Origin of the sequence: Niastella sp. OAS944 (assembly GCA_024809215.1) — a bacterium.
Taxonomy (GTDB): Bacteria; Bacteroidota; Bacteroidia; order Chitinophagales; family Chitinophagaceae; genus Niastella.
This window is the reverse complement of record JANUBW010000001.1, coordinates 288,357-346,027: the sequence shown is the minus strand read 5'-3', so window position 1 is coordinate 346,027 and position 57,671 is coordinate 288,357. Positions and strand designations below refer to the sequence as shown.

The following is a 57,671-nucleotide window of genomic DNA, read 5'->3' as shown; positions in this document are numbered from 1 at the left end:
GTGGTGCTGGAAAAAGGCAACGACCGTATTGCCCTATTGGGTATTGAGAACTGGAGCGCCAAAGGCAATTTTGGCAAATATGGTAAAATGGAAGAGGCCTATCCCGGTTCTGAACAATATCCTTTTAAAATATTGATGAGCCACGACCCCAGCCATTGGGATGCCGAAGTAACTCAAAAATATGGCGACATCGATCTAACGTTGGCCGGTCATACGCACGGTATGCAATTTGGGGTTGAACTGCCCGGTTTTCGCTGGAGCCCCGTTCAATATATGTATAAACGATGGGCCGGTTTGTACGAAGCAGGCGATCAAAAATTGTATGTAAACCGGGGATATGGTTTTATTGGCTATCCGGGACGGGTAGGTATATTACCTGAAATTACTGTGATAGAACTTTCATAAGTTACTTGGTTTATAGTTCACAGTTGGAGGGGGCCTGATTCAACCAATAAAAAAGGACTGCTAACATACATTAACAGTCCTTTTAAGTTAGTTTTCTTAAGGGTGGTTTCAGAAGCAGATAACAGGTTACGGATCTGAAATGTGTTTCCCGATGAAATCGGGGACGACAGGTTCTTAAGGTCTACCGAAACGGTATACACAAGGGTTGTTGCAAAACAAGGGGTCGTTAGAGGTTAGGGGTAAGCGTTCGGCATAAAATTAAGGCGGACCAGCTAAAATGCTATTTGCTACTTACGGTTCGGGTTGTTATAGATGAAAAGTTCGTTTATGCGCTACGGACCTACATAAACCCATCTTAACCAGTCCACCCTTTTTCAAAAACTAAATCAAGCCTTAACCATTAACTCGTTTTGGGTTATTTATGCCGGGGCATTTTCTACGCTAAAGGGACAAGGAATTTCTACGGTGTTAGGGATTAGGGGAAAACTATATAAAATAATTTATTACTAATTTATTTTATGGGTTTTTTCAGCGGGTATTTCCTCGTATTGACCACACAAAAATACGTTAGGAAAACCCCTTGTGTAAATAGTTTCGGCGAACTAGGTAAATGTATAGCCGAATGGCGGAAATTACCCGGTGAGGTCAATCGGCAATCGGCAATCGGCAATCGGCAATCGGCAATCGGCAATCGGCAATCGGCAATCGGCTTGAATTTCGGCGGCGCAAGGTCGTAAAGTTTGCTGAACCATTGCGAGCAAATTTCACGTTTCACGTTTGCCGTTTCACGCTAGAATACTTTAGAAGTTAAAAGCTGGTTCACCTCCAGTAATAACTGGTGTTTGTAATCGTGTAGTTTATCATATTCCTTGGAGAGCACCGGGGCGGCCGTATTTTTCTTGGCCAGCTTCTCCAATTTTTCAAGCTGCTGAAAAAAGGGCGTATTCTTACCCAGTATAGAAACGGTGGATTGTATGTGATGGGAAAGCGTGGCTACCTGGCGGGCGTCTTTTTGATCCACTGCATGTTTAAGGGTTTCCATTTCGCCGGGGAATTGTTTCAGGAATTGTTTTATAATGGTGCGCAAAAATTCACCATTGCTCATCACCATATCTTCTAAAAAGTTAAGATCAATATAGTGCAGGTCGTTCTTCAGCGCTTCTATATTGTTGTTACGGTCGTTCGACAAGTATCTTACCAGCAAACCATACAACTCTTTTTCGTGAATGGGTTTTGAAATATAGTCGTTCATGCCAAAGCTTAAACATTTTTCACGTTCACCTGCCAGCGCATGGGCCGTCATAGCGATAATAGGAATATCGCTTTTAAGATCTTTACGTATAGCCTGCGAAGTGGCATAGCCATCCATCAATGGCATTTGAATATCTAACAGTACTAAATGAAATTTCTCCCTTTGTAACCATTCAATGGCTTTGGCACCATTATCGGCCAATTCATAATTCACCTTCCAGCTTTGGAAAGTAAATTTTATCAGCAACTGGTTCATGGCATTGTCTTCTACAACCAGTATGCGTGCATCGGGAAACGCACCGGCGCTGATCTCTGTTTTATCTGTTACCGGGGCCAGCATAGCTTCGCCCACCGGCATCAGCGAATAGTTTATTTCAAAAATAAATTCAGTGCCTTTGCCGGGGCCGCTTTCAACGGTAATATGGCCACCCTGTAATTGCACCAGGTTCCTTACTATTGAAAGACCCAAACCTGTGCCGCCGTATTTACGGGTAGTATCGGTTTCACCCTGTTCAAAGCGTTCAAAAACAGTATCGAGTTTATCGGCAGGTATACCAATACCACTGTCTTTTACCGAGAACCGTAATCTTACTTCATCGTTGTTTTGCGTAAGGGTGGAGATGTTTATAAATATGCCGCCTTTTTGCGTGAACTTAATGGCATTGCTAATAAGGTTAACCAGTATTTGAGTGAGGCGAACAGCATCGCCTGTTAAGGTGTCGGGTATATTGTCCTGAATGTATAATGAAAAGCTAAGGTTCTTTTCGCGGGCCTTATGATAGAACATGGTTTCTATAGAACTGCAAAGGCCCCGCAGGCTGAACGGATTTTTTTCTATCCGCAGCATACCTGCTTCTATTTTTGAAATATCAAGAATATCATTGATAATGGTAAGCAGGTTTTCACTGGCCGATTGAATAAGGTTTACAAACTGTTTCTGCTCATCGGTCATACCTGTTTTTTGCAACAGGTTGGTAAAACCAATAACAGAGTTGATAGGCGTGCGTATTTCGTGGCTCATATTGGCCAGGAACTGTTCTTTTACGCTGGCCGATTCAATGGCCTGTTGCCTGGCCTCTTTTAAAGCGGTCTCTGTTTTTTGTTGCTCAGTAATATCATAAATGGTTGAACGGCTCGAAACATAGTTGCCATTGTTATCATAAACGGCTACAGAGTTCAGCACAACCGGAAATGTGTTCCCGGTTTTTGTACGCATGGTCAATCGCCGTTCCCTTACAGCGCCCACTTTTTTAAAATTGGCAAAATTATCGCGTACGCTTTTGGCGGTTTCTTCATCAAGTATATCGTATATAAATAACTTGCCGATCACTTCATCGCGGGTATACCCAAGCCATTTCAGCTCGGTATCATTAATGGCTATTATGCGTGCATTTTCATCGATAGAATGATAACCGCAAGGCGCGTTATTATAAAGGTCCTGAATTTCGGCAGAGATCTTTTCTATGTTATGGCGGGCTTCTGTTTCGTTATCATTCGATTGTTTCAGGTCTTTTATTAACTGGTGTTGCCGCAATAAGTGGCGTATTACCAGTATGCTCAAAACAATAATGCCTACCAGGCCAAGAATGGTAAGTACGCGGCTAAGCCACAATACATACAGGGTGCGTCTTCTGTTTTCTTTAATACCTGCCTGCAGTTCATCGTATAATTCTTTTTCAAGCTGCATCGACAGGTCGGTGATGCTGTCGCGCAAAATAATGCCGGCCTTGCTTGAAATGCGTTGTTCAGCATATGTTTTGCCTAAGCGGGTATATACGTCGATGATCTCGTTATTGAGTGATATTCTTTTTTCAATAAGTGAGGCAAGGCGCGAAAACGAGGCCTGGTTGTATTGGTTTTGAGAAGCCTTTTGTAAACCGGCCAGTTCGTATTTTAATAAATTAAGTGTATCCTCAACACCGATAATGAAATTGCTATCACCGGTAATTACAAAACCGCGTACCTGGCTTTCGGTAAGAATAACATTTTTAACAATGTTCTGGAGTTTATTGTGCAGGTGGAATGATTCGATGGCTTCACGGCTGGCTATACGGGATTTATTAATTATTCGCTCGGTATTGAGTTGAAGAACAATACCCGCGACTAAAAAAGCCACCGAGAAGGCAACGCTATAACGAATAACTTTGTTAGGTTTTATTTGTCTCTTCATGGTACAGGTGCTACCTAATTACCTAACCTTAACCGTATGCCAATAGGCAATTGGCATGTGCAATAGACAATTGGCAAGGGTTCACGAATTTCGGAGTACCCGATGACAGGCGACCTGATGCAAATGGGAATGATTTGCCAATTGCAAATTGCCTATTGCCAATTGATTCACCTGCAATTTAAAGTAAAACTTATAATAACTTAATCTTCTGGATTAATTTACTGCGATAACTTTCGGCTACCGGTATGGGGGTATTGGTGATATTTACGGCGCCATCTTCAATGGAGTCAATTTTATCGAGAGAGATGATATAACTACGATGTACACGCATCAATTTTGTTGAGTTTATCTTTTCTTCAACGGCTTTAAGCGTAGAGTGTACAATATGCCATTGCGTTGTGGTACGAATTTTCACATAATCGCCCATGGCCTCTATCCATAATATTTCTTCCAGTCGTAATTTTTTCAATATGTTATTATCCCTTATAAAAAGATAGTCATCGGCGGCGGCGGTAACCTCCGATTCGCTGCGCATCATAATTTCCCGCACTTTATCGAGGGCCTGCATAAGGCGGGGCATGCTTACCGGTTTAACAAGATAATCAACCACATTCAGGTCAAAAGCTTCTACCGCGTATTGCTTTTGGGAGGTGGTAAGAATGGCCAGGGTTTGTTTGGGCAATATTTTCAACAGATCGAGCCCGGTCATTCCGGGCATTTCTACGTCTAAAAGAACCAAATCAGGCGGATTGGCCGTAATATTGCGGTGTGCCTCAATGGCATCTTTACATTCGCCGGTTATCTGAAGCCTTCCGGTTTGCAGCGCCAGTTGATGTAAGGTAAGTCTCGACAAATCGTTATCATCTACTATCAAACAGGTTATCATAGCGTAATGGTCGTGATGGTTAAGGTAATATAAGTTAGCAAAAAATTAGTAATGATTAAACCGGCTACAATTTTTTTTATCTCATCTTCGTTGTTCTGTGCACTATGCACCCGGTGCACCGCTATGCGGATATTTAGCAAACGTATGAAGAAAATACTCGTTCTTCTTGTTTTCACGGTTGCTATGCAACCAGGTTTTTCCCAAAAAGGGGGAAAACTTGATTCGTTATTTATAAAAGGTGATACCACAGCCATACTCGATTCATTACTAAAAGATTTTGACCTGTACCTCGATAGCCTGGTTGGCCGTAAAAGTTTTTTTACCATCAACACTGCTATTGGTACCGGTTTCTTTAGTTTTAACGATAAGAACACGGTTACCGTAAATACCGAAAAAAAGCTCATTTTTTCACCCTCTGTTGGATATTATCATAAATCGGGACTGGGCCTTTCAGCTGCAGGTTATGCACTGTTGAATAACGGCCTGAAGTTTTACCAGGCTTCTATCAGCCCTTCTTTTGATTTGATAAAAAAGAAGTTTTCAACAGGTATCGCATATACCCGGTACATAACCAAAGACTCGCTCGACTTTTATACAACGCCCATACAAAATGAACTGTTTGCCTATTTCTCCTATAAGAAGTGGTGGGTGCGGCCTACGCTTAGTTTAAGTTATGGCTGGGGTAGTAAGGAAGAGTCTGAACTAAGGGAAGCACCGCGGCGGTTACGATTGTTAAGAAACCAATATTATGTAAAGAACGTAACCTCCGTACGCGACTTCTCTGCAACTATATCTGTTCGTAAAGACCTTGACTGGTATAGTGTATTACAAAAGGCCGACAACATAACGTTAACACCTATTGCAATGTTAAACGCCGGTACGCAAACCTTTGGTTTCAATACTTCCTATTCATATAACTTTTCGCCGGTACGCGCCAACTCATTACCCAGTAACAAAGAGATCTCCGATAACACACAATTTGCCTTACAAAGCGCCTGCTTTGCGCTTAGAGGCAGTTATTTAAAAGGCAGATTCCTGCTGCAGTCGCAGGTGTTGTTCGATTACTTTCTACAGGATCTCGATGATGCCTCAAAACTTAGTACCGTTTATTCCATTACCGCAGGAATTAGTTTCTAACAATTGATTTTTAGGCATTTCTTCACGCAGCTGTTAAGGTAAATTAACAGCCATGGTTGAACCTTGGCATATAAGTTGAAATTCTATAGGTGAACCATAAAAAACAGAATATGAAACTTAGATCCCTGGTATTACTAACAATTGCTTCAGCGCTGACAACAACGTCATTTGCACAGAAGGGTGGCGGTTCTTTTCATGTTGGTGTTAAAGCTGGTGCAAATATTTTTAAGATTGATGGTACAGCTCTTAAAGATGAATTTAAATTCGGATATAACCTGGGTGCATTTGCAGAAATAAAGTTCGATGATCAATGGGGGCTTCAACCCGAGGTTATGTGGAACCAGACCAACTATCGTACGGCAAATAACTTCAATGAAATTTATCCAGGTGGTAAAAGTGATTTGGAAGGCAAACTGAATTATTTAAGCATTCCGTTGCTTTTAACATACAGCCCTGCCAAAATAATTTCGTTTCAGGCAGGCCCGCAGTTCGGTGTTTTGTTGAATAAAGATGAAAGCCTTTTTGAAAATGGAAAACAGGCTTTCAAGACCGGCGACTTTGCTATGTTGGGCGGTTTGCAGCTGAACCTCGGCTCGCTTAAGGTTGGTGGCCGTTATGTAATTGGCCTGGCCAATATCAATGATATCGATAATAAAGACAAATGGAAAAACCAGGGATTTCAGGTGTATCTCGGAACGAGAATTCTATAATCCACTATATATACATGAAGAAGCCCTTCTGTTGAACAGGAGGGCTTCTTCATGAAATTAATGGAAGTAGGAGGTAAGAAGTAAGATGTAAGAAGAGATTTAATTTTGGACCTCAATACTTTCCAAAACCTCAAAATCTTCGTACTTCGTACTTCCTACTACGTATTCTTATTGCCTATAAGCTATTTATCTAATTTGAATTTCCTTACAACAAACTAAGCATCTTTCATCTTCTTCCATGCATTGATCAATCCATTGGTCGAAGAGTCGTGTTTAGAAACCGGTTGATCATCCTGCAGTTCGGGCAGAATATTATTGGCCAGTTGTTTACCAAGTTCAACACCCCATTGATCAAAGCTGAAGATATTCCAAATAACACCCTGTACAAAGATCTTATGTTCGTATAAGGCTATGAGCTGACCCAACGTGTAAGGCGTGATCTTCTTAACCAGGAAAGAATTGGTAGGCCGGTTGCCGGTAAATACTTTAAACGGCAGCAGGGCTTTTACTTCATCGGGCGATTTACCTGCCTTTATTAATTCGGCCTCTGCTTCCACTTCTGTTTTACCGTTCATCAATGCTTCGGTTTGCGCAAAGAAATTCGATAACAGTTTGGCATGATGGTCGCCAATTGGGTTATGGCTATTGGCCGGTGCAATAAAATCGCAGGGGATCAGAATGGTTCCCTGGTGTATAAGCTGATAAAACGCGTGTTGGCCATTGGTGCCTGGTTCGCCCCAAATAACCGGACCGGTATTGTACCGAACGGTTTTACCTCTGCGGTCAACACTTTTACCATTGCTTTCCATGTTGCCCTGTTGAAAATAGGCGGCAAAGCGGTGCAGGTATTGATCGTAGGGGAGAATGGCCTCGGTTTGGCTATCGAAGAAGTTGGTATACCAAAGCCCTATAAGCGCCATGATAACCGGAATATTTTCTTCGAAGGGTTTAGTGCGGAAGTGATTATCGGCAGAATTGGCGCCTTTTAACAGCGATTCAAAGTTATCGTACCCGATGGTAAGGGCAATTGATAAACCAATAGCGCTCCACAGTGAATATCGACCGCCAACCCAGTCCCAGAATTCGAACATATTGGCTTTGTCGATCCCAAATTTCACCACTTCTTTTTCGTTGGTGCTAAGCGCCACGAAATGTTTGGCTATATAGTTTTCATCACCGGCTGCCTCCAGAAACCAGTTACGGGCCGTATGGGCATTGGTCATGGTTTCCTGGGTGGTGAATGTTTTGCTCGCAATGAGGAACAGCGTTTCCTGTGGTGTTACTTTTCGTAATGTTTCGGCAATATGCGTGGCGTCTACATTCGAAACATAATATACCTGAATGTCTTTCTTCCAGTATGGCTTCAGGGCTTCGGTAACCATATAGGGGCCCAGGTCGCTGCCGCCGATACCAATGTTAACGATGTACTTTATTTTATTACCGGTATAGCCCGTCCATTCACCACTGTGAATACGGTTACAGAATTGTTTCATTTGTTGTAATACCTGGTGAACCTGGGGCATTACATTCTTTCCATCGGCATAAATGGGGTCATTGCCAAAATTGCGCAAGGCGGTATGCAATACAGCCCGGCCTTCGGTTTCATTGATGGCATCACCGGTGAACATGGCCTCTATTGCTTCGGGCAATTTGCATTCATTGGCCAGGTCTTGCAGTAACGACAATGTTTTGGGAGTGATGCGGTTCTTTGAGTAATCGAACAAAATGTCTTCGTACGAAATAGAAAAGTTCCTGAACCTTTCAGGGTCGTCGGCAAACAATTCGCGCAAATGGGTATCGGCAATTTTTTTATAATGGCGTTCGAGCTTATCCCATGCTTCGGTATGATGAGGTTTGATCTTAGGTAACATACTACAATGAATTAGGGCCCAAAAATAAATGATTCTTGTTACTAAGTTGAAAGTTCCTGCTGCTAAGTTGCAGTTGCCGGTTACCTGTTTCCGGTTACCAGGCAAAACCAGGCATATTGTATTCCTGGCAACTGGCACCCGGTAACTGGTAACGAACGGCCTATTAAAACCGAAGAGACTAATTTTACAGGATTATTTTACTATAACCACATTAGCCACCTTGCGTTCTCCGCCGTGGTCCCATTTCTTATTATCGGTAGGGTAATTAACCACGCCGTTATCGGGTTGGTTATTGATGTACATGGTGGTAGAGCCGCCACCGTCCATATTAACGCCATCGTGGGCTTTTAACCATTTAATAATGCTGGCCAGTTCGTACAACGACATGCCGGCTGCCTGCTCATTACGGCCATCTACGGTAATGAATAAAACCCGTTTTTTACCCAGGCATGCAATGGCCGTACGGGGGTGGCGGGCATGGTTAAATTCACCTGTATCGAGCGGTTGGCGGTTGCCCTGCCAAAGCAATAACGGACCGGTGTTCATTACATTGGCTGCATTCAGTGTTAACTCCCAGTTGGCCGAGCTGTCCCATTTAGCAATACGTAGTTTGCCTTTTTTGATCACCAGGGCTGCCTGCTGATGGCGGGCCCTTATATTGTTTGGCCAAAGACGGTTATTGCTAATCACCGAATCGTTTTGTTTTATATAGTAAACCGAACCGCCGTTCTTTATATCAAAGAAATTACCATTAATGGCAACAATAGCGCCGGTCTGTTTACCAAACTCACTGGTAGGTTTTAGTGTTTTGGCTTCACAGGCCAGGGCAATGGCCCTTTTCTTTTTGAGTTTTATTTCAACAATATTGATGTTTTGATTTGAGTTGAACAGGTCCTTGATAAAGTGATGGTGTTTCCAAACAATACCCGGGGCTATGGTTTGGGTTTGCCATTTTGTATTTGAAAATACAATGGAGTCTTGTTGAGAAAATGATGATAACGCGAATATGAAGAGAATGAACGTTAAAAATAAATATTTCATGGTTGTTTTTAGTTCTGAGTTCTTAGTTCTCAGTTCTCAGTTCGGCAGCTGTATTTTGTATTTGCTTTAGGCTTTTGACTTTCGGCTTTAAGCTGTATTCTGTATTTGCTTACAGCTTATAGCTTAAAGCTTACAGCTGTTTTACACTTGCAGATTAAGTATCGTATCTATCACATAAGCTACCATCTCTGAAGTTATTCCCAAATGAAGCACCATTCTGACATGAGTAGGAGAGATGGGAATGGCCAGAATATTTTTTTCTTTCAATGCTGCTGCTATTTGTGCAGCCTGGTAGGGTTGTGCAATTTCAAAGATGATGATATTGGTTTCTACCGGTAATATACCTTCTGTGAAAGTAGTTTTAATAAGATTGCTGGCTATTTCTTTTGCATTTTCATGGTCTTGCTGCAAACCAATGATATTGTTCTTAAGCGCATACACCCCGCACGCAGCCATATAACCGGCCTGGCGCATACCGCCGCCGAACACTTTACGTATGCGGCGCGCTTTTTTTATGAATGCCTGATTGCCTATAAGAATACTTCCTATTGGGCATCCCAATCCTTTATTTAGGCAAACCGAAATACTATGAAATAAAGCGCCGTATTGTTTGGGGCTTTCGTTGCGGGCAACAATGGCATTGAACAAACGTGCGCCATCGAGGTGCAGCGAAAGGTTGTTGTTATCGCATACCGTTCTTATATGCTGTATGTCCTGAATATCGTAGCAACTGCCACCGCCGCGGTTCGATGTATTTTCAAGACATACCAATGAGGTATGCGCTTTGTGTACATCATCGGGATTAATGGCCAATGCTACCTGTTCGGCAGTAATGCGGCCCCGGTTGCCTGCTAATAATCTTGGTTGAACCCCTGCATTAAATGCCATACCACCGCCTTCGTATTGGTATACGTGGGCTGTTTGATCGCATATTACTTCATCGCCGGGTTGTGTATGTACCTTAATGGCAATCTGGTTGCTCATGGTGCCGGTTGGGCAATATAAGGCGGCTTCCATTCCAAACAGATCGGCCGTCATAGATTCAAGCATGTTAACCGTGGCATCTTCGCCAAACACATCATCACCTACGTGCGCACTTAACATGGCATCGAGCATGCCTGAGGTTGGTTGGGTCACTGTATCTGATCGTAAATCAACTATCATAGTTATGTAGAATAATGAGTTTTAAAATTAAACCTCAATACTGAATTTGCAAAAAATGTGCTGAAGGTCGGCAATCGGCAATCGGCAATCGGCAATCGGCAATCGGCAATCGGCAATCGGCAATCGGCAATCGGCAATCGGCAATCGGCAATCGGCAATCGGCAATAAATTTTTGGCGGCGCAAGATAGTGTATAAGCCCTAACATTCGCGAGCCCACTCACCACTCACCACTCACCATTCACCACTCACCCTCAATATATTTTTTTTAACATGTAATTAAACTTCCATTAAAAGCAACCATCAAAAACCCGCACTTACCAATAACAAAATTTATACACTTTAAAAGAATACACATGAAATGTAGAATTTCAGCAGCTATTGCTATGCTTTTTTTGATCTCTTTATCAGTTGTTTCCTGTAAAAAAGATAACAATTCTTCCCAAGCTCCCGTAAGTGATTCCGAAGCCCAAACTATTAGTCAGGAAGATGCAGCCGCCGAAAGCGATTATGATGATATAACAGAAATGGGGCTTGCTACCGGCGCCGATATGGAAAGTGGCGCAATTGATAATGGCCGTATAGCTACCGATGGCAACACTGCACGTATTCGCCTCGACCTGTTTGTAAATCTTTCCCTGAAATTAGGTACTGGTGTTGTAATTACTGCCGAACCTAACGATGCCACATTCCCGAAAACCGTTACTATCAATTATGGAGACGGCGTACTTTGTAAAGATGGTAAAACAAGAAAAGGTAAAGTTGTATTATACTTCTCTGCCCGCCCTATACAATCAGGCGCTACATTAAAAATAACCTTGCAGGATTATTATGTTAACCGTGTACATGTAGAAGGTGTAAAAACCATTACCAACCTCAGCGCCAATGGCTCGGTTAAGTATTCGGTAAAAATTGAAGGTGGTAAAGTAAGCCGCCCCAATGGCAGAGGATTTACCTATGTAGGTACCAAAACCGTTACCCAAATTGAAGGTGGTTCAACGCTTATTTGTGCCGATGATGTATACTCAATTGATGCAAGCACTACTATCAAATATGCCAATGGCGTTACTGTAACAAAAACAACTGAGTCGCCGCTTATAAAAGCTGTTAGTTGCAATTACATTGTAAAAGGTGTGCTGAAAATAACCATCAACGACCGCGTATTGCACCTTGACTTTGGCACCGGCGGCAGCTGCGATGATAAGGCATTGCTTACCTGGGCAAATGGAAGCGTGGAGATCAGTTTATAAGTTGACGGGTTAACGAGTTCACGAGTTAACAAGTATAGAACCACAAAAACAACGGGCTTCCCGATCTATCGGGAGGCTTTTTTTATTGAAATAGTTACCAAAATCGTTTTGCTAAACGGGGCTGTTTGCAATTTGACCGTTGTTTGTTGCAACGTGACCATTGCTAAATGAAATTTGATCGTTGCTAGACGAAATTTGATCGTTGCAAGTTGTTATTTTGCCAATCGCAGCTTGTTATTTGATAATTGTTGGCTGCTATTTCTCACATCGCAGCTGTATTTGCGTCGCTTTAGGTTGTTTTTATATCATTGCAGCTGGCTCAACGCATAAAAGCAACCTGCAATGACTCGAATTCACGCTACAATGGTCCGTTGCTGGCAGGCAATGACCGTTGCTTGGGATGCAATGACCATTGCAAGGTTGCAATGATGCAAAAGCGGCCTGCAATGACATAAATTCAGTTGTACTGTGGGCTATTACAGGTGCAACATGACTGATGTCAGCTTGCAACCATATAAATTCCACTTGCAATGAACACGATCTCAGCTTGCAACGATCTAATGCCAGCCTGCAATGATCAAATTTCAACAAACAACGGTCATTGCAGGTATACTGAGGTTCATTGCACGCTTAACCTGCTTCGTTTGCTGCTTGAAATGACCAAATTTCAGGTAAATAGGGCTCATTGCAGATCAACAAGCTTTTATTGCAGGTAATAAGTTTTGCATTGCAGGTGAGCAATGACTTGGAGTAAGCTGCATTTGATCAATTGCAGCCAAACAATTACCCTGTTTCAACAAACAATGGTTCATTGCAGCAAATAAACAGTCCATTTGTGACAAGATCTTGTCTTTTGCCCATTGCCCATTGCCAATTGTCTATTGTTTATTGCATCTCCATCCATGTATGATCGGCCAGCAGTTTCACCATTGCCACAAAACGCTTATAGGGGCCCGCGCCGCCGCCCCATTCTTTGGGGCTTACTAAAGATAATAAATGGCTGCCATCGGCCTTTTCATACACATAATAGGTTTGTCCAATTACCGGGGTGAAATTCAGCTTGGCGCCGTATATAAGCAGGGATAATTCTTTTCGTTTTTGTATTTCCTGCGCCTGCAGGGCCAGCAGCTCTATCTGTTTCCTTATTTGTTCAAGCTGCATGTTGGTTTGTTCTTCCATAGCCGTTAGCGCCTTATGTCTTATAACGCCTTCTTCGGTTGGTTTTATAACAGCGCCCGACACCGATGCGGAGTAGGGAAGTACGCTCATTTGTTTATGATAGAACTCAATATTTGTATATGGCTTTAACTGGGGGGTAATACCTTGTTGGGTAACGCGCAAATAACCATTGGGCATTATTTCATGCAGTATATACAATACCTGCTGGTGATCACGATAGAATACCGTTTCAAAAGTAATTCCATCAATAAATGTCGCTTTTATCGTTTCTGCCACTTCGGGGTTATCGAAGTGATGTTCCTGCGCATCGGGCAAAATGGTGTAATGGCTTTCAAAAGCATGGTTTTCGAGGGTTACCCAGTTCATACTTATGGCCAGCAGCCGCTCATTTTCTATGGCTTCTATTTTATAAATGCCGCTTCGGGGACGGTCGCCCAGTTCATAGGTGCCTTTTTCGGGAAACAATTGCCAGCTTGCTAAAAAATTATATGCCTGTACCATTACCTGTATAATTCTATTACTGCAAACATACGATACAATAAAAAAGGGTGGGCCATCTTTTACCGATAGCCCACCCTCGTTATGATAAAAGTGAAAAATTATAGTACGTCGAATACTACTAATAATGCATACAATACTGGAATTAACCACAAAGCAAAAGTGAAAATTGCCAGCAAACACAGTACCAATGCCAATACGGTCTTATAGTTGAACTCTTCTTCTTTCAGGAAAACAGCTAATGGTGGTAACAGAATAGCCAGGATAACCAGCAAAATAAGTTTTGCATCGTCATCGCTCATGCCTTCTTTTTTCGCTTTTTTATACTCTTTCAACGCTTTCTTTACATCTTTCAAACGGCTTTTCTTTTCCTGTTTTGACAGGTTCTTGAATTCCTCAGTAGCCGATTTTATAGTTTCGGGTGATGGTTCGGCTTTGGTAGTAGCAGCAGGTACACTTGCCGGTTCAGTTGCTGCTACAGGTTCAGAAGCAGGAAGAGAAGCGGAAGTTAAAGAAGTAACCGAAATAGTGCCCATTAACAATAAAAGTAGGAATCGGGTAGCGATCTTTTTCATATTAGATATTTTGGTCAACAAAGATAATGCGTAAATATTCAGAATCATAACACTTATGCACGAAAAGGCCACAAAATGTTCACACGACAGTTATACTTTGCGTATGACCGTACGATATAATCGTATATAAACAAAAAAATCCCGACGCCCGCGCGTCGGGATTTTTTAATAACGTATAACGGGGTTTATATTGCATCAAAAACTATCAACAGCGCAAATATTACTCCTGGTATCCAGAAGAGTAAAGTAAGGATCAGGCTTATCCAGAACCTTGAATTAATTTCTTCTTCTTTCAAATAAACAGCCAATGGCGGTAACAAAATAGCCAGAATAACCAATAATACCATACTGGTATCTGTATCACGGCCAGCCCGCTTGTCGGCCCTATACTCTTTCAATACTTTCTTTGCTTCTTTGATACGCGATTTGCGTTCATGTTTTGACAGGCTTTTGAACTCATCAACGGCGGAGGTCACTGCCGCCGGAGCTGGTTCGGTTTTAGCAGTATTGTCGGAAGGTAAAGACGCAGCCAGTACTGGGGATGAACAAACAAAGACCATAACCAGTAAGGCCATAATTGGAGTAGTAATCTTTTTCATATTAACTATTTTGTAAACAAATGAGGAATTTTTTCGGGATCATGCATAACATGCAATTAAGAGACCAGGCAAAATGTTCACATAGTGGCTACCACGTAAATGGCAGTCACCAGGAATAAATGTTTATTATTGCAAATACAATTTGTAGAAAAATATTACCATGGCTGGCATAAGCAAATACTATAGAAAGGAAGGGGAAATGCAACAGGCTGCAACGGCATTTTGGCAATGGTTTGGTGAAAATGAGTATAGGTTTAAGAAGCTTGAAAAGAATGATTCTGATCAGGCTTTGTCGTTTTTGGAAGAACTGATACAGCAAATGCAGCCTTTCAACCCATATTTAAAGGCATTGGCCGGGCCGGATAATAATGGAAATTTCGAACTCATTATAACCTCCGATGGCGATATTGCCCTTTTCAATAAAGTGGAAGAACTGGTAAATGCCGCGCCCCCGGTGCCTAACTGGATCTTCACTGCGCATAAACCCGCATTGGGCTTTGAGGGTATAAGTATTGACCTGTACGGGCTACAATTCAGCACGGAGACCACCAGCTTTTATCCGGTTGCGCTTAACGAGTATCCCGATGAAGTGAACATTGTGATCACCCATAATGGGTATACTAAAGAGATGGACGATCATTTTCAGGCCGGGGGTATGATATACCTTGAGAACGGTTTGGGTGAAGTGAACACAGCCACCAAGATCGACAACTATGAAACCGGTCCGGTACCCGATGCTGGTGCGGGCATCGAGATCATACCAATTTCCAAGCTACACGAATACCTGAACTGGCGCGAAAAGGAGTTTGTTGAGAAATATGAATCGGTTCCCGATGAACGCCCCGATACCTACCACCTGCTGGAAGCCGAAGACCGCGATGGCAGAAAGATGCTGCTAACGGTGAATATGGATTGCAGGTATTGGGACAAAAAGCCCGCCTATTCGTGGTTATTACAGGTTAATATAAATTATACCGGCGATGATACCGGCTTCCCTTCCGAAGAGCAACTGATAGCTTTACAAACCCTGGAAGAGGAAATTTTCTCACTGCTGCCCGAAGACCGCACCATTCTTGCCGGCAACAAAACCTACGACAATTGCCGCAATATTTATTTTTACGTTAGCGACTATAAGACCACGGCCGTTTTATTGAACCAGTATATAGAAAGGAAGGCTACCACTTATGAGATCCTTTTCTTTATACGAAGGGACAAATACTGGCGTGTAATGGAGCAATATTTCAATTTACCCATCGAAGATTGACCGTTATAACATACCACTTAACGAAAAAATAGAATTGGTTGGTGCAAACCGGCTATATTTGAGGCGTAATGCAGTAACCATTTGGGTAATTCCCTAAATGGGAGGCTGTAATAAAAGAGACGTTTTTTGCGTTTTCACTATATTCAATTTCCTTAGAAACAACACGATAGTAGCTGTATGCACGCCTTGCGCCTGGACTTATTGCGATATTGGGTACTCATAAAATCCATTGGGGTAACCCCCGAGATGGAGGAGTATGAAAAAAGGAAAATGAGCATCTTCAATCAGCTTAATTTCCTGGGAATAGTTACCGGGATACTGGTACCCATCATCGGCATCTTTTTTAACGACCACCTACCACCGTTGGCCTGGTTCATAGCCGGCTCTCCTTTAGCCATCAGCGTTATTGTGCTTTGGCTGAATTCGGAAAAATATTACGAACATGCACGCCTGGTATACTTCAGCCTGTATCCCATTGCTACCTGCCTGGTATACCTGGGCAAGGTTGATGTGGGGGTAGAACTGTTCTTTGTGCTGTATGGCGTATTGTCGGTTTTCTTTTTGCAACAGGTGGTGCACATTGTTTTTGCTTTTACATTATCGGTAGCCTGTTACTTCGTTGCCTGCATTGTTCAGCACGATTTTTATTTTAAGCTGGTGACTGCCAATTATTATTTCTATGTTTTTAATCATATAACGGCCATCTCTTTTATTTTTTACGCCATCTATTTTATAAAACAGGAAAATACCGGTTATCATTTCAGCTTATTGAACAAAAGTGATGAGCTGCACCGGCGGAATATTGAAATAGAATTGCAAAGGGAAGAGATCCATCAAAAGGCCATCTTGCTGGAAGAACAGACCGCCAAGCTTACCGAACTGAACCAGTTAAAGAATAAATTATTTTCCATCATTGCGCACGATCTTAAAACGCCCATGTATGCCTTGCGGAACCTGTTCAACAATATGCACCTGAACGAAATTCCGCTTAAGGAAATGAAGGCATTACTGCCCGGTATAGTAAATGAAATGAACTATACCACCAACCTTATGGAGAACCTGTTGCAATGGGCCAAATCGCAAATGGAGAACTCATCGCTGCAGCCCGAGGTGCTCGATATTGAGATCATGATCAGCCGGGTGCTGCAGTTGTTACACTGGCAGGCCAGCAATAAAGGCATTCATCTGGAAGCGCAGATAGAAGAACCGCTGTTCTGTTATGCCGATAAAGAAATGGTGAACCTGGTATTACGCAACTTATTATCGAATGCCATTAAGTTCACACGCCAGGACGGGCATGTAAGGGTAGGGGCTAAAGAATATTCATCGTGTATTGAAATATTTGTACAGGATGACGGTATTGGTATTTCGGCCGAACGCCAGAATCAATTGTTTGGCGATATGTTTTATACCACCAAGGGCACTAATTCAGAGACCGGCACCGGACTGGGACTTAAATTATGTAAAGACTTTCTGGAGAAGAACGGCGGTCGCATAGCTGTACAAAGCCAGCTGGGTAAAGGAAGCACCTTTACCGTTACATTGCCAAGGTTTGGCGGGCAGGAAAGCCCGAAGCGGAATATGCTAATGTGATAATGTGCTAATGTGATAATGAGATAATGTGCTAATAAAAAAGGGTGGGTCGCTCTTCGTGAGCGGCTCACCCTTCTTGCATAATTGCAGTATTGTTTACTTAAATATTCTATCAAAGAAAGCCTGCATGTCTTTCCAGCTTGCGCTATCGGCAGCGGCATTATAAGCAATGGGAATATTCCATTTTTTACCAACTTCTGTTGCTTTAGGATTGGTAAACGCATGTACCGCGCCGGGGTATGCTTTGAAAGTAAGATCGGCTTTAATGGAGTCCATTTGTTTTTGGAATTTCTCTACTTCGGCTTTAGGCACAAAAGGATCATCGGCGCCGTGGCATACCAATATCTTTGCTTTAAGCAGGTCTTTATTGGCAGGGGCGCCAATTAAACTGCCATGAAAGCTAACTACGCCTTTCAGGGGTTCGCCCAGGCGGGCTGCATTCAATACCATACCACCGCCAAAGCAATAACCAATAGCAGCCATTTTACCGGTATCGGTTTCACTGTAATTTTTCAAACTTGCCAATGCAGCCTGAATACGGGCCAGTGCTTTTTGTGGATTGGTATAAAACGGGGTGGCCATTTTACCGGCTACCGAAGGTGAATCGGTTGTTACGCCTTCGCCATACATATCCATGGCCATGGCTATATAACCCAGTTTAGCCAGTTCACGGGCGCGCATTTTGGGATAATCGTTCAAACCCCACCATTCAGGAATGATCAATATGGCCGGGCGTTTAACATCGCTGCTGCTATCGAAGGCAATATACCCTTTCATGGTAGTGCCATCGCCGCTGTAGCTGATGTTCTCTTCTTTAATACCGGGTTGTTTTGTTGCCGTTTCGGTTGGTTGCGTGGTTTGAGCCTGCTGCTGATCGTTACAGGCAAAAATAGCTGCTGTAAGAACGAACAGTAGTGCTAAGCGTGATGTGTATTTCATAATCATTTTAGTTGGATGTTGGCTGCGAAGTTACAAATATTCCACTCTCCAATACGCATGCCCCATCAATAAGGTTGCTATGCAGATTACGCATCTTATCTAAACCAACAAGCATATGCAACCCCAATGGCGGCAACCCTTTTTGTTCAATCCGGTTAAACAAATTATTAAAGAAGGCGATGCCTTTGGCGGTTTCATTTGTTATTTGAATGTTATTAAACCCGGCATCACGTAGTAAGGTATGTAGTTGCTGAGGTGTAATTAAAAAACTGATACTGTCATCGGGCGCCCACGGAACGGGATATTTCACCGGCATTTGCCCGTTGCTTAAAATGTCGTAATAAACAAAACGGCCGCCTGTTTTTAATACCCTTGCTATTTCGGCGTAAAATGTTTTTTTATCGGCAATGTTCATTTGAACATGTTCTGTAAATACTACGTCGAAGCTATTGTTCTCAAAGGGCAGGGAAAGTACGCTGCCATGCACAAACCGGGTTTTATGTTGTAAGCCCGTCAATTCCGAAAGCCTGGCAGCGGTGCGTATATAGTCTTCGGTTATATCAATGCCGGTAACATCACAGTCAAATTCATCGGCCAGTAAACGGCAGGTGCCACCCAGGCCACAACCGGCATCGAGAATATGCATACCGGGTTGCAAACCGGCGGCTGCTGCCAGTTCAAGCGATACCTGCTGTCCGCGTACATGAAACTCATCAATGGCGGTAATATCCTTTCTGGTGACTTTGTTGGCCGGCACCCCTGCATTGCTCAATGCATTCAGTATTGCCTCGTATAAGTTGTTATATGCGTAATGAGAAGGTATGGTCATGGGTTAACAAGTTACTGGTGTTTGCCCGGAATAAAAATTGCATTTTCACCATAAACAATCTTATGGGTGAACAAATTCATCTTCTTGGAATATCAGGCAGTCTTAGAAAAGGATCTTACAATACATACCTGTTACAAACCGCAATACAATTGGTGCCTGAAGGCGTTTCCATGGAAACCTTTAATATTGGTGAATTACCGCTATACAATGCCGACAAAGATATCCCGGCCGCTACAGAGCGCCCCGCCATTGTGCAACAATTCAGGGAGCTGGTGGCCAAAGCTGATGGATTGGTGATCTGTTCGCCCGAATATAATTATGGTATTCCCGGTGGGTTGAAGAACGCCATAGACTGGGCATCGCGGGGAAAGGATGCTCCGCTTATAAAAAAGCCCGTGGCCATTATGGGCGCCACCATTGGGTTATGGGGTACTGTGCGTATGCAGTTAGACTTTCATCATATTTTTCTCTACCTCGATATGCGGCCCGTGTATAAACCGGAAGTATTGATAGCTCAGGCGCAAAATAAGTTCAACGACAAAGGCGAGCTTACCGATGCAACTTCGCGCGACCTGGTAAAACAAAAACTGGAAGCGCTTGTCAGAAGCCTGAAGTCAGAAGCCTGAAGTCAGAAGAGTCTGTATTTTCCGACCTCCGACCTCATCGGCAGCTTTCACAATACAAAGGTCTTAACGCATCATACCTGAGCAATTGAAAACTGGCGCCGCCTTTATCTGTTGCGTTAAAGAAGCGGCAAAACCTAGGGCCATTGATATTTATGGCGTTTAAAGCCGCTTTTCTTACGGGGTCTGTAGCAAAAGATCCGGCATCAAACAATTTCAGGTTCAGGTAATAAAATAACAGGTCTTCATCTACATCGAGCTGATGCACCCTTGTTTCAATTAATTTTTCCGCCGCCAGCGAATGAGAATAATAACACAGGTACTTGGCAAGGGCCAGCATATCGGCATCGGTTAACTGTAATGACACATAGTTGCGATAGATATATTCAATCGTATTGTCTTTTGCCTGGTAATCGAGCTGGTCCATATACATGCCGCACATTACAATGTTGTAATTGATGAGCATGCGCTTTACCAGTGAAGGATCGATGCCGTATTGGGGAAGGTCATTTATGTATTTTAAAAAAACAGGTGCCTGTAGGTGGGTTGAATCGTATTGCCAGAAGCGGAAGTTTAGCACACAAATATTGTATTTTACTTTTCCATTCTCTGGCGCCAGCGCTTCAATTTCTTTCAGATCTTCCAGGGCCTCATATTCATATGTTATATTCAGTGATAGTTTATAAGAGACCTGGTTATTCATAAGATCGCTGAATATTTTTTCATTGGGTATTTCAAGCTGGTTAATGTATTGCTGTGGCAGTTTGCCGTTGGCCACCCGCTCAAAGATGGCATCCCGAATAATGGATGCCTGGGCCGGTTTTTTATTGGCAATGGCCTGTTTAAACCGGGTAAGCAAAGTATCGGCATTTGTTTTTTCGAGCCCTGTTCTTTTATTTAGGTAAATAGTGATAATTGCTTTGCGGTGGTTGCTGAGATAAGTTTCTACCTTCTCAAGTAATACTTTATCAAGTAGCTTTTTTTTGATCTCGATCTTACCTAAAGAGGCCAGTTCTTTAAACGGCGATTTGGCTATGTCATCGTAAAATTCGATCCAGTTCTCACCGGAAGTAATAGTTGTTTTTATTTCGGGCGATTGAAATTGTTGCAGGGCTTTAATAATGGATTGCGACCGTTGTTTTTGCAACTGGTTGTTTAACTGTGTGGCACCTTCCACAGAGGAATATGCCCGAATGGAAATTGATTTAATACTGTAATCTTTTAGTTGCAGCGAATCGTACAGCGGTTGCAGATCGCTGGTATTGTACGTGGTTTTTCCTTTTGAGAAGGGAATATTGAATTGTAGTTTTTTTGTATAGAAGTGTTGTGCTCTTTTCGTGATGTCGTCACTTAAGTCAACATTCAGCAATGTATCGGTATACAAACCCATTGGCAACAGGGCCCATTGAATACGATCAATGTCAACAAAGGAGGTGTAATCACAAACTACCCCGTTTTTGACAATTATGAGGTTACCTTCCAGTTCTTTTTTTGCCAGGCTGGGAGGAATATGGCCGATCTTTACCGTTACATGGCCCGGCGACATTTCCTTCATATTACTCTTAAGGTCGGCTGTATACACCGGGGGCAGCACAAAGCCCTTATTGACCGAATAGTTGTCGGGAAGGGTGGCCTGGCATCCAAACTGGTCTTTTGATACCAGGTCGGCCGTAACGCCGTCGTGGGCGCCTGTAAAGAGCTTGTTGAACCAGGTCTTGTCAGACATTGTAAAATATACATCACCGTTGGGGTACAGGTGAATTCCAAATAATACTTCCTTCGGCATATCATTGAGCATTTGCTCACAGACGGTGCAGGCCGCAGTTTGCCGGCCATCGTGTATGAATACCCTCGACTGGGCCATTGACGTTATAGACAGCGAAGTGCAAAAGAGTAGGGGTAGGAGGCGCATAGGGGCTGTTTGAACACTGTTGGTCGGAATTTGCCGGGAAAAGTTACAGGATGAGTTGATAAGTTGATAGAGGTAATAAAGGAAATGGTTTATCGATTTCCGGGCTGCACTTTTATGAGTCTGGAAATGAAAGGGAAGTCCGAAATACGGATAACCTTTATCAACCCTATCAACTTTTTAACTTTTCAACTTATATTTGCCCCATGACAATCGAAAAAATAAACGATATGAGGTCCCGCCTTGGTGGACTGAGGAGGTTTCTTTGACGTCGATAACCGACACTACAAAGTAAACGAAGAAAAAACACTTTCCTTTTCGCCCGGTTTTTGGGATGATAACAAACGGGCCACTGAAATTCTCAAAAGCATTAAGCTAAACGAATTCTGGATCAAACTATACGACCAGTCAAAGGCGTCGGTAGAGGATTTTGTTGTGCTGTTTGATTTCTGGAAAGCAGGTGAAGCCAGCGAAGAAGAAACCAAGGAGGCCTATGAACGGGCCTTGCAACAGCTCGATGAAGCCGAATTCAAAAGCACCCTTAACCAGCCGGAAGACGAACTGCCGGGCGTACTACAGATCAACAGCGGCGCCGGGGGTACCGAAAGTCAGGACTGGGCCGAAATGCTGGCACGTATGTACCGCATGTATGGTGAAAAACAGGGCTGGCAGGTTACTGAGCTCGACTGGCAGGAAGGCGATGGCGCAGGTATTAAAAGCGCTACGCTGCAGTTTGACGGACCGTTTGCTTATGGCTTTTTAAAGGCCGAGAGCGGCGTACACCGCCTGGTGCGTATTTCACCATTCGATAGCAATGCCCGCCGGCATACGTCGTTTGCCTCCATTTTTGTGTATCCGTTAGTTGATGACAGTATTGCTGTTGAAGTAAACCCCGCCGACCTGGAATGGGAGTTTTACCGAAGCGGTGGTAAAGGCGGACAGAACGTAAACAAGGTGGAAACGGCTGTGCGTTTAAAGCACCATCCAAGTGGTATTGTGGTAGAATGCCAGAAAGCCCGTACACAGGGCGAGAACCGCGAAATGGCGCTGCAAATGCTTAAGAGCCGTTTGTATGAAGAGGAGTTACGCCGTCGCGAGGCTTTAAAGAATGCTACCAATGCATCAAAAAAGAAGATAGAGTGGGGCAGCCAGATCCGCAGTTATGTATTCCATCCGTATAAAATGATCAAGGACCACCGTACCGATTTTGAAGTAGGTAATGTGCAGCCGGTTATGGATGGCGAGTTGGATGGGTTTATAAAGGCATACTTAATGATGGAAAAGGAAGCTGAAGCTGGCGGTTCATAAGTTGTTCAGTTATTCAGTTTGTAAGTTGAAAAGTTGATAAAGTTAATATAGTTGATAATGGTTTAAAACAAACAGGCCTTCCGGCTAACCGGAAGGCCTGTTTGTATAAGGTTGACAAGTTAACATGTTGACAGGTTAACAAGGTAAATACAATACAAAGCCTTCCGATTTATTGGAAGGCTTTGTTTGTAAGTAAGTTATTGTGGTATTTGCATAACGTAAGCGACGCAAAAAAACTGCTGCCTGGTTTATGAGTTACGAAAACAGTTATACCGCTGCACTGTAGGACCTCTATCAACTTCATCACCTCTATCAACTTTTCAACTTCACCCCTATTGAAACACTCCCTTTCCACCCCTTGTCAACTTGTTAACCTGTTAACTCGTCAACTGTATTCCCTCTATCAACTTCATCAACTATATCAACTTTTCAACCTCAACCCTACATACTAATAACACTCCCTATTCAACCTTGTCAACTCGTCAACCCGTCAACTACAAAATAAAACGGCCCGCGATGCATCGCGGGCCGTTTTATTTTGCGTATTCTCAGTACTGAGAACCCAGAAACTCATTACTGAGAACTCAGAAGTAATTTGCCTGCAGTTTCATAGATCAACTATGGTCTGCAGGCAAAATAATGAATACACCAATTAATATTTCCAAGAGTAATTTTTTAAACCAATCCGGCATTACTCATGTATATACTTCATTGATTACCTCATTGCAGTTTCGTTGCTGAGGCCTTGTGCATATAAAGAACCTGGTAATACGTTCCAGATCAAAGACACCATACGACGACGTTTGTCATCAGCTTTGTAATCTTTTACTCTGTCTGGGTAAGGTAACTCTTCACCTTTACCCATCCACTTAATGTCGTAGTTGATGAGTTTGGGGTTAGGAATCAAACCTTCGTTTATTTTGATAAGGTCAACCAGAAGGTTGGCAATAGATTTTGCTCTAAGTTCTGATAATTTTACGTTCAACTCCTGACGGGTTGGGTTGTTTGTTTTCATCTTTGCGAGCAGCGGAGAGTACAAAGGAGATTCCTTTGCGATCGGCGTTTCGTCAGAGAAACCATAACATACAATTACCGCCACGAACCTTTGTCTTGGGTGGTCACCAAAGAACTTGATGATACGTTGTACAATTGGCTCGATTGATTTTTTGGCCTCATCCTGTTTTTCAGGAGGAATACCAAAGCCACCGGCAGGGAAGAAGGTAGCTGTTTCAAATGATGAGAATGTTGAGATGTCATAAAGGTCGTTCAACGACTTCAGGTCAGTCAACGCACTCTGAATGATTACGTTTGTGCGTTCAGCGAACTGAAGGATCTCTTCTTTGGTACCGTTTTTTTCCAGTTGAGCCGCAACAGCAAGTTGAGTGTCGATTTTACGCTCAGACTCTTTCAGGTTGCGGATGATCTCCTTACCAATGTCAGGATCCACTTCATAATTCTTAACTTTTTCAACGGTCAACGCGATGGCGCGCTGAGCTTCTTTCTTGACTAACTCAAGAGTTTCTTGTGTGGTTTTCGTCAGGCTTTGGACTTGTTTGCTTGGGCCGCATGATATAGCCATGCCCAGCGTAAGTCCAGTTACAACCATGATTAATAGGCTACGAAGCATAAGAGTAAAGGTTTTTAATAAGCAGGACCAAACGTGACCTGCTCCTTTGGTTTACTAATTGGCTTTTTCGGATTGGTTCTTAAATGGATACTGGAAGTATCTATCTGACCTTTAACGCCAGACACGCGAATATATTCTCTTTCTTTAACATTTTCTTTCTTTTTTTGAGGCGCTGCCGGCTCAGAATATGCGTAAGAACTGTACGAATTGTAAGAATTACTATTCTCTTTTTTAGGCGTAATTTCTTTAACTGTTTCAATAACTGGTGAAGGATCAGTAGCTTGTGCGGTCACGTTTGTTTTGTTCTTCGCAGCCTTCGTAATTTCCGGATCCGATTCGGTTACCGGTGTCCATGAAACGGACGTAATATTCGCAGATGAAGGTAATTTTACTTTTAGTAGTTTTTCTATACTCTCATTTATCTCATTAATGTTGTCGTCTTTGATAAATGCGTACGACTTTATACCCATTTCATTGAACCATTTACTCCAGATGGTAGTAAGCAAATTGTATTCACCGGTCCAGTCGTCTTTTGGGTTTAATTCCAGCACTACAACCTTTAAGTTGGGGAATCTTTTGTTTACCGGCAGCAAACCATAGTCGCCTTCTTTAAAACGGGTGTTCCAGTCGGGTGCTTTTTTCAGGTTGTTGATGATCTGCGCGCAGGAAGTGTAACGGTTATTGCGTGAAGCGCGTCCGTTAAGGCTTTCAAAATCCATATATCCATCGGTGATGATGAATAGTGTATTTTGTGCATCTTTCTCCAGGTCATCCTGCAGGTCTTCGTTAAAGTACTTCCATATGTCGGCGCCCGCATAAGAGGTACTGTTATTGCTGATCACTGCTTTTTTGTAGATCTGGGGCAGATAAGTGTTGAAGTTCTTTTCCGTTTCTTCCAGCAGTTTGGCTTTTTGTTCGGGCTGGGCCGATGCCAGCTGAAGTCGAAGATTCCCGGCCATATTGTACACTTCGCTGGCGGTTGTGCGTTGCGGAGCTACCATTAACTTCAACTTATCGTTTACGGTAAAGTATAACCTGGTGGGATCTTTGGCATTCAGTTTTGATTTGAATGCTGCGTAGATCGATTGAATGACCTGTATGTCTTTGGGAACCTGTTGCTGGTCGTTATACAGGATTCGATCGCTAAGATCGAGCAACACAATGTAATTGTCTTTTGGCGGTGCGGATCCATCTTTTTTAGCATCCTTCACAGCCTCTTCGATTTCATTGCAGCCTGCCAGAGCCCAGGCGCACATGATGATTGCGGTGATGAGGTAACGTGCCATAACTCAAGGATAAAAGAAACCTATTATAAAATTATTTGAAATAAGACTCCTGAAATTCTTTCAGCTCTTTAATATAGGCGTCTGTTCGTTCATTGATCAGTTTGATCTGTTCTTCGCCTTTCTCGCGCCCATATAAAGTAGCCAGGTAACCGTTCCAACCGTCTCTGAAAAAATTGATGTTCTTTTCAATTGCATCAACCGGTAGAACCAGTCTGTCTTTTTCCTTGCTAAGGTCTTCCGCCCGTTGGGTGATTTGTTGTAACTCGGTTTCGTAGTACATCCGTTTTTCCTCCAGCTGCAGGATCTCATCTTGTAAACGGTTAATACGTTTGTAGCGTAGTTTCAGCTGGTTACGTTTGCTCCATTCCATCTGCATCAGGTAGTATACAGAGCTCCAGATGGCAAATACGCCAAAACCAAGGAATAGAACCAGATAAAATCGCGAATCGGCGAATACTGGAACTATCAGGGGCTTAAATTCATCACGGTTGAGTTTGATCAGGATCTCATTCACACCGGTATGAACTTGAAGGGCTAACAAAATGTCGCCAACAAAAACCAGGCTTAGCAATCCCCAAACAACTTTCTTGTATTTCATGCCTCTTTCCGAGAACAAGTGAATGGATGTTCCCAGGGCAAAGAAAATAGTGGGGAATACGATCAGGGGGGGGTAGTTAATTATAAGAGAGACCAGTCTTCGAAGGCTGGGTAACAACTGTATGTTTAGCCTTCCTTCCTGGAAAAGGGTCATTGGATTTACACCATTCAACGCAAAATCAGCTACACTCATGTAAAAGTATAACAAGTAAAATGAAAGTGCAACTAAAAGAAATAATAAAAATAAAAAAGTACCCCAACTAAAGCTGTTATATATCAAATTTTGACCAGGCGTTCGATGGGTATTTATTTCATCTAATTGATTCTTAAGCAAATTGATCTCAGTCTGTTTCATGGGCACCAGCCCCTTGGTAATATCGCGGCTGTTGTGAATTTCATCGGCCCTGCTCTTTACCTCATAATATTTTTCCAGTAATGTGTCAATCTGCTTTTGAATGCGGGTCTTTATTTCTTCGGTCTTGGGCAGCAATCGCATGGCATCCTGCTCAGATAGGATAGAACCGCTGCGAACTTTGTTTAACAGCCCTTTATAGGCTTCAATGCCGCCTTTATAAGTACCGGCCTGTTCAACGCCATAGGCGCGCATGTCTTTAACGACGATGTTCGACAGATCAGGCATATGATACCTGTTGCTATCGGTTAGTTTTGATTTTCCGGAGATGATCACTGATTAACGGTTGCGTTTTGAGGGTAAATGTTTCCAAATTTAATTTATTGCCCCATACAAAAACCGGTATGTGCGCACCCTGTGGATAAAAGCACAGCCTGGTTTTTATCCTACTTTATAATATTTTGTTTGTCAGTATTTTGATTGTTAGTGGGGCAATTTAGGTTACAAGTTGCAGGTTACAGGTTGCAGGGCGATTATTGCGGATTGCCGAAATAATTGCGGGCGTTCCGATTTTCAAGCCCCGAAACCTGGAACCTGAAACCTGCAACTATTCCTCATATCGGGATTGATACCCTTTTTGTTATTTATATAAATGAGCTAAATACTACCTTCGCAACCTCAAAAACACATGCATTATGGAATTCGGCTATTTTCACTATCCGCTGCCGGCAAACGAACCTGTTTTATCATACGCTCCCGGTTCACCCGAAAAAAAGCGGCTTAAGGAAGTACTGGCTCTTTTAAAAAGCGAAAAGGCTGATGTGCCTATGTACATTGGCGGGCTCGAAGTACGTACCAATAAAAAGGGAACCATGCACCCGCCGCATGAAATAAAACACGTGCTGGGGCATTATCATATCGGTGAAGAAAAACATGTAAAGCAGGCTATTGAAGCAGCCCTGGCCGCTCGCGAAAGCTGGGCTGCCATGAGTTGGGAAAGCCGCGCTCACATCTTTTTAAAAGCAGCTGATCTTATTGCTACCAAGTACCGCCCGTATATGAACGGTACTACTATGTTAGGCCAAAGTAAGAACGCTTACCAGGCTGAAATAGACAGCGCCTGCGAGCTTATTGATTTCCTGCGTTTCAATGTTCACTTCCTTAGCGAAATATACCGTCAGCAACCAATAAGCGGTGCCGGTATGCATAACAGATTGGAGTACCGCCCGCTCGAAGGTTTTGTGCTGGCTGTTACCCCTTTCAACTTTACTGCTATTGGCGGTAACCTGCCTACATCGGCGGCTATGTGTGGTAATGTAGTGGTTTGGAAACCGGCGCATACGCAGGTATACTCTGCGCAAATGTTCATGCGCATTTTAAAAGAAGCGGGTTTACCCGATGGTGTTATAAATCTTATTTACGTTGATGGACCCACGTTAGGTGAAGTATGTTTCAGTCATCCCGATTTTGCAGGTGTGCACTTTACGGGCTCAACCGGTGTGTTCAATAAAATGTGGGAAACCATTGGTAAGAACACAAATACATACAAATCGTATCCACGTATAGTAGGGGAAACGGGTGGTAAAGATTTTGTGCTGGCGCATAAAAGTGCCGACCCCGATCTGCTGGTAACAGCATTATTACGCGGCGCTTTTGAATTTCAGGGACAGAAATGTTCTGCTGCATCACGCGCTTATATTCCATCTAACATGGCAGAAGAAGTGAAGAAGAAGCTGATTGCCGGTATTGAAAGCTTTTCAATGGGCACTGTTGAGAACTTCAAAAACTTCATTAATGCCGTTATTGATGAAAAGAGCTTCGATAAAATTGAATCGTATATTGAAAATGCCCGCAACGATCACAAAGCAGTTCTTTGGGCAGGTGGCAAATGCGATAAAAAAGAAGGTTACTTTATTCAACCTACAGTAATCGAAGCAAAAGATCCCATGTATGTTACCATGTGCGAAGAGATCTTTGGGCCTGTATTAACGGTGTATGTATACAATGCCGATAAGTTTGAAGATACATTGGAGCTGGTGAATAAAACATCGCCTTATGCGCTTACAGGATCAATTATAGCGCAGGATAGAAGTGCGGTTGAACTGGCAACGGTAAAACTGCGTCATGCTGCCGGTAACTTTTATATCAATGATAAACCAACCGGTGCAGTTGTTGGGCAACAACCTTTTGGCGGCGCTCGTGCAAGTGGTACCAATGATAAAGCAGGTTCAATTTTAAACCTGTATCGCTGGTTGAGTGCAAGAACTGTAAAGGAAACGTTCAACGCTCCTGTTGATTATCGTTATCCATTCATGGGTGAAGAGTAGTTTTCAGTTATTAGTTTTTGGTTCACAGTTATAATAAACTAAAAAGCCCCGACTAATAGTCAGGGCTTTTTTATTGAAGATTGAAATAAGCTTATTTCTTTCCGCCGCCACCGAGGTGGATTTGGAAACCAATGTTAAGGCCGAAAGTGTTCCGTCTGTCACCAGCAATATTTTCATGCAAATCGCCGCCTTTAGAGTTGTAAAACAAAGCAAATTCCAGTGCTGTGTTTGGAGAAAGAAATATTGCAGGGCCTGCCGAAATTGTATACTGGTTACCGCTTTCTTTTTTATCTCCGCCTTCTTTGTCGAAGCCGTAAGAAGCGTCAGCAAAAACGTTTACTTTTTGAGCCGCATCCAGGAAATAGTAACGTACGAAAGGAGCTATGCCAAATGAAGTGTAAGCATCTTCAGCGCCTTTTGCTTTGTCGCTGGTGAAATTTAAACGTAAACCGCCAGCCAGTTTGTCGATAAAGAAATAACCGGCATTAGGGCTTACCCAAAATGAAGTAAGCTTTTCATCTCCTCTCTTGGAAGAATTGAATCCAGCATTACCACCAACCAAAAATTGGCCTTTGTTAACTTGAGCAAAAATTGCGTTGGAGCTAACAAGTAAGAAAGCAGCAAATAAAACCTTTTTCATTGTTTTAGTTTTTTACCAGGTGTTATAGTGATTTTTAACGGGCGTAAAAGTAGTGTCAAAAAGTTAAAAAAAAAGTAATGTGCAGTAAAATATTATTGTGTAGATAAGTATCATTTTTTTTGTTGATCATTCTCAACAATACTTCAAGCTAAGCGTTATGCGTACATAATAACTCATGATAGTTATAACAGCAACTTTATGACTACATGCATATACAAGTATATGTATGATGCATTACTTATACACTAAGAGTACACAATCGTGCTGTATAGTTATGATGGTATTTGGGTAAAAATATCGTGCAGTTATATTATCTCTTCTATCTGTTTTGTCACTTCAGTCGGCAAAAAGCGCAATTCATAACGCTTGCCATCTTCTATGATCTGCATCAGGATTTACTTTGTTGAAAACTCAGTTAATCATGAAGAAATGTTTAAAAACATTCACAGTACTTGCTGTGCTCGCAATTTCCTTTGTACTATTTTCTGCTGCCATTCCCGCTGGTAACACGTCTGAAGCGCCAACAAAAATGCAACAGGCTACGCAGGCATATAATAATGCTGCTGCTGATGGTAAAGTATCATACAAGGAATTAAAAGTTATTGCAGAAGATCTTAAAGGAAGCAAACTAACCTTTAAAGAAAAGGTTGCTTTAAAATTATTCGGTAAAAAGATTGCTTCAAAAACTATTGCCAACCCTGCTGCTGGTGAGAAGTCTCAAATTATTGCCGCTATTCTTTGTTTCTTTTTAGGTGGTATTGGTATTCATCGTTTTTATTTGGGGTATACCTGGCAGGGCATTGTTCAGATCTTTACTTTAGGTGGTTGTGGTGTTTGGGCCCTTATCGATTTTGTTCGCATTCTGTTGGGCGATCTTAAACCTAAAGATGCCGAGTACGATGTTACATTCTAGATCATTAAATGATTCACGAGGTTTCGATGCTGGCATCGGAACCTTTTAAATTTATTAGCCATGAACTTCAGATATTATTATACAGTTGGTAAACTGATATTGATCATAGCCACACCCATCTTATTATTGTTATTACCGGCCGGGTTTTTCGATGGGGGCGAATCGGTTTGTTTGTCGAAATTATTGTTGGATCGCGATTGCCCGGCCTGTGGGTTAACCCGGGGCTGTATGCATCTTATTCACTTCGACTGGGAAGAGGCTTATGCTTATAATATGATGTCGTTTTTAGCGTTGCCCATGGTTGGCATTGTTTGGGCGCAGTGGGGTTTAAAGGAATTCAGGATCTTTAAAGCGTTACAAAAAAGGAGGGTAGCCATGGCTGAGTGCTAGGAGGCTAGGGGAAAATCCCCTAATTTGCGTTTTTATTATCAAACTATTTTCCTTGAAGACGATTTTAAATGAACAGCAACTGGCAATTATAATCCGGCGGCTTAGTCACCAGGTTCTGGAGAATAATATTGATCTCGAAAACACGGTTTTTATTGGCATTCAGCCAAGGGGCATTTTTGTAAGCGACCAAATGATACAGGTAATACGCCAGCTGGTTTCGCCCGAAAAGGTGCAATATGGCAAGCTGGATATTACTTTTTATCGCGATGATGTGCGCAACCAGATCCATGTGCCCAACCATACCGATATACCCTTTAGTGTTGAAAATAAAAATGTGGTCCTGATAGATGACGTATTGTACACCGGCCGCACCATTCGTGCTGCGTTAGACGCCCTGTTAGATTTTGGGCGCCCCGCCAAGGTCGAACTTTGCGTGTTGATCGACCGCCGTTTTAGCCGGCAATTGCCTATTCAACCCGATTATACCGGCCGTTCCATCGATTCCATTGTGTCTCAAAAAGTAAAAGTTTTCTGGAAGGAACGTGATGGAAAGGAAGAAGTAGTTCTACTATAAAAAAGGACTGATTTGGACCTGTAAACCAGAAACAAGCAACTAATTTATTTTTCCCTTAATTTCGCTGCTTGAAATGCAACTTTCAGTTAAACATCTGCTCGGTATACGGGATCTTACCCGTCAGGACATTCAGATCATATTAGATACTGCGACCCAATTCAAGGAAGTTTTACAACGTCCTATTAAGAAGGTTCCTTCCTTACGGGATGTGACGATCGTGAATTTGTTTTTTGAGAATTCAACCCGTACAAGGATCTCTTTTGAGCTTGCTGAAAAGCGGCTGAGCGCAGATTCCATCAATTTTACGGCCAGTGCCTCCTCTGTTTCAAAGGGTGAAACCCTGCTGGATACCGTGAATAATATTTTGTCAATGAAGGTAGATATGGTGGTTATGCGGCACAGTGCCAGCGGCGCCCCACACTTTCTGGCAAAACATATTCCGGCAGCCATCGTAAACGCGGGCGACGGCATAAATGAGCACCCCACCCAGGGTTTGCTCGATGCTTTTTCTATGCGCGAGAAGCTGGGACGCCTCGAAGGCCTCAAAGTGGCCATCATTGGCGATGTTATGCACTCGCGGGTGGCCATGAGCAATATTTACCTGCTCAAAAAAATGGGTGCAGAGGTAACAGTGGCCGGTCCGCCAACACTTATTCCCAAGTACATGCAGGAGGCTTTCGATATCAGGGTTGAATACAACCTGAAAAAGGCCCTGGAGTGGTGCGATGTAGCCAATGTTCTGCGCATTCAGCTGGAGCGTCAGAACCAGGTATTGTTCTCTTCCCTGCGCGAATACAGCCTGGCTTACGGCATAAACAAGCGGTTACTCGATAGCCTGAACAAAAAGATAGTGATCATGCACCCCGGCCCCATCAATAGAGGTGTGGAACTGGATAGTGATGCTGCCGACAGCAACCAGAGTATCATTTTGAACCAGGTAGAAAATGGAGTAGCTGTACGTATGGCCGCATTGTACCTGCTGTCTGGTGGACGGGAAATGAATTAGTTTCCGGTTCCCTGTTACCAGGCCTTGAACGTCGAACAGTTTGCTAGTAATCGGACTCTCGAAATTTTTTGCCCGGCAACTGGAGGCCCGGTAACTGGTACCTGTAACATGTAACTTGAAACAGTTTCTTGAAACCGAATACTGTCCTCTTTATTCATATTAATCTTTACTCATGCAACGTATCGCCCTATTCCCCGGTACCTTCGATCCTATTACTATAGGTCATCTCGATATCATTCATCGAGCGCTTCCTGTATTTGATAAACTGGTTATTGGTATCGGCCGCAATGCAAACAAATTGGCTATGTTCTCTGAAGAACAGCGAATGAAATGGATACGGGAAATATTCGGCGATAACCCAAAGGTTAGCGTAGTGGTATATGAAGGGCTTACCGTGGAATGCTGCCGTAAGGTAGGCGCTAATTTTATAGTGCGGGGTATTCGATATGTAAATGATTTTGAATACGAAAAGGCCATTGCCGATATGAACCGCAGCCTGGATAAGGATATTGAGACTGTATTTCTTACCTGTTTACCCCAATACACTTCAGTGGCATCAACCCTGGTAAGAGATGTGATACGCAATGGCGGTAATGCCCGGCAGTTCTTACCCGATGCGGTAGCAAAAGATATCTAATACCAATTAGCCAATTATCACATTAACCATATGATCTGGCATAAAAAAGACCTGCTTTTGCAGGAAATTATTCACCTGGGAAAGGAAACCATGGGTGAACATATTGGTATTGCTTTCACCGAAGTGGGGGCCGATTTTATTAAAGCAAGCATGCCGGTCGATGCCCGCACCCGCCAGCCCTATGGCCTGTTACATGGCGGCGCCTCCTGTGTACTGGCCGAAACCCTGGGCAGTGTAGCTTCTGCACTGGTAATTGACCCCGAAAAATTCATTTGTGTTGGGCTTGAGATCAATGCCAACCATGTTCGCGGGGTACGCGAGGGGCATGTTACAGGCATAGCCACCCCCTTACACCTCGGCGCATCTACCCATGTTTGGGACATAAAGATCCACGACGAGCGCGATAAGCTGGTGTGTGTCAGTCGTTTAACTGTAGCTATTCTGAAAAAGCTTAGTTAATAACCTGCTGCCTTTAATACATCATGGATGGCACCAAAAGTGTTAGAAGTATACTTTTCAATATTATCTGGCGAACCCCATTCAATTTTTGTGATCTGCTCAACGGTTTGGGGCGTTAAAGCCTGGTTTTTAGATGCGGAAAGCAGGTACCAGGCCGTTTCTTTTAGTATATGATGCCCGCTATCATCGTACGTATGCCAGGTGGTAACCAGGTGTTTTTTTAGTTCAACTTGCTGTAAACCAGTTTCTTCCTGAATTTCCCGCACCGCGCATTCTTCAATGGTCTCTCCATCGTCGAGTTTTCCTTTTGGCAGGTCCCATTTACCCCGTCTGAAGATAAACAACAGCTCATTCGCTTCGTTTTTTACCAGGCCACCACCTGCTTTTATCAAAATAAACTTTTTCCAGAATGCTTTTTGGAGTTCTTCCACATTATTATGCAGGTAAATACCGGCATGTACTTTCTCCTGTCGCATTTCATGTATCATGGAATTGATGCCGCCATGCGAAAATTCATCTATCAAAACCGCATCATCGTGATGGGCGAAAGGTTCAATTTCGGGAGTAATTGAGTCGGTAAGGAACAATGGTTTCTCGTTAAAGTATATCTTTATGTGCATAACTTATTTTCAGTTTTCAGGTATCAAAGGTCAATTTCGCCGCAAATAACTTAATCAATAATATGTCTTCGAACGAAAAGGCTGTAGCCGAAAAGTTATTACAAAGTAATGCTATTAAATTAAATCCATCGCAACCCTTTACCTGGGCATCGGGATGGAAGAGCCCCATCTATTGCGATAACCGCCGGGTGTTGTCATTTCCCTTTATTCGCGATTTCATAAAGTCGGAAATGTGTAATGTGATCTTCCAGGATTTTCCCGAAGCGGAACTGCTTGCCGGCGTGGCAACTGCAGGAATTCCCTGGGGAGCCATGGCCGCCGACCAGCTGAAACTACCTTATATATATGTGCGCCCAAAACCAAAAGAGCACGGTTTGGGCAATCAAATTGAAGGGTATTATGAGGCCAAACAAAAAGTGGTGATCATCGAAGATCTGATCTCAACCGGAAAAAGTAGTCTGCAAGTGGTGGATGTTGTGAAGGCTGCCGGACTGGAAGTGCTGGGAATGGTGTCGATTTTTACCTACGGTTTTTCGGTGGCAACCGAGAATTTTGCCAAGGCCGGGGTGCCATTTATTTCACTTACCAACTACGGAAGTCTTATTGAACTGGCTGTTGAAAAAGGAATAGTTTCTGCCGATCAACAGGAAATTTTAATGGAATGGCGTAAGGATCCTTCTAATTGGACCGGGTTAAAAAGCTAAAAAATGACCACTTAACTAGTTAACTCGTCAACTCGTTAACCTGAATCATATTTATAAAAAAATCCCGCTTTTGGCGGGATTTTTTTATATGCAATTATTAATAATAAGAACTAATTTCCGCCACCATCTTCTGTCTTTTTGCAGCACTTGGGCAGTTTTTTATATGCCTCATCATCTGCCTTTACATCGTCAGCATCATACCCCGCGTTGGCGATTGCTGTCTTAATATTTTCCACGTTTGTACGCTCGGCAACATAGGTAACTTTAGTAACATGCTTCTTAAAATCTACGTTCGATTTTTGAACTCCATCTTCGCGCTTCAGGTACTCTTCAATGCGTTTTTTGCAACTTTCGCATTGTACGGTTGGGGTTTGAATGGTAACGGTTTTAACCCCTTTTTGAGCCTGTGCAGAGGCGAAGGTGGTAATTCCAATAACCGCAAATAACAGGAAAAGTAATTTCTTCATACCACTTGTTTTCTCAAATGTAATTATTCTGAGGCATCATTTTCGTTAATTTTTTATCGCCAACTCCAGTCAAAAATTGATCAGCCTTCACCCGAAAAATACGATCAGATAGAAAGTAATTTCTGCTCGTAAGTACACTGTGTAACAAAATTGCAAACACCTGTTTTTGCCGTTTTTTGAAAATGGTGATGGAAAACTTCGACCGACAATGTGACACCAAAATTCAAAAATTGCATATTCCATTTTGGCGATCACTTGTAATTCGGATGATCGAAAATGAAAGAAAATAGATGATCCCGGCAATGCTTTTTAGACCAACTGCTGAAAATTGGACCAGCCATTTTTGACCCAACCGGCAAAATATATTGAACGAAAATGGAGGTTTGGTGGCCGGCGGGCCGGAGAGTAGTGTGGTGCTTTTTTTCAAAATTGGATGGTCGATTTTCAAAAAATTGGTGGTTTGCCAGTCACCGGATCTTGGAGCTCCGGTTGTACTTTTTTTAAAAATGGTCAATTGGTGGGGTGGAGTAGTGACCTGTTATTTGAGCTCATAACATCGAAATTTTTAATGTTACGACCAGGCGATTTTTGCCGGCTAACCAAAATAATATAGTCCATCCTTAAGATGGACTGCCTTTTTTTAAAAATTTTTTGAGAAAATTTTTCGTCCGGCTGCCGGCTCCAAATCCTGGAAAATTGGTTTTGGGATTTTCGTGTGAAGTGAAAAATTCCAAAATATGGAATTTCGATTTTACATAAAAAGAGTCGCTTTGGCGACCCCTAAAATTTGATCTTTTGCATTCCGTCGTACCTGATGGGATAATTTATAAACATACCGCCGCGACCAATTTTTGCACTTCCATCCAGTTTTATATGTACACTATCTGTACCTCCTGCCAGGGTTTGGATCAACCCGATTGCGGTATTATTCATGTCCACTTTTAAGATCACCGGCAACAAAAAAGTATCCTTTTTGGGAATTTGAATGGTTGAATCAATAGTCGTTTTTCCAAAATAATTATGGTTGGCATACACGTCAACCGACCCTCTTTTTATGGTCACCGGGAACTTGTTAGGATTGTAAAATTCCACATCTGCTCCAACCGTCGATTCCTTCAACCCAAACTTGAGCACCTTAAAATTTTTCACACCCAGGTAATCAAAACCGGTTGGCTTGGCGCACCCAATCGCCAGCAGGGGTAGGAGCACCCACCAGGTTACTTTTCGCATGTCAATGATTTTTAGGCCACAATGTACCGGATAAATTTTATGGACCAAAAAAGGGATTGTACTTTAGGTTTTTCTTTGCTAAGAACTTTAGGTTTAGATGCCTCAAAATTGAAAAAAATGACGAAAAATTGGTACCAGTATTTTTAGTAGTCATTAATTGAAATAAAACTTTAATTATTAGATAAATATATGTTTTAACTACAATTAAAATGGCAAATTTTTAGACCATAAAATGGTTGTTTTTCACCCATTTTTGGCCAATCTTAAACAAAAAATGGGAAAAGTTTAGTTTTATGAAATTAATAGTTGAAAGTCAGTATTTTCCGAGTGTTACCTTACTAAAAAAGTCAATTGAATTGTTAAATATCAATTTTGATATATATGAACCCTGGCGTAAAATGAGCTTTCGAAACCGGTGTGTGGTAGTTGGTTCGCACGGTGCTATCAATTTGAGCATTCCGGTGCTTGAAGGCCGGGAGCAGAAAAAGCCGATGAAGGAAGTTTTGATCGATAACCGGAAACCCTGGCAATCGCAACATTGGAAAACCATTACCTCCTGTTACAAGCGGTCGCCCTGGTTCGACTTTTTTGAACCGGAGTTGGACCAGCTTTTTCGGCAGCCGGTTGAGGTGTTGCATGACTGGAACCGGACCTGTTTTGAATGGGTGGTTAGGAAATTAGGGTTGCCGATCTATGTAGATAATTCGCAATATGTTCCGGGTGAAAATGAAGGTTTGGGCGAGGTGGATTGGCGGAACAAACTGACCCCAAAAACACTTCAAACCGACTTTCCAAATCCGGTTAAGTACCACCAGGTTTTTGAAGATCGCATAGGGTTTATTCCTCATGTGTCGATTTTAGACCTGCTGTTTTGCGAAGGAAAAAATGCCAAAAGAATACTGACCCTGAACGCTTAATAGGGTGCTTTTAAGGGAAAAATTCCAAAAATTGGAATTGGGAAAAATGGTCGTTTATAGTGTAGTGATCCCATCTCGATTTTGATGAATGGCGCTGGCAGCGATATTTTTTTAAATTTTGTTTTAATCTTTTAGGGATTTGTTGCAGCAACTTTAGATGTTTCGATGTCTAGGAAATATCAGTTAGTCACGTACTTGGGTGTGAGAATTTTGGAATAAAGGAAATGGAGAGAGCGGTTGTACATTGATCTAAAATTCGCCAAAAGTAACCGACGGACAAGCCACCGGTTTTTGACAATGATTGAATGATTTGTTTGATATGTTTTCCGCCCGAAAGGGAGGATCCTAATAAAAAAATTTGAGGGTTTTTAACCCCGATCTATTTTGGTAATGTCTGCGTAACCAATACCAACTGCGAACAACAAATCCCGCCAAAAGCGGGATTTTGTTTTTTATAAATATGCCTCAAGAGTCCTCTTAATACAGCTTCCGGAACCATTAATTATCAGTTGAATAGTTCTGCCATAAAGTCACTAAATCATCAACTCACCCACTTTTACGGCCAACCCTGCTTCGTAGTTTTATTGCTATATATTCTTTCCAAACTTTTTAAAAAGTATGAATAAGTATTTGTCTTTAAGGCTTGCTTAGTAGTTTTCCGTTCGTAGCTTTAGCACGTGATTTTGTTGTCTTTAATCCGGCCCAAATGGAAACTGGTAGGTGATTTTCCAGCCAGTTACCGCCCAGCCAACTTTATCCATTGCACATGATTCAGTCCCACATTTCCTGCCTTATATAAGGCCGGCGCTTTTGTCGGCCTTGCAGGATACTCTTCCTGGTTTCCCGTTTTTTGCAATTTTACTGTTTTATTTTTGCAATACTTGCAAGATGAATAGCCGCCAACTTTCATTAGATCCTGAAACTTGAACCGCTTTTTGCATGATTTTTTTGTCCCCAAAAGGAGGGGGATAAGATGATCACAACCAGCCCAGCAACAAGGTTAATGATGACCTTTGAAGACGTTTGGATGGTGGAATTTGCGGGAAGATATTGTTGACCGGACGAGGAAATGGAGGGCTGTTTAGAGAGGTATTATTCGAACTTAGTAAAATGAAATCCAGAGATCAAAAAGATGTATTTGATATTTATATATATAAATTTTAGATAAGGTTATGGTGAGGTAGGGACAAAAAAAATCCACCCGCCAGCTGGCGGGTGGAGGTCTGATATTTTAGATTTGAACGATCTTCTTTTTTCTGACGGTGGTACCGGTACCTGTCTTTTTCTTTTCCTCTTCCAGTTTTTTAAGCTCCTCATGTTGCTGCAACCGGTCGATCAAAATTTGCTGTTGGGCCTGTTTTAATCTTTCCTGTTTTATGGCGCGGTCGCGTTGATAGTTGCTTAACTGCACCGTGTACGCATTGCGAATTGTTTGAATTTGGTTGTTGGCTTCGGCGAGGGCGCTCTCAGTTTCTTCCTCCATTTTCTTCCAGTCAATTTGCGCCATGGCCTTTTCTATTTCAAGTTGAACCTGTGCAATATTTACTTTCATGCCCTGGGCTTTCAGCTTTTCTTCCAGCTTTTTCCAGTCCATTTGCTGTAACGCCTGCATTGAGCGGTCCATGCTTTGTTTGGCTTTTAGGTCGCTTTTAGACAATATATATTTCTTGGGCAGGGTAGTGTCTTCAACTGCCTGAAAGTAAAAACTGCTGCCAGGAACGTAGGGATAAACGTCCTGCGCCAGGGGCTGCTGAGGGGCCGGTTCGCTGGCCTGGGGTAGTGAGTAATCAACAGCCGCAACATTACTTACAAAGGCCATTTCCTCTGGCAATTCTTCCAGGCGTTTGGTGAGCGCTGCCAGCCTTGCGTCGGTGGTAAGTTCAATGATCTGCTCCAGTTTTTTGAGCGGGTCTTTGATCTCGGTTGAATCTTTTTTGCAGGTTGACCGTACTGTTTTTTCAGCCAGGGCTGTTACCGCCTCGGCCACCGGTTCGGCAATGGATGCCTGAATATCGGGGGTAGCAAAAGCCTGGAAGGCTTCAGTACTTACAGGCTGTTCACGAACCAGGTCGAGCCTTTTTATGATCACATTGCCCGGGTTGTACCAGCCTATAAAGGCAATAAGCAGGGTCGAAAGCAGGTAGGCTATCAACCTTTGGCTAAATGGGTTGCCAACCTGTTCATTGCCCAAAATGCGTTTTACCCGGTTCAATAAAAAGTGTTTGTCTTTTCCTGTAGCTGCCAGTGCTAATGCATTGGTATTGATTCGGTTCTGCTCTAAAGAAAGTAATGCGCGGGCATAGGTTGCGGGTTCGTAACAGAACTGCAAAACCATGTCGTCGCAGCAATTTTCCCGCTCTTTGCGAATGATGTTGGTGAGCAGGCGCGAGAACGGGTTAAAGAACAGGATCACATCAATACAGGCTATGAGGAGGTTCACCAGGTAATCGTTCCGGCGAATATGGTTCAGCTCATGTAATATGATAGCTTCTGCCTGTTTTAGCGACAAGTGGTTTACCGCTGCCACAGGTAATAAGATCACCGGTTTAATTATACCCAGGGTTACCGGGGTGTCAACCAGCGATGAAAGCCAGATATAAACTTTCTTTTTAATGCCCATGTGTTGTACAGCCTGCTGCAAAAAGATCCTCCACTCGGGATCGGCTTTTTGCAAACCGGTGGTAAACAGGCGTTGCGTATGGCGGTATTGAAAATAAAATCGAACGAAGAGGAAGGCGGCCGCCAGTAAATAGGTGAGCGACAAAAAGGGCAGCGCCGGTTCAAACCATTGGCTTATTACACCTGGCCAGAAGCCGGTTGTAAGGGCCGGGTCGTTCTCAAAATAAACCGTTATTATCTGTGGACCGTTGGCGGCTTTGTACAGGTTAATGGCCAGGGTGGCCAGAAACCAAAGTGAACCGCCGGTAAGAGATAAAAGGGCAATCGCGTGCCGTTGACGGGATAGCAACTTTTTTCCGCCCATGGTTAATGCCAGGTACACAAGCCACAACAACGCCATTTGCCATAAGCTGTTCAGTAATGCCCATCCCAATGCTTTAAGGAAAGCAGATTGGTACAACAAGTTCATGGATTACTTTATTGTTTTTTCAGGTTGTCGAGAATTTTTTGGATCTCCTCCAACTCTTCGGCGGATGCTTTATGGTTACCCAGGGCCTGCATAACCAGTTCGCCGGGTGAACCACCAAAGACAGTATCGATCATCTTATTCAAAAGATGCTTTTGGGTTTTTTCTTTGCTTACCGAAGCCTGGTAAATATGCGTTTTGATAGAATCATCGCGTTTAACCAGTCCTTTTTCGTGCATGATCTGCATAAGTTTCAGGGTTGTTGTGTAGCCAGCTTCCTTGGTTTGCAGCAATTCTTCATGTACTTCACGAACGCTGGCATTACCCTTTTTCCATAGGATCTGCAGTATTTCCAACTCACTTTCTGTGGGTTTTATAGTTTTTGTAGTAGCCATAGTGGGACAACATTTGACACAAATTACGATAAATTTCGTAAGGTTTTGTTAATACAATTTAATTAACACGAAGAATTTCGTGGATGGTAATATTATGGGCGGTTGCCGGGAGGGATGAATTCTTCATTCCTCATTTCCTTCGTCGTTTTACTACTTCCATCATGGCTCCAGCCGGGCGGGCGGAAAATATAATTGATACCGTTTCGAATGGAGTGCGACCGCAAGGCCTGGCTAAACATATCGCCCCATTCTTTAAACGCTATTCGTACAGGGTTATAGCTTTCAATGTTTTTCGTGAGCCCATAAACGGGCCGTTCTTCTTCGGGCTGAAAGGTGCCAAACAGCCGGTCCCAGATAATAAGTATTCCGCCATGGTTCTTATCAAGATACTTCAAATTGCTGCCATGGTGCACCCGGTGATGCGAAGGCGTATTGAATATAAATTCAATAGGGTGGGGCAAAAGATGAATGGCCTCGGTATGGATCCAAAACTGGTATATAAGGCTGATCTGTTGCATCAGCATTACCACAATGGGATGAAAACCCAGGAAGGGCATCCACATCCAAAAAACAAAACTGCCGGTGAGGTTGCCCGTCCAGGTTTGCCGCAGGGCGGTAGACAGGTTATACCGTTGTGATGAATGATGCACCACATGCGAAGCCCAAAACCAGCGCATATTATGAGAAACGTAATGGAACCAGTAGTAAGAGAAGTCATCGGCGAAGAAGGCCAGCAGCCACATCCACCAGGTAAAAGGAAGCGTGAATAACCGAAACTTATATACCAGCACAAAGGCGCCAAAAACCACCAGCTTCGACACAAAGCCCGATATTACGTTGCCTATTCCCATTGCCAGGCTGCTAAAAGTATCTTTCACTTCATAGAATTCCTTTTGTTCCTTCCACGAATACCATGCTTCAAGCAGCAACAATAGTACAAAACCGGGTATTGCAAAATATAGGATCTCAGGGGCCATAGGCAAGCAGTTTAACGGAGCACAATACTTGACAAAAGTAGATTTTTTTCTACATCCGCTTTTACTCAGCATCTTGTGTTACAAATTTTAACATGGTATAATAGATGTAATTAGTCGATTGGCACATATAAAACGTTAATTTTCACCATTCTTTAACCCCATGCACGCATTGCTACGATATTTAATTTGTTTCACCTGCTTTACCCCTCTTATTTCCGGGGTGTATGGGCAGGATAGTACCAAAAAGAAAGGGCGTGTAGGCTCGCTGATAAAGGATGTGTACCATAGTTTTCTGGCAAGGGAAGCAAAAGGGGCCGACAGTACCTTCTTTCAACGAAGTGAGGAAAGCTACCAACCATTTGCCGGTAAGGTGATCAGGCGGGTTGTTGTACGCAACCTGTCGTTTGGTGAAAACGTAAATGATACAGCTAGTAACATCATAAGTGCATTAACAAGAACGGCCGACCGGTTACAGACCAATACCAAAGACTGGGTGATAAAGAATATGCTGTTTGTGAAAAAAGGGCAATTGCTCGATCCCTACCGCCTGGCGGATAACGAACGTTTTTTACGTGATCAGAATTTTATAAAAGATGCCCGTATTGTTGTGCGGCTGGTAACAGAAGATTCGGTTGATGTATATGTGCGATTGCGCGATGTGTTTAGCTGGGGTGCGGAAGTAAATGCCTCGGGTATCAAAGATTTTACCTTGTCGGTATATGATGCCAATTTCATGGGTATGGGGCAACGCCTGGAGCTTACTGCTTTGTACGACCGCACTAGAAGTCCGGCAGTAGGGCCGCAGGTCAAGTATCGAAAAGCAAGTATTGGCGGATCGTTCATTAATATAGAGGCTGCATATACTACCATCGACAAAGGCGTATCGTTAGGTACCGAAAACGAAAGGGCCTATTACCTAAAGCTCGACCGGCCGCTGTATACGCCCAATGCACATTTCGCAGGCGGGCTTGAAGCCAGCTGGAACCAAAGCACCAATGTATTCAATAAAGACACTTTGTTTAACAATTACAAATACCAGTTAGGTGATGTTTGGTTGGGTTACAACATTGGCGTATATAAACAAAAGCGCGAGGGTGGGCTCGATAACCGCAGCCGCTGTTTTATTGCGTTGCGTTATTTTGATCAGCATTTTATTCAACCCCCAAAGCTCGATACGTTCGATGTACGGTATGTGAACAAGCGATATGTATTGGGGCAGTTCACCTGGTATAAAATAAACTTTTATCGTACCAACTATATTTATGGTTTTGGTAGAACGGAAGATATTCCGGTTGGTATGGTAAGAAAGATAACCATTGGCCCGGCGCAAACAGATAGCGCCCGCAGATTATATGCAGGGTGGGAGTATACGCACTACCTGATTGACAGTCGTAAAAATTACTGGAATTATACATTTGCTCTTGGTACCAATTACTATCGTAAAGAATGGCAGGATAACAGTGCTTTCCTGAACATCTCCTGGTTTAGCCGCTTATTTGAATTTACCAGGTTTAAGATAAGGCAGTCTGCAAGTTTTAACTATGCCGGCATTTACAATCACAGGCTGTATGAGCCGCTGTATATAAACAATGAATTTGGTCTTGAACGTTTCAATACTGATAGTGTAAGGGCTTTACACCGGTATTCGGCCGGTTTTGAAAGTACTCTTTATACCAGGTGGAGCATACTTGGTTTCAAGATCGGTTTTTTTACTTTTGGCCGCACTACCTGGATGACGCCTGAGAATACCGGTGCCTGGCGCGGAGGCTTTTTTCCTGCCCTTGGCGGTGGTATACGAACCCGAAATGAGAACCTGATCTTTGGTACTATTGAAGCCCGTTTTACGTGGTTCCCGCGCACGTTGTATGATGTAAACAACATTACGCTCAGGGTTAGTAGTAATTTAAGGTTGAAGTTTTCGGGCTCATTCATTCAGCCGCCATCGTTTGCTGCAATACGGTAATAAGAAATATATAAGTGTAAACTTGTAGGTAGGTCCTATAAAAAAAGGGTCCCCGATGTAGAAACATGGGGACGTTGGTATTTGGTATGATATAGTGCCTTAAGTTGTTACTCCAAAGATAATGTCGTTGTTTGAATATTTTAAGAATTTTTTTTGCTATTCTTAATTAAGCTTTTTTTCTACTGTATAAGTATTTGTCACATCACGGTTATGATCAGGTATATAAGTTTTCTTTTCTGTGTTCACAGTATGCGTATTACCGTTACTATACAGCTGAGCCAGCGTTGGTGCTATTACAAGCGATACGATCGACATTAATTTGATAAGAATGTTCATAGAAGGACCAGAGGTATCTTTGAACGGATCACCTACGGTATCTCCGGTTACAGATGCTTTATGTGGTTCGCTTTTTTTGTAATAGATCTCACCATTTATTTCTACACCCTTTTCAAAACTCTTCTTGGCATTGTCCCAGGCGCCACCGGCGTTGTTCTGGAACATACCCATCAATACACCACTAACAGTAGCGCCAGCCAGGAAGCCGCCTAATGCTTCGGGGCCCATAAGGAAACCAATGATCAGCGGCGAGGCGATGGCAATAGCACCAGGCAGCATCATCTTTTTAATAGATGCATCGGTAGAAATGGCAACGCATTTATCATATTCGGGTTTGCCTTTTCCTTCCATAATGCCTGGAATGGTTTTGAACTGGCGACGCACTTCTTCAACCATCGCCATGGCTGCCTGCCCTACGGCGCGTATAGCCAGCGAAGAGAAAATGAAGGGTATCATACCACCCACAAACAGGGCAGCCAGTACATCGGCCTTGTAAATGTTTATACCAGGTATTTTTGCAACACCTACAAACGCGGCAAACAGGGCCAGTGCTGTAAGGGCGGCAGAAGCGATGGCGAAGCCTTTACCGGTAGCAGCTGTAGTGTTACCTACAGCATCCAGTACATCAGTCTTTTCGCGCACCTCTTTTGGTAATTCGCTCATTTCGGCAATACCACCGGCGTTATCGGCAATAGGACCAAACGCATCGATGGCAAGTTGCATGGCTGTAGTGGCCATCATACCGGCAGCGGCAATACCCACACCGTACAAACCGGCACATTGGTAAGAGCCCCAAATACCACCGGCCAGAACCAGAATGGGCAGCAGGGTACTTTCCATACCTACAGCCAAACCACCAATTACGTTGGTAGCATGACCGGTACCAGACTGGCGTACGATGCTTAACACCGGACGTTTACCCATAGCAGTGTAATATTCGGTAATGATGCTCATTAACGTACCTACTACCAAACCAACTACAATAGCGCCCAAAATACCTTCGCGGGTAAAGGTCTTTGCACCTTCAACCAGCGAACCGTTTACGGTATCGCGTACGAGGTGAAACTCACCGGTAGGCAAAATCCAAAACACCAGAGCAACGGAAGCAATAGCGGTAAGGATGATAGAGCCCCAGTTACCCATGTTCAGCGCCTTTTGCACAGTGTTGGTATTAACACCTGCGTTTTCGCTGATGCGCACAAAGAAGGTTGCTATTATAGAAAACAAAATACCTACGCCGGCAATAAGCATAGGCAATAATATCAGTGAATAACCACCAAACTGGTCCTGAACAACTGCTTCCTGCCCAAGTACCATGGTAGCTAATACCGTGGCTACATAAGAACCGAAAAGGTCGGCGCCCATACCGGCCACGTCGCCCACGTTGTCGCCAACGTTATCGGCAATGGTAGCGGGGTTGCGTGGATCATCTTCAGGAATGCCGGCTTCTACTTTACCTACGAGGTCGGCACCAACATCGGCGGCTTTGGTATAAATACCACCGCCAACACGGGCAAACAGGGCAATGGATTCAGCACCCAGTGAAAAGCCGGTAAGCACTTCAATGGTCCTGATCATTTCCTCTGAATTCACTGCTGCTTCGGGAGCAAAAAGCGTTTTAAGGATGATGAATAAACCGCTTAAACCAAGTACGGCCAAACCCGCAACACCCAAACCCATTACAGAGCCGCCGGTAAAAGATACCGCAAGGGCTTTGCTTAAGCTGGTACGGGCCGCATGAGCTGTACGTACGTTGGCTTTGGTAGCTACACGCATACCAATGTAACCGGCAGTTGCACTAAATACCGCACCTATGACAAACGCGAGAGCTATTGCCCAGTGTGAGTTTGAGTTAGCGCTGGCCATTACACCAAGCAACAAGGCTACTATAACAACGAAGTAGCCTAAAATTTTCCATTCTGCGCGTAAAAAGGCCATTGCACCTTGCGCTATGTATGTGCTGATCTCTTTCATGCGGTCAGTGCCCGCTTCTTGTTTTGAAACCCAACTAAATTTAATGAAAGTATACAGCAAGCCGACGATACCCATAATGGGCACTAGATAGAACAGTTTGTCCATAGTTTTGATTTCGTAATCGCTAGATTTTTAAGGTTAACAAATATAGGGGAAACGGCTTGAATTTGAACAGTTCTGCGTTTCAGCGGATTGAAAAGCTGAGATCGGGTCGGAGGAGCCCCAATAACGCAAAGAGGCTGCATCTTAAGACGCAGCCTCTTTGTATTTCATTATCACATTATCAAATTATCACATTAGCTAATTTTTCTTATTAAACAAGCCTTTAATTATGCTCTTGCCCTTATCTACAGCTTCCTGTTTCACATCCCTTTTAACACTGTCTTTCGTAGATGTAGTGTCCTTCTGACCGAATATCTGTTTAGCGATCTGATTCTTTAACTCCTGTTTTGCTTCTTCCTTTACCTGGTTTTTTACCGCCAGCAGGGAATCTTTTGCTGCCTGTTTTTTAGCTTCTACCAGTTCTTTGGCCTGGTCTTTCATGTCATCGGCCAGGCTGCTGCCCGCACCACTCAGATCGGTTTTTACCGAAGGGTTGGTGATGGTTCCGCCCATATTCACTTTAAAGCTAATAACATCGCTTACTTTAACGGGTACGCCTTTGCTGTTGGCCTGGGTAACCAGGTTATTCACTAACGAATTGGCTTTGCTGCCCAGCTTTTCGCGTGGCACCTGCATGTTTATTACATAGTCTAACGACTGATCGAGCCCATGTTTACCACCAATTTCCATATTAACATCCTGCACCTTCACATTAAAGGGTTTAATGAACACTTTTCCATCGGCCACATCAAAATGGCTTTTTACATCTTTCAATGTTATTTGTTTCAGGCTTGAGATATCGAGTGCACTGGCCAGTTTTTCTAATGGAGCAAATTTGTTCAGTACACCTTCCAGTAATAACATTGATCCGCTACCTGTAAGAGTGCTCAGGTCGGGCATCATGGTTTCGCCCAGCTTACCGGTGAGGGTGAGCTTTGAAGTGAGCTTACCGGCAATGAACTGGCCAACAGGCATCAGCTTTTGAACGGTGTTGAATGCCATGAAGGTTTTTTGAATATCCAGGTTCTGCACGTCATAGGTAAGCGCAATATCGGGTTTCTTTTTGCTTGCTTTGGTAGAGTAGGAGCCGCCCAGCGCAATGGTACCATCGAGCGCCTGCATTTTTACATCTTTCAGTCCAACGGTTTCATCTTTCACCTGCAGGGTACCGGTGATGTTATTGTAATCAACTTTATCGTATTTAACGCTGCCTGCTTTGGCATTGAGCGTAAGGTTTATGTTTTTGGGAACCGCAAATGGTTCGCTGGCTGGCGCGTTACCGCTAACCGCTACAGTATCTTTTGTTGCCGGCGCCGGTGTGCTGCCGGTAGTGGCTGAAGTAGTGCCCATTAATTTGTTCAGGTCTACTTTATCGGCCGACACATTCAACGTACCTGCCAGGGTTTCATCTTTCAATGCATAACCTATGAGGTTATCGAATGTACCATTGGCGTTAAAGTTCATACCCTGGAAGTTACCGGTAATGTCATTAACCGTTACGTTCTTAGGGTTAAAAGTGAGCTGAGTATTTTTCACGTTAACACCATCGGGATAATCTTTCGACTTATAGCTTACGTTAGTAGCCTGTACGGTACCGGCAGTTTGAATGGCATCGTACTGGCTTTTATCGATCGATGATTTTTTACCTTTTACCGATACATTGGCTGCCAGATTACCGGCCAGTGAAGTACCGGGTTCAAATTTATAGAACTGTGCTACGTTGCCTAAGTTGAAGCTGCCTTTGGCCGTACCATCAAAGTATGGGTCCGAAGCCAGGGTTTTAAGCAACAGGGTAAGGTCAACCACATCTTTCCCAATTTCGGCGTGTGCTGCGGGAATATTGATCACAGCGTGATCGGCCAGGCCATCAGGACTTTCAAAATTTATTCTTGCACTGGTGTTTTGAATAGGTGCAGGAAAGTCTTTTGACGAGTAATACAATTTATTGATGTCGATATAACCTTTGGCAGTGAAGTCGCCGGGTTGTTGTTTTTGTACAACGGCCAGGCTTCCTTTTGCCTGCACATCGGCATCAACGGTGCCTGCCAGCTTGGTATCGGGCAGTTTTACAAACTGGGTAATGCCGGCCAGATCGAGCCTGCCTTTAAGGGCGGCATTGATGTACTGCGTGGTCATTGGATTTTGGAACTGCACATTAAAATCGAACGGATCGTTGCCAAACTCAATATGACCTTTGAGAATGTTTATAGCGAGGTTATCGGGTGCTCCATCGGGATTATCTACCGTCATCTGTATGTTTACGTTCTTCACAGGCTTTGGAAGATCGGGATATTGAAAGAACCCATTTTCAATTTCCAGCGCAATATTGTAAGCGGGCATTTTCGTATTGGTCATGGTGCCTTTTGCCATACCCTTGAGATGTGCTTTGCCGCTCGTTTTTATTTTTTCAAAGTCCTGTGCGTATACCGCAGGTATTAGCGACAGAATGCTTTTAAAGTCAGATGAGGGCGCATTAAAGGCGATATCCATATTGTAGGTGCTGTCGTTCACCAGTTGAAAAAAGCCCGATGTTGCGAGTTTTAGATCGTTCAGCGCTATTTCATCGGTCTTCCAGGTGTATTTGCTATTCTTAGCATCTACTTCCACATCCAGGTCGATGCTGGTTTTGGTTTTATTGAGGTAGGGGATGCCGCCATAATTGAATGTAATGGCATCGGCAGTGGTATTTGTTTTAAGCGTGAACAGGTCTGAGGTGAAATCACCACTGCCTTCGTGCGTAAAGTTTACCAGTTCGGTGCTCATGCCCATGGTAGCATCGTCGTAGGAAATGTACGCATTGTTGATGGCATAATGCTGCAGGTTCATTTGAAAGGGCGATGCCGCTGCGGTATCGGCGGGTGTTGCAGCAGCAGTATCGGGTTTGGCAATATCATAGTTTGCTTTTCCATCTTTGTTAACTATGACATGAATACGCGGTTCATTGATATTAACCGAATAAATTTTCATATTCTTGCCGCCGATTACGCTGAACAGGTTCACCGCCACATCAATTTCTTTGGCGCTGATAAGGGTATCTTTGGCAAATACATCGGTACCTACTACCTGTAACTCTTCAAGCGCCACAGATACTCTGGGGAAATGCCTGAAGAAGGAGAGGCTGAGGTCTTTAAAGTCGACCCGTGCGTTTATGTTCTTGTTGATCTGTTCTTTGGCAATAGAAATGATCTTGCCTTTGAAAATGAAGGGGGCCACAAACAGTATTAGAAGTATGACGGCCAGGGAAATGCCAGTGATCTTGGCGATTTTTTTGAGCATAGGTAATTGGTTTACTTGCAATTATCTGCGGTGTGAAGATAGTTTAAGTAATTTAATTCTCTAAATACAGTTTTTGTTAATAATTACACTGGTTAAGTTTACGGTTAAATATATTAATTTATTTGAAAATGACCCCAGAAAGACGTGCCCGCCTGCTGGCTGTATTAAATAAGCGGCAAAGTGATTTAACGGTAGTGCTGGAGAATGTTTTTGACCCGCATAATATTTCAGCAGTCATGCGCACGTGTGATGCTGTTGGTGTACAGGAAGTGTATGTTTTGAACACAAAGATACCCAGGCATAAGAAATTTGGCGCCAGAAGCAGCAGCAGCGCTGCCAAATGGCTGTCGGTTTACCAGTTTACCGATGCCGAGGCCTGTTTTAGCGCCTTACGGCAGAAATATGACAGGATTTTAACTACCCACCTTAGCAGCGATGCCGTTAATTTATACGATATTGATTTTACCAGCCGCATAGCCCTGGTATTTGGTAACGAACACTCAGGAGTGAGTGAAGAGATACGCGCCATGGCCGATGGTAATTTTATTATTCCCCAGGTAGGTATAATAAAATCGCTGAACATTTCCGTTGCCTGTGCAGTTACCCTGTATGAAGCACAGCGTCAAAAGAAACTGGCGGGGCATTATGATGCCTGTCATTTACCCGATCATCAGTTGAATGAGTTGTTGGGTAAGTGGGGGTTTGAGGAAGAGGAAGCCAGTTCGTAAGTTATTCAGTTATTCAGTTGTTCAGTTCTTAGTTCGCAGTTCACAGTTCATAGTTCTGTGGCTCGCAATTAAATTTGGCCTTAGGCTTTTGGGAAGGGGATTGGGTTTAATGCTTAGGGGTTGCAGCTTGCAGCCGTATTTCACGTTTCAGGTTTGCCGTTTCACGATTAAACAAAGTTTAAATGAAGTATATACTTTTTATAGGATACTTATTGTCTACATCAACTACATTCAGTCAACCCATCAGGAAAGTAAAAATTACCGAAGTAGAAGAGTATGTAAAGAACAGCGATCATCCCATTGTGTTGAATTGCTGGGCAACCTGGTGCGCGCCCTGTATTGAAGAAATTCCTTACTTTATGGAAACGGTGAAGAAGTACAGCGATCAAAAAGTGGAGTTGCTGTTGGTGAGCCTCGACTTTGCTTCGAGCTATCCTAATAAAATACAGGAGCAAATAAAGAAGAAGAAATTTAATGCTACGTTCTTTTGGCTGAACGAAACCAATGCCGATTATTTTTGTCCCAAAATAGATCCCAAGTGGGATGGCACCCTGCCATCTACTTTGTTTATAAATCCCAAAACAGGTTACAGGAAGTTCTTTGGCCGCCCGTTAACGGATAGACAGATTGAATTAGAAGTGAAAAAGCTTGTAGGATTACTAAAGTAAGTTAACAGGCTAACTTGTAAACTTGTTAACCTGTTAACTCGTTAACTTATTTCAACGCTTTATTGATCGCTTTTGCTGAATCAAGATGCATTCTTAATGTAGGCAGTTTTTGCGCTGCAAATGTTTTCACATCGGGGTCGGTACCATTCTGTGAACATTTTTCAAATTCTTTTACCACATCTTCATGTCCATTTACCATTGCTTTCATGTAAGCTTTATCAAACTCGGCTCCATTCTTCTTACTCAGGTCTTCTAAATGTTCCTGATGTTTACCTAAAGTAGAAGGTAATGTTACATTCTTTCCGCGGGCAACGGTCATAAGATCGTTATTGGCAGCAGTATGATCTTTGATCATCATTTCTGCAAAGTTCTTTACCCGTGGGTTCAATGCCCTGTCTTTTGCCAGCTTGGCTATTTCAACTTCAGCCATACCAGCCTCTGCCGCATCGTTCATAAAGGTGTGGGTTTTATCATCAACCATTCCCTGTGCACCGCGGGCCGAATCAGCTGTGTTCATATTATTATCGCGATCCATACGGGTATCGGGCTCTTGTCTGATAGCTCCTGTTGAATCGGCAGTGGTATCTGTTGATGAAGGGCTTTGACAGGCAAACATTGAAAACATTGCGCATACTGCAATTGATGAAAAAATTGTTGTTGCTTTCATGAGAAATTTATTTTTGGTGTTTTTATAAGCTCTCATATAGCAGCATTAATTATGCCCTTACTGTATCACCAATTATTTTTGTATGTGTGGGGAGTAATGTCAACATGCATGGTGTTGTATATAGTTGGCAACATTAAAATGAAAATCCCCCATACCGGCTCAGCCGGAACAGGGGATTGTACAGATTTTAAAAACGGGACTTATTGGTGTTATGAAATCCGCTTAATACTACAACCAACCGATTTTGATTGTTTAACTGAAACTTCTTTTCCGGCTACTGCTTCATTGATTGCTTCTTTTAAATGAATACGTTTTACACTTGCAGCATCGGAAGGGCTATCATCAATAGCGCCATGATAAATGAGTTTTCCATTTTTATCGAACAGAAAACATTCAGGCGTACGGGAGGCGCCAAATGCATCGGCCAGCTCATTGTTCTTATCCACTGCATAAAACCATTTGTAACCTTGTCCCTGGCCATAATCCTGCATGTTACTTAACGATTCGGAGCTTTTACGGTTAGCTTCATTTGAATTCAATAAAACTACACCAATGTTTTGTTGTGCCGCATACTGACAGATCTCTTTAGTGCGGGCCTGATTGTTAATGACCACAGGGCAGGTATTACAACTAAACATTACCAGCAAACCGTTCTCTTTCATTGCCTCCTTTAGGGTTACTTCTTTGCCGGAAATATCTTTTAACTTATTGTCTGCTTTCGGTACACTTGCTCCCAATGGTAATGGGTCTTCCATAGCAAAAGAGAAAAGAACCACTGCGGGCAACAGCAATAAGCTGAACATAGTTTTTTTCATCTGACATTTTTTATTTGTTGTTATAAACAGGGTCGGGGGAATTGTTACGCTTCACGAGTTCAAAATCGCAGCTTTCATTGTAGCAGATCGGTAAGATAAACAGCTATGCAAAGTTTACTAAAAAATGCTGGTTTTACCTAGCACTTTTATGTCAGGTGGTTTTAAAATTTCATTAAAAAGGAAATTATTATAATATGTGCGGGTTTGTTACATTAAACGCGGTCATGAAAAATTAGATCATCGCTTGTATTACCATGCACCTGTTTCTGCCGTTCTTCGGCCATGGCCTTAATGGAATGTATGCTTACATTCAGCTCGTACCCAATAAGCAATACAAGAGAATTGATGTATATAATGATCATCAATACGATAATGGTACCAATAGAGCCATATAAGGCGTTGTACTTGCCAAAGTTGTTTACAAAGATAGAAAAGCCCAATGTGGTAAGAATGCTCAGGAATGTGGCTAGAATGGAGCCCGGCGATGCAAGCTTCCATCTTTTTTGTATGGCCGGTGCATATTTATAAATAAAAGCGATGGCGTAAAATATAAGGCTTACAAGAAAGACCCATCTGAACACACCAATAACATTCAATACAAACACACTTTTAATACCCAACAGTTTCAATACAGCGCTTTGTAACATCAGTAATATCAAACAACCCAGTATTAAACTCATATTGATGATTGTGAGCTTAATGGCCACCAGGCGGGTTTTTAACCCGGTTCTTTTTTCAAAGCCTATATAGTTCTTATTAAAAGAGCGCATAAGCCCCATCATGCCATTGGATGCGAAAAAGATAAGTAATAAAAAGCCGAATGAAAGCAGCGCGGTATGATTGTCTTTAAAAAAGCTGTCTACAAAACTGATGATCCCTTTGTTATAAGTATCTGCGGGGATCATATCGCGTATCAATGTATGCAATTGCAGTTTCACCTGCCGGCGGCGAACGAACGGCAATTGCGGTATCAATGTAAAAAGAAATAAACAGGAGGGGGGAATGGACATGATAAAGTTATACGAAATGGCCGAAGCCCTTTCGGTAAGTCCTACACGCCTAACCTGTTCTTTAAAGAACATAATTACATCAAACAAGGGTACACCCTCGAAACCGGGCAGTACTATCTTCTTGCTTTTTTCCGATAAAAAGCGAACAGGGGGGGAGTTTGATATTATGCGTTCTACGTTCATTTAAGGTTTGCTGCGCTGTCTAATGCCGCTCTTTTCTGTTGTTCAATATCCAATGCCTGCTGAAATTCCTTGGCAACCTTCAGGTGCTGGTCATACGTTTCGGTATAAACATGCCGGCCCGAAAAATCGCTTTTCGCTACAAAATAAAGATAATTCGTTTGTGGTTGTTGTAAAACTGCATCTAATGTTTGCAGTGAAGGTGTGCAAATAGGGCCGGGGGGCAAACCTTTGTTCATGTACGTATTGTAAGGCGATTCTACCTGCAGGTATTTCAGGTAAATACGTTTGAGGGTAAAATCCTTCATCGCAAATTTTATGGTAGGGTCGGCCTGTAATCGCATACCCTTGTTCAGGCGGTTGAGGTAAACGCTGGCAATGGTATCTTTTTCTTCGAGGTTTTGTGTTTCTTCTTCAACAATAGAGGCCAGCGTATAGGCCTGTATGGGTGTAAGTCCCAGTTTACGCGCCTGGTTGCGCCGCTCGTCGGTCCATACCCTTTTATATTCTGTTCGGAATTTTTCAAAAACATCGCCTACAGAAGCGTTCCAGAAGTATGAATAGGTGTTGGGATATAACATGGCCATTACCGTGTTCGAATCGAAACCGTAAGGCTGTAATGAATCGGTGTAATAAGCCACTACATCGGCAGAATCAATTTCCATTTTACGGCCCAGGAAACCCGCCAGCTGCTCTTTTGTACGAAACTTGGTGATGATGAGTTTCACCGGTGCCTGCCGGCCGTTGCGTAACATGCGGGCAATATCCATGAGGCTCATGCCTTTTTTCAATTCATACCGCCCTGCTTTCAGCTTTTGGGGGACCTCGAGTTTGGTGGCTAACAGGTCGAACGCGGCCGGACTGTTTATAAGATTACTATCGCGCAAGGTTTTCATTACCTCGGGCCAGGTGGCATGGCCGGTTCGTATATATAAATATTTCGATTTTTCGGAGAATGCGGTGTTGGAAGTAAAGAACTGCCAGCCGGCTATTGTGCCTGCCAGCACTGCTATAATCAGAACGCTTATTACCAGTTTTCTGAACATTGGATATAGATTATTTTTTAATCATCTGTTGGTTGCTATTCCTTTGATACTGTGCAAGAACTATGCTAGTGTCGTGAATCGTGAAACGGCAAACGTGAAACGTGAAAGTTTTATTGCAGCTCTCCGATTGTTGGCATCAGACCTTTAATCGTGAATCGTGAACGGTGAGTTGTTAGAGCCCGCTACTGTTGAAAAGCCCTTAATTAGCGAACCCCGCGATTGTTTGGAAATTTTAAAATGAGCGAACCCACTCACCACTGACCATTCACCAAAATAAAAAACCCTGCCGGTTTAAAGCAGGGTTGAGCTTTATTTTTTTGGAATAAATTATTTCGCAGGTGCTGGCTGTAAAGGTGAACCACTTGCAGGAGCAGGGGCTGTAGCTGCAGGGCGCACATTTTCGCGGCCGTTAGTGCCAGAAGCTTTAGTTTTTGGAATAAAGAAGGCTGATGTTAAACACAACAGGGCAATAGCGATTGCCATAACCCAGGTACCTTTTTCCAGTACATCGGTTGTTTGTTTTACGCCCATGAACTGGGTATTGAAACCGGCAATGCTGCCAGCTAAACCACCACCTTTAGGGTTTTGGATCAGGATAAACAAGCCGATCGCTACACTAGCTATTATTATCAGTGCCAGGAACAAAATGATCATTTCACTATGCTTTTAATTGTTCAATTCTTGTCGCAAAATAAGTGCTTTTGGCGGGATTAAGCAAACTTAATTTCTCGTATATCCGTATTGCCTTTTTCGCATTGCCCTGTTTGGCCCAAACTTCGGCCATGGCCTCAGTAACCACTTCCTTTTCCTCAACCGAATGTTCGGCTATACGTTGTATGCTTTGATGGGTAACCTCGTCAATTGAAGTGCTCGACTCAATGTGGCCGCTCACGCGTTTCATGCTCCGCAGCCAGTCGGTAAAGCTTTTTAACTGCTTACCCATTTTGTCTTTCATATCTTCAGCCATCAGCTTTATGCCCTGTGAGGCGAAATAGTCGATGGTGTGGTACGATTCAAAAATGGGCTCGCCCAGATCCACAGAGATCTTAAGCTCTTTGCTGGCAGGGGTGAGGCCAAACGGATTGGGTTGCTCTGCCACCGGTTCGGGCTCCGCCACTTCCGGTTCTTCTGGAATGGCCGATACAGCTGCCTCCACTACTGGTTCCTGTGCCGCCACAAAGGCCACTGGCTCTTCAGCAGGGATTGGCTCAGCAATTGATTCCGGCTGTTCTTCAATAGCTATTTCGGGTGGAGCTGTTTGTTCGGGTGCTGTAACTTCCGCGGTTACTTCAATAGCCGGTACAACATCATCAGTATCAGCTTCTTCTATTTCTATTGCCGGTACAATATCGTCCACCGGGTCGGTCGTTTCGGCGGGCACTTCTATGGCCGGTATCACATCATCAATATCTGCTTCACCAACAATGGGTTCCACCGCCGGAATAATATCATCTGCCTCTATATTTTCCGCAACTGCAGCAACAGGTATCAAAGCTTCTTCGGTAATACTTACTGCATTCAGAGGCGCTTCGGTGGCGCTGCTTTCACCACCCAGCTGGCTAATTTCTGCAATGGCAACGGCTGAAGCGGTTTCTGTCACCGGTGTTGTATCCGGTACTGCTGCCTGTTCAACCAGGGAACCTTTTTCGTTTACCTGCAGGGTTTTCTCGTGTTCAACTTCTATCACCTCTTCCTGTACAGGTTCTACAAAATGTTCTGCAGCGGGTGGCCTCCCCCCGGCCCCCTCCAGTGGAGGGGGAGTTTGGGTCGTAGGATCTTCTTCTTTATGTTCTTCCGTTTCTGTTTCAGACTGGTAAACGCCGCCACCGTGCCTGGGCATTTGCACCACAATGCGGAAACCTGGTTGCGCTGGTTCTTCTGCTTTTGCGGGCAGGGCAGGAGCTTCTTCTTTTTGATCTAACTGCCAGCGCAGCCACAATGCATTATGAAAATAGAGCGAAGCCTGTTCGCCCTGTTCATAGTTATTATAGGCGCCGCTGTCTTTCAGCTTTTTGGCATACAGGAACTGACCCACAGCTGCATATGGGTAATCGTCGGTGAACTGTTTTAGTTCATCTACGCTCACCTGCTCAAAAGAGTCCTTATCAAAAAGATGTTTTACCAGCGTTTGAATATGATATTGCATGTAACCAGCTTACCAGTTTGAAAATATACGGTTGAAAATTTCATCCACCATGTTTTTGATGATGGTTTCATTTAATTGCTGTTCGGCCTGCGTTATGGTCAGCTGGGCCGAATAGTCGAAGTTACGGGAAACATCGGCTTCAAAATTCTTTGAAGGGTCTAAGTTGTTTTTAAAGTTGAGATGCACCGTAACTGTAAGGCGTTGGCCAGCTGCCTGCTGCTGGTTGCTTGAATTATTTGATGAAATGGCCGATGTAATAACATTATAGCCTGTAACCGTGCCACTGATATCGTAGTGGGCATCTTCGGTTTGCACCCCGGCCAACCGGGTTTGCCCCATGATCTTCTGCCTTAATTTA

At 43.1% G+C, this 57,671-nt stretch carries 50 protein-coding genes (2 of these 50 cut by a window edge); 20 read left to right on the top strand and 30 right to left on the bottom strand.

Annotated features, from left to right (window positions below):
• Positions 1-405 carry the 3' end of a metallophosphoesterase gene (locus GGD38_RS01370; protein WP_375299825.1) on the top strand. It extends 840 nt beyond the left edge of the window, so the window shows 405 of its 1,245 coding nt (coding positions 841-1,245); its start codon lies beyond the left edge, outside the window; it ends in the stop codon at positions 403-405.
• Positions 406-1,195: 790 nt separating this feature from the next.
• Here the strand turns inward: GGD38_RS01370 and GGD38_RS01365 are convergent.
• On the bottom strand, positions 1,196-3,826 hold the full coding sequence (locus GGD38_RS01365; RefSeq protein WP_375299826.1) for an ATP-binding protein: 2,631 nt from the start codon (positions 3,824-3,826) through the stop codon (positions 1,196-1,198).
• Positions 3,827-4,016: 190 nt separating this feature from the next.
• The gene (locus tag GGD38_RS01360; protein WP_375299827.1) at positions 4,017-4,712 is read right to left on the bottom strand and encodes a LytR/AlgR family response regulator transcription factor; all 696 of its coding nucleotides are present in this window, start codon (positions 4,710-4,712) and stop codon (positions 4,017-4,019) included.
• A 144-nt stretch (positions 4,713-4,856) separates the two neighbouring features.
• On the opposite strand from GGD38_RS01360, the gene GGD38_RS01355 reads away from it, so the two are divergent.
• On the top strand, positions 4,857-5,849 hold the full coding sequence (locus GGD38_RS01355; RefSeq protein WP_375299828.1) for a hypothetical protein: 993 nt from the start codon (positions 4,857-4,859) through the stop codon (positions 5,847-5,849).
• Between the two features lie 110 nt (positions 5,850-5,959).
• Complete coding sequence (locus GGD38_RS01350) at positions 5,960-6,559, top strand: porin family protein (protein ID WP_375299829.1); 600 nt, start codon at positions 5,960-5,962, stop codon at positions 6,557-6,559.
• 215 nt (positions 6,560-6,774) lie between these two features.
• Here the strand turns inward: GGD38_RS01350 and pgi are convergent, their stop codons facing one another.
• From pgi to GGD38_RS01335, 3 genes are all read right to left on the bottom strand, one after another.
• Positions 6,775-8,430, bottom strand: coding sequence for a glucose-6-phosphate isomerase (gene pgi, locus GGD38_RS01345; RefSeq protein WP_375299830.1), 1,656 nt, complete (start codon positions 8,428-8,430; stop codon positions 6,775-6,777).
• A gap of 192 nt (positions 8,431-8,622) precedes the next feature.
• On the bottom strand, positions 8,623-9,471 hold the full coding sequence (locus GGD38_RS01340; RefSeq protein ID WP_375299831.1) for a phosphodiester glycosidase family protein: 849 nt from the start codon (positions 9,469-9,471) through the stop codon (positions 8,623-8,625).
• A 141-nt stretch (positions 9,472-9,612) separates the two neighbouring features.
• Positions 9,613-10,635 (bottom strand): threonine aldolase family protein, encoded by a 1,023-nt coding sequence (locus GGD38_RS01335; protein WP_375299832.1) that lies wholly within the window; start codon positions 10,633-10,635, stop codon positions 9,613-9,615.
• 354 nt (positions 10,636-10,989) lie between these two features.
• Here GGD38_RS01335 and GGD38_RS01330 point away from each other — a divergent pair, with 354 nt between their 5' ends.
• Entirely contained in the window at positions 10,990-11,883 is an 894-nt protein-coding gene (locus GGD38_RS01330; protein WP_375299833.1) for a hypothetical protein, read from the top strand.
• Positions 11,884-12,768: 885 nt separating this feature from the next.
• Here GGD38_RS01330 and GGD38_RS01325 read toward each other — a convergent pair.
• The 3 genes from GGD38_RS01325 to GGD38_RS01315 all read right to left on the bottom strand — a co-directional run bounded on the left by GGD38_RS01325 (position 12,769) and on the right by GGD38_RS01315 (position 14,734).
• Positions 12,769-13,563 (bottom strand): DUF2452 domain-containing protein, encoded by a 795-nt coding sequence (locus GGD38_RS01325; RefSeq protein WP_375299834.1) that lies wholly within the window; start codon positions 13,561-13,563, stop codon positions 12,769-12,771.
• Positions 13,564-13,661: 98 nt separating this feature from the next.
• Positions 13,662-14,135 carry a YqaE/Pmp3 family membrane protein gene (locus GGD38_RS01320; protein ID WP_375299835.1) on the bottom strand — a complete coding sequence of 158 codons (474 nt, stop codon included), beginning with the start codon at positions 14,133-14,135 and terminating at the stop codon, positions 13,662-13,664.
• A 185-nt stretch (positions 14,136-14,320) separates the two neighbouring features.
• Positions 14,321-14,734, bottom strand: a complete 414-nt coding sequence (locus tag GGD38_RS01315; protein ID WP_375299836.1) for a YqaE/Pmp3 family membrane protein — start codon at positions 14,732-14,734, stop codon at positions 14,321-14,323.
• 160 nt (positions 14,735-14,894) lie between these two features.
• On the opposite strand from GGD38_RS01315, the gene GGD38_RS01310 reads away from it, so the two are divergent.
• Positions 14,895-15,998 carry a DUF695 domain-containing protein gene (locus GGD38_RS01310; protein ID WP_375299837.1) on the top strand — a complete coding sequence of 368 codons (1,104 nt, stop codon included), beginning with the start codon at positions 14,895-14,897 and terminating at the stop codon, positions 15,996-15,998.
• Between the two features lie 270 nt (positions 15,999-16,268).
• Positions 16,269-17,591, top strand: a complete 1,323-nt coding sequence (locus GGD38_RS01305) for a sensor histidine kinase (protein WP_375299838.1) — start codon at positions 16,269-16,271, stop codon at positions 17,589-17,591.
• Positions 17,592-17,687: 96 nt separating this feature from the next.
• Here GGD38_RS01305 and GGD38_RS01300 read toward each other — a convergent pair whose 3' ends face one another.
• Positions 17,688-18,530, bottom strand: coding sequence for a dienelactone hydrolase family protein (locus tag GGD38_RS01300; protein WP_375299839.1), 843 nt, complete (start codon positions 18,528-18,530; stop codon positions 17,688-17,690).
• Positions 18,531-18,537: 7 nt separating this feature from the next.
• On the bottom strand, positions 18,538-19,359 hold the full coding sequence (locus GGD38_RS01295) for a class I SAM-dependent methyltransferase (protein ID WP_375299840.1): 822 nt from the start codon (positions 19,357-19,359) through the stop codon (positions 18,538-18,540).
• Here GGD38_RS01295 and GGD38_RS01290 point away from each other — a divergent pair.
• Positions 19,335-19,985, top strand: a complete 651-nt coding sequence (locus GGD38_RS01290; RefSeq protein WP_375303762.1) for an NADPH-dependent FMN reductase — start codon at positions 19,335-19,337, stop codon at positions 19,983-19,985. The two genes, GGD38_RS01295 and GGD38_RS01290, sit on opposite strands and share 25 nt — an antisense overlap.
• Before the next feature lie 34 nt (positions 19,986-20,019).
• On the opposite strand, the gene GGD38_RS01285 is transcribed toward GGD38_RS01290, so the two are convergent.
• Entirely contained in the window at positions 20,020-21,894 is a 1,875-nt protein-coding gene (locus GGD38_RS01285; RefSeq protein ID WP_375299842.1) for a hypothetical protein, read from the bottom strand.
• A gap of 203 nt (positions 21,895-22,097) precedes the next feature.
• Between GGD38_RS01285 and prfB the strand changes: the two genes are divergently transcribed.
• Positions 22,098-23,199 (top strand): peptide chain release factor 2 gene (gene prfB / locus GGD38_RS01280; protein WP_375299843.1). Its coding sequence is split into 2 segments (ribosomal slippage): positions 22,098-22,157 and positions 22,159-23,199, totalling 1,101 coding nucleotides; the frame shifts between segments, so codons are not numbered across the junction.
• Positions 23,200-23,914: 715 nt separating this feature from the next.
• Here the strand turns inward: prfB and GGD38_RS01275 are convergent.
• From GGD38_RS01275 to GGD38_RS01265, 3 genes are read right to left on the bottom strand one after another with little or no spacing between them, the layout of a single operon-like run.
• Complete coding sequence (locus GGD38_RS01275) at positions 23,915-24,826, bottom strand: hypothetical protein (protein ID WP_375299844.1); 912 nt, start codon at positions 24,824-24,826, stop codon at positions 23,915-23,917.
• Between the two features lie 14 nt (positions 24,827-24,840).
• Positions 24,841-26,112: a hypothetical protein gene (locus tag GGD38_RS01270; RefSeq protein WP_375299845.1), complete on the bottom strand. Its 1,272-nt coding sequence runs from the start codon at positions 26,110-26,112 to the stop codon at positions 24,841-24,843.
• A 31-nt stretch (positions 26,113-26,143) separates the two neighbouring features.
• Positions 26,144-27,397 (bottom strand): hypothetical protein, encoded by a 1,254-nt coding sequence (locus GGD38_RS01265; RefSeq protein WP_375299846.1) that lies wholly within the window; start codon positions 27,395-27,397, stop codon positions 26,144-26,146.
• A gap of 359 nt (positions 27,398-27,756) precedes the next feature.
• Here GGD38_RS01265 and pruA point away from each other — a divergent pair, with 359 nt between their 5' ends.
• On the top strand, positions 27,757-29,388 hold the full coding sequence (pruA, locus tag GGD38_RS01260) for an L-glutamate gamma-semialdehyde dehydrogenase (RefSeq protein WP_375299847.1): 1,632 nt from the start codon (positions 27,757-27,759) through the stop codon (positions 29,386-29,388).
• 91 nt (positions 29,389-29,479) lie between these two features.
• On the opposite strand, the gene GGD38_RS01255 is transcribed toward pruA, so the two are convergent.
• Entirely contained in the window at positions 29,480-30,028 is a 549-nt protein-coding gene (locus GGD38_RS01255) for an outer membrane beta-barrel protein (protein WP_375299848.1), read from the bottom strand.
• Positions 30,029-30,449: 421 nt separating this feature from the next.
• Between GGD38_RS01255 and GGD38_RS01250 the strand changes: the two genes are divergently transcribed.
• From GGD38_RS01250 to GGD38_RS01225, 6 genes are all read left to right on the top strand, one after another.
• Positions 30,450-30,941, top strand: coding sequence for a TM2 domain-containing protein (locus tag GGD38_RS01250; protein ID WP_375299849.1), 492 nt, complete (start codon positions 30,450-30,452; stop codon positions 30,939-30,941).
• 60 nt (positions 30,942-31,001) lie between these two features.
• Positions 31,002-31,331, top strand: coding sequence for a DUF2752 domain-containing protein (locus tag GGD38_RS01245; protein ID WP_375299850.1), 330 nt, complete (start codon positions 31,002-31,004; stop codon positions 31,329-31,331).
• A gap of 52 nt (positions 31,332-31,383) precedes the next feature.
• The gene (gene pyrR, locus GGD38_RS01240) at positions 31,384-31,905 is read left to right on the top strand and encodes a bifunctional pyr operon transcriptional regulator/uracil phosphoribosyltransferase PyrR (protein WP_375299851.1); all 522 of its coding nucleotides are present in this window, start codon (positions 31,384-31,386) and stop codon (positions 31,903-31,905) included.
• Positions 31,906-31,978: 73 nt separating this feature from the next.
• Positions 31,979-32,911: an aspartate carbamoyltransferase catalytic subunit gene (locus tag GGD38_RS01235; RefSeq protein WP_375299852.1), complete on the top strand. Its 933-nt coding sequence runs from the start codon at positions 31,979-31,981 to the stop codon at positions 32,909-32,911.
• Between the two features lie 172 nt (positions 32,912-33,083).
• Positions 33,084-33,548, top strand: a complete 465-nt coding sequence (gene coaD / locus GGD38_RS01230) for a pantetheine-phosphate adenylyltransferase (RefSeq protein ID WP_375299853.1) — start codon at positions 33,084-33,086, stop codon at positions 33,546-33,548.
• Between the two features lie 30 nt (positions 33,549-33,578).
• Positions 33,579-34,007 (top strand): hotdog fold thioesterase, encoded by a 429-nt coding sequence (locus GGD38_RS01225; protein ID WP_375299854.1) that lies wholly within the window; start codon positions 33,579-33,581, stop codon positions 34,005-34,007.
• On the opposite strand, the gene GGD38_RS01220 is transcribed toward GGD38_RS01225, so the two are convergent.
• Positions 34,004-34,627 carry an NUDIX hydrolase gene (locus GGD38_RS01220; RefSeq protein ID WP_375299855.1) on the bottom strand — a complete coding sequence of 208 codons (624 nt, stop codon included), beginning with the start codon at positions 34,625-34,627 and terminating at the stop codon, positions 34,004-34,006. The two genes, GGD38_RS01225 and GGD38_RS01220, sit on opposite strands and share 4 nt — an antisense overlap.
• A 62-nt stretch (positions 34,628-34,689) precedes the next feature.
• On the opposite strand from GGD38_RS01220, the gene pyrE reads away from it, so the two are divergent.
• Complete coding sequence (pyrE, locus tag GGD38_RS01215; protein WP_375299856.1) at positions 34,690-35,331, top strand: orotate phosphoribosyltransferase; 642 nt, start codon at positions 34,690-34,692, stop codon at positions 35,329-35,331.
• 110 nt (positions 35,332-35,441) lie between these two features.
• On the opposite strand, the gene GGD38_RS01210 is transcribed toward pyrE, so the two are convergent.
• Both GGD38_RS01210 and GGD38_RS01205 read right to left on the bottom strand, forming a co-directional pair.
• Positions 35,442-35,798 carry a heavy-metal-associated domain-containing protein gene (locus GGD38_RS01210; RefSeq protein ID WP_375299857.1) on the bottom strand — a complete coding sequence of 119 codons (357 nt, stop codon included), beginning with the start codon at positions 35,796-35,798 and terminating at the stop codon, positions 35,442-35,444.
• A gap of 780 nt (positions 35,799-36,578) precedes the next feature.
• Positions 36,579-37,028, bottom strand: a complete 450-nt coding sequence (locus GGD38_RS01205; protein ID WP_375299858.1) for an LEA type 2 family protein — start codon at positions 37,026-37,028, stop codon at positions 36,579-36,581.
• 293 nt (positions 37,029-37,321) lie between these two features.
• Between GGD38_RS01205 and GGD38_RS01200 the strand changes: the two genes are divergently transcribed.
• Positions 37,322-37,945, top strand: a complete 624-nt coding sequence (locus tag GGD38_RS01200; protein WP_375299859.1) for a WbqC family protein — start codon at positions 37,322-37,324, stop codon at positions 37,943-37,945.
• Positions 37,946-39,176: 1,231 nt separating this feature from the next.
• Here GGD38_RS01200 and GGD38_RS01195 read toward each other — a convergent pair.
• The 3 genes from GGD38_RS01195 to GGD38_RS01185 all read right to left on the bottom strand — a co-directional run bounded on the left by GGD38_RS01195 (position 39,177) and on the right by GGD38_RS01185 (position 42,402).
• Complete coding sequence (locus tag GGD38_RS01195; protein ID WP_375299860.1) at positions 39,177-41,033, bottom strand: M56 family metallopeptidase; 1,857 nt, start codon at positions 41,031-41,033, stop codon at positions 39,177-39,179.
• A gap of 8 nt (positions 41,034-41,041) precedes the next feature.
• Positions 41,042-41,425: a BlaI/MecI/CopY family transcriptional regulator gene (locus tag GGD38_RS01190; RefSeq protein ID WP_375299861.1), complete on the bottom strand. Its 384-nt coding sequence runs from the start codon at positions 41,423-41,425 to the stop codon at positions 41,042-41,044.
• A gap of 92 nt (positions 41,426-41,517) precedes the next feature.
• The gene (locus tag GGD38_RS01185) at positions 41,518-42,402 is read right to left on the bottom strand and encodes a sterol desaturase family protein (RefSeq protein WP_375299862.1); all 885 of its coding nucleotides are present in this window, start codon (positions 42,400-42,402) and stop codon (positions 41,518-41,520) included.
• 160 nt (positions 42,403-42,562) lie between these two features.
• Here GGD38_RS01185 and GGD38_RS01180 point away from each other — a divergent pair, with 160 nt between their 5' ends.
• A complete protein-coding gene (locus tag GGD38_RS01180) occupies positions 42,563-44,365 on the top strand; it encodes a hypothetical protein (protein WP_375299863.1) in 1,803 nt (600 codons plus the stop codon).
• 162 nt (positions 44,366-44,527) lie between these two features.
• Here the strand turns inward: GGD38_RS01180 and GGD38_RS01175 are convergent, their stop codons facing one another.
• Together GGD38_RS01175 and GGD38_RS01170 are read right to left on the bottom strand one after the other, a co-directional pair.
• A complete protein-coding gene (locus GGD38_RS01175; protein ID WP_375299864.1) occupies positions 44,528-46,780 on the bottom strand; it encodes a sodium-translocating pyrophosphatase in 2,253 nt (750 codons plus the stop codon).
• A gap of 195 nt (positions 46,781-46,975) precedes the next feature.
• Positions 46,976-50,053: an AsmA-like C-terminal region-containing protein gene (locus tag GGD38_RS01170; RefSeq protein WP_375299865.1), complete on the bottom strand. Its 3,078-nt coding sequence runs from the start codon at positions 50,051-50,053 to the stop codon at positions 46,976-46,978.
• Positions 50,054-50,181: 128 nt separating this feature from the next.
• Between GGD38_RS01170 and GGD38_RS01165 the strand changes: the two genes are divergently transcribed.
• Together GGD38_RS01165 and GGD38_RS01160 are read left to right on the top strand one after the other, a co-directional pair.
• Positions 50,182-50,781, top strand: coding sequence for a TrmH family RNA methyltransferase (locus GGD38_RS01165; protein ID WP_375299866.1), 600 nt, complete (start codon positions 50,182-50,184; stop codon positions 50,779-50,781).
• Between the two features lie 182 nt (positions 50,782-50,963).
• Entirely contained in the window at positions 50,964-51,449 is a 486-nt protein-coding gene (locus GGD38_RS01160; protein WP_375299867.1) for a redoxin domain-containing protein, read from the top strand.
• 46 nt (positions 51,450-51,495) lie between these two features.
• On the opposite strand, the gene GGD38_RS01155 is transcribed toward GGD38_RS01160, so the two are convergent.
• The 7 genes from GGD38_RS01155 to lptE all read right to left on the bottom strand — a co-directional run.
• Positions 51,496-52,116 (bottom strand): DUF4142 domain-containing protein, encoded by a 621-nt coding sequence (locus GGD38_RS01155; protein ID WP_375299868.1) that lies wholly within the window; start codon positions 52,114-52,116, stop codon positions 51,496-51,498.
• Between the two features lie 209 nt (positions 52,117-52,325).
• Positions 52,326-52,931 (bottom strand): thioredoxin family protein, encoded by a 606-nt coding sequence (locus GGD38_RS01150; RefSeq protein ID WP_375299869.1) that lies wholly within the window; start codon positions 52,929-52,931, stop codon positions 52,326-52,328.
• 212 nt (positions 52,932-53,143) lie between these two features.
• On the bottom strand, positions 53,144-54,124 hold the full coding sequence (locus GGD38_RS01145) for a YihY/virulence factor BrkB family protein (RefSeq protein ID WP_375299870.1): 981 nt from the start codon (positions 54,122-54,124) through the stop codon (positions 53,144-53,146).
• Positions 54,121-55,167: an endolytic transglycosylase MltG gene (mltG, locus tag GGD38_RS01140; protein ID WP_375299871.1), complete on the bottom strand. Its 1,047-nt coding sequence runs from the start codon at positions 55,165-55,167 to the stop codon at positions 54,121-54,123. Before mltG ends, GGD38_RS01145 begins: the two co-directional genes overlap by 4 nt.
• Before the next feature lie 327 nt (positions 55,168-55,494).
• Positions 55,495-55,821 (bottom strand): preprotein translocase subunit SecG, encoded by a 327-nt coding sequence (secG, locus tag GGD38_RS01135; protein WP_375299872.1) that lies wholly within the window; start codon positions 55,819-55,821, stop codon positions 55,495-55,497.
• A 4-nt stretch (positions 55,822-55,825) separates the two neighbouring features.
• Positions 55,826-57,313, bottom strand: a complete 1,488-nt coding sequence (locus GGD38_RS01130) for a hypothetical protein (RefSeq protein WP_375299873.1) — start codon at positions 57,311-57,313, stop codon at positions 55,826-55,828.
• Between the two features lie 9 nt (positions 57,314-57,322).
• Positions 57,323-57,671, bottom strand: partial view of an LPS assembly lipoprotein LptE gene (lptE, locus tag GGD38_RS01125; RefSeq protein ID WP_375299874.1) — the 3' portion only. Its footprint extends 227 nt past the window's final position; 349 of the gene's 576 nt are visible here — the last part of the coding sequence; its start codon lies beyond the right edge, outside the window; its stop codon occupies positions 57,323-57,325.

Excerpts from the sequence above, each read along its gene's own strand:
- mltG (WP_375299871.1), bottom strand. The coding sequence starts at position 55,167 with ATGTTCAGAAAACTGGTAATAAGCGTTCTGATTATAGCAGTGCTGGCA.
- GGD38_RS01185 (WP_375299862.1), bottom strand. The coding sequence starts at position 42,402 with ATGGCCCCTGAGATCCTATATTTTGCAATACCCGGTTTTGTACTATTG.
- GGD38_RS01170 (WP_375299865.1), bottom strand. The coding sequence starts at position 50,053 with ATGCTCAAAAAAATCGCCAAGATCACTGGCATTTCCCTGGCCGTCATA.
- GGD38_RS01165 (WP_375299866.1), top strand. The coding sequence starts at position 50,182 with ATGACCCCAGAAAGACGTGCCCGCCTGCTGGCTGTATTAAATAAGCGG.
- GGD38_RS01340 (WP_375299831.1), bottom strand. The coding sequence starts at position 9,471 with ATGAAATATTTATTTTTAACGTTCATTCTCTTCATATTCGCGTTATCA.
- GGD38_RS01210 (WP_375299857.1), bottom strand. The coding sequence starts at position 35,798 with ATGAAGAAATTACTTTTCCTGTTATTTGCGGTTATTGGAATTACCACC.
- GGD38_RS01365 (WP_375299826.1), bottom strand. The coding sequence starts at position 3,826 with ATGAAGAGACAAATAAAACCTAACAAAGTTATTCGTTATAGCGTTGCC.
- GGD38_RS01220 (WP_375299855.1), bottom strand. The coding sequence starts at position 34,627 with ATGCACATAAAGATATACTTTAACGAGAAACCATTGTTCCTTACCGAC.
- GGD38_RS01130 (WP_375299873.1), bottom strand. The coding sequence starts at position 57,313 with ATGCAATATCATATTCAAACGCTGGTAAAACATCTTTTTGATAAGGAC.
- GGD38_RS01325 (WP_375299834.1), bottom strand. The coding sequence starts at position 13,563 with ATGGTACAGGCATATAATTTTTTAGCAAGCTGGCAATTGTTTCCCGAA.
- GGD38_RS01145 (WP_375299870.1), bottom strand. The coding sequence starts at position 54,124 with ATGAACGTAGAACGCATAATATCAAACTCCCCCCCTGTTCGCTTTTTA.
- GGD38_RS01160 (WP_375299867.1), top strand. The coding sequence starts at position 50,964 with ATGAAGTATATACTTTTTATAGGATACTTATTGTCTACATCAACTACA.
- GGD38_RS01320 (WP_375299835.1), bottom strand. The coding sequence starts at position 14,135 with ATGAAAAAGATCGCTACCCGATTCCTACTTTTATTGTTAATGGGCACT.
- GGD38_RS01295 (WP_375299840.1), bottom strand. The coding sequence starts at position 19,359 with ATGACCATACCTTCTCATTACGCATATAACAACTTATACGAGGCAATA.
- GGD38_RS01190 (WP_375299861.1), bottom strand. The coding sequence starts at position 41,425 with ATGGCTACTACAAAAACTATAAAACCCACAGAAAGTGAGTTGGAAATA.
- GGD38_RS01355 (WP_375299828.1), top strand. The coding sequence starts at position 4,857 with ATGAAGAAAATACTCGTTCTTCTTGTTTTCACGGTTGCTATGCAACCA.
- GGD38_RS01285 (WP_375299842.1), bottom strand. The coding sequence starts at position 21,894 with ATGCGCCTCCTACCCCTACTCTTTTGCACTTCGCTGTCTATAACGTCA.
- GGD38_RS01250 (WP_375299849.1), top strand. The coding sequence starts at position 30,450 with ATGAAGAAATGTTTAAAAACATTCACAGTACTTGCTGTGCTCGCAATT.
- GGD38_RS01270 (WP_375299845.1), bottom strand. The coding sequence starts at position 26,112 with ATGGCACGTTACCTCATCACCGCAATCATCATGTGCGCCTGGGCTCTG.
- GGD38_RS01360 (WP_375299827.1), bottom strand. The coding sequence starts at position 4,712 with ATGATAACCTGTTTGATAGTAGATGATAACGATTTGTCGAGACTTACC.
- GGD38_RS01315 (WP_375299836.1), bottom strand. The coding sequence starts at position 14,734 with ATGAAAAAGATTACTACTCCAATTATGGCCTTACTGGTTATGGTCTTT.
- secG (WP_375299872.1), bottom strand. The coding sequence starts at position 55,821 with ATGATCATTTTGTTCCTGGCACTGATAATAATAGCTAGTGTAGCGATC.
- GGD38_RS01335 (WP_375299832.1), bottom strand. The coding sequence starts at position 10,635 with ATGATAGTTGATTTACGATCAGATACAGTGACCCAACCAACCTCAGGC.
- GGD38_RS01175 (WP_375299864.1), bottom strand. The coding sequence starts at position 46,780 with ATGGACAAACTGTTCTATCTAGTGCCCATTATGGGTATCGTCGGCTTG.
- GGD38_RS01255 (WP_375299848.1), bottom strand. The coding sequence starts at position 30,028 with ATGAAAAAGGTTTTATTTGCTGCTTTCTTACTTGTTAGCTCCAACGCA.
- GGD38_RS01155 (WP_375299868.1), bottom strand. The coding sequence starts at position 52,116 with ATGAAAGCAACAACAATTTTTTCATCAATTGCAGTATGCGCAATGTTT.
- GGD38_RS01290 (WP_375303762.1), top strand. The coding sequence starts at position 19,335 with ATGCGTAATGAGAAGGTATGGTCATGGGTTAACAAGTTACTGGTGTTT.
- GGD38_RS01195 (WP_375299860.1), bottom strand. The coding sequence starts at position 41,033 with ATGAACTTGTTGTACCAATCTGCTTTCCTTAAAGCATTGGGATGGGCA.
- GGD38_RS01350 (WP_375299829.1), top strand. The coding sequence starts at position 5,960 with ATGAAACTTAGATCCCTGGTATTACTAACAATTGCTTCAGCGCTGACA.
- GGD38_RS01300 (WP_375299839.1), bottom strand. The coding sequence starts at position 18,530 with ATGAAATACACATCACGCTTAGCACTACTGTTCGTTCTTACAGCAGCT.
- GGD38_RS01275 (WP_375299844.1), bottom strand. The coding sequence starts at position 24,826 with ATGCTTCGTAGCCTATTAATCATGGTTGTAACTGGACTTACGCTGGGC.
- GGD38_RS01180 (WP_375299863.1), top strand. The coding sequence starts at position 42,563 with ATGCACGCATTGCTACGATATTTAATTTGTTTCACCTGCTTTACCCCT.
- GGD38_RS01200 (WP_375299859.1), top strand. The coding sequence starts at position 37,322 with ATGAAATTAATAGTTGAAAGTCAGTATTTTCCGAGTGTTACCTTACTA.
- pyrE (WP_375299856.1), top strand. The coding sequence starts at position 34,690 with ATGTCTTCGAACGAAAAGGCTGTAGCCGAAAAGTTATTACAAAGTAAT.
- pruA (WP_375299847.1), top strand. The coding sequence starts at position 27,757 with ATGGAATTCGGCTATTTTCACTATCCGCTGCCGGCAAACGAACCTGTT.
- pgi (WP_375299830.1), bottom strand. The coding sequence starts at position 8,430 with ATGTTACCTAAGATCAAACCTCATCATACCGAAGCATGGGATAAGCTC.
- coaD (WP_375299853.1), top strand. The coding sequence starts at position 33,084 with ATGCAACGTATCGCCCTATTCCCCGGTACCTTCGATCCTATTACTATA.
- GGD38_RS01225 (WP_375299854.1), top strand. The coding sequence starts at position 33,579 with ATGATCTGGCATAAAAAAGACCTGCTTTTGCAGGAAATTATTCACCTG.
- GGD38_RS01310 (WP_375299837.1), top strand. The coding sequence starts at position 14,895 with ATGGCTGGCATAAGCAAATACTATAGAAAGGAAGGGGAAATGCAACAG.
- GGD38_RS01245 (WP_375299850.1), top strand. The coding sequence starts at position 31,002 with ATGAACTTCAGATATTATTATACAGTTGGTAAACTGATATTGATCATA.
- GGD38_RS01235 (WP_375299852.1), top strand. The coding sequence starts at position 31,979 with ATGCAACTTTCAGTTAAACATCTGCTCGGTATACGGGATCTTACCCGT.
- GGD38_RS01150 (WP_375299869.1), bottom strand. The coding sequence starts at position 52,931 with ATGAAAAAAACTATGTTCAGCTTATTGCTGTTGCCCGCAGTGGTTCTT.
- GGD38_RS01330 (WP_375299833.1), top strand. The coding sequence starts at position 10,990 with ATGAAATGTAGAATTTCAGCAGCTATTGCTATGCTTTTTTTGATCTCT.
- GGD38_RS01305 (WP_375299838.1), top strand. The coding sequence starts at position 16,269 with ATGAGCATCTTCAATCAGCTTAATTTCCTGGGAATAGTTACCGGGATA.
- GGD38_RS01205 (WP_375299858.1), bottom strand. The coding sequence starts at position 37,028 with ATGCGAAAAGTAACCTGGTGGGTGCTCCTACCCCTGCTGGCGATTGGG.